The sequence below is a fragment of the Pseudomonas sp. N40(2020) genome (assembly GCF_014472415.1).
Taxonomy (GTDB): Bacteria; Pseudomonadota; Gammaproteobacteria; order Pseudomonadales; family Pseudomonadaceae; genus Aquipseudomonas.
Genome location: NZ_JACSZV010000006.1, coordinates 1 through 55,863, shown reverse-complemented (window position 1 = coordinate 55,863; position 55,863 = coordinate 1). Strand labels below are relative to the sequence as shown.

Below are 55,863 nucleotides of genomic sequence, written 5' to 3'. Positions count from 1 at the left end.
GGACGTCAGGTGAATGTTCTGCAGGCTGGCAGCACTTATCATATTCAGGTAGCCGGCCATTTCAGCGAGAGTTTTGACGCAACGTTCTGGGGCATCCATATACGTAACGTTTCTGGCGCTGTTGTAACAGGTCAGCGTTTTCCTGAGGATGGTGCCTATTTTGAACCTGTGAGTGCGGGAAGTGACTTTAATATAAAGTTTTCTTTTCAGATGAGCTTGCTGCCGGGCGTTTACTTTGTAGGTGGCGGTGTCTGGTCAAATCAGGAACCAAGCTGCGCTCATCGAATCATGGATGCGATCATGTTTCGGGTTGTATCCGAGGACAAACTGAACTCATTCGGTTATGTGGATTTGATGGCGAGCGTACCTCAAGCGGAAGTTGGTCGGAAAGCTACGATTTAGCGGTTGGCTGTCGGCTAAAGGAACTAGCCGACCGCTCGACGCAACGCGACGAGTCAAAGGCGACGTTGTTGACTTGTGTAATGGAATAATGGACTCGGAAGTTTGATGCTGCGCTGCAGCATATTCATAAGGTTTATGACGTAAATGTTAAATATCAGTGAATGGCCACCAAGTGACGAAGCAGCAGTGTTCAACTATCTCCGCTGGAGTGGCTATCGTTCGGAGCAGCACAAGCTCTTGTACGTAAGCACACCAAAAGTCGCGTGTACATCCCTTAAATGGTGGTTTGCATCGTTGGTAGGCTGCTCGAAAGCGCTTAACGAGATCACTGATAGTGCAGAAAGCAACCCGGATCAAATCGTGCATGAGATGCACAGGGTCGCACCCACTGTCACGGGACTTGCTCCAGAGTCATTACATGAAGCCCTGACCTCGGACTCGTATTTCCGATTTGCTGTGGTTAGAAACCCGTACAAGCGAATATTTTCGGCGTGGCAGTCAAAATTGCTGTTGCAGGAACCACAACAGGTTGGGCCCTATCTTCAGCGAGATTTTTATTATCAGCCGTTGAGAGATGCGAAGGATATCGCCTTGGCGTTCGAGGGGTTTCTTGAGCACCTTGCCAGTCAGGAAGCGCCAACATTCTGGGATCAACACTGGACTCCTCAAGTCATGTTGTTGCGCCCTGATCTGATCAACTATAGCGTGCTGGCCAAAATTGAAGAGTCATCCCGGCTCAGTAAGGCATTGTCCGAGCACCTCGGTGAGTTCCTTCCTGACCCTTTTGCCGAGCGTCGCGCAAACGAAAGTCTGATTCCTTATCTTCCTGAGTTCGTCACAGAGCGCAGTGCCAGTCTGATCCAGAGTTTGTATGCTGAGGATTTTGCGGTATTGGGTTATGACACCGAGCCACCGAAAGCCAAGGAATCATTTACCCACGATGAGCTCATGCTTGCTTTGCGCGCGATCAAGCTGATCAGGGGGCGCCACAAATCCCTCGGAGAGCGCACTGCGCGAATTGTCACCCTGGGTCAGACAGTTGACATGCTTGAGGGAAAAGTCGGGTCGCTGAGTGCTTCGTTAGTCGAGAGTGCCACACAAATTACCGAACTTCGTCTTCTTGCGGGCAAGCGTGAAGCCGAAATCGCGAACCTCACGCGTCAGATCTATATTCTGAAGGCTCAGGTTGTTGGGGGCGAGGAGAAGATTTCCAGCCTGCAACAGCAAAGGGATTCTGAAGTTGCTGCGGTAAGGCAAGAGCTGCAAAAAACTCATAACTCGCACTCCTGGCGTGTGACTTCGCCGTTGCGTAGAGCCAGTGTGCTGGCTCGCCGGACAATCCGCAGGCTGAGCAATACGTCCTTGGGTAAAGCTATCGAAGTCCTGAGAAAACGGCGCTCTCCCGCTGGTGAATCCTCGATTGAACTACTGAACGCCAGTGAGCTTTTCGATGAGAGTTACTACCTTGCCAAGAATCCCGATGTAAAAGATCAGGGTGTTGATCCACTCATGCACTATTTGATCGATGGGTGGAAGGAAGGGCGCAACCCCTCTGCGTTATTCAATACCGACAAATACCTGCGTGATTATCCAGACGTTGCCGCTGCGGCTGTGAATCCATTGGTTCATTACCTTAAAAGCGGTAGTTTGGAAGGACGCTCTATTGCTGGTCACACACGCACCTGGACGCGAAAAAAACGTGTAGAGGTGGAGGCCATTCCTCGCGTTTTCAAACAGGTTGCTCCGGACGTTATCGCAGAGCAAGTTGAAGTTATTAAGAACTCTGGGTTGTTTGATGCTGATTACTATCTGGCAATGTATCCAGAGTTAAAGAATATTGGTCTGGAACCTATTCGACATTATTGTAGTTTTGGCTGGTTCGAAGGGAAAAATCCTTCCGATGACTTCGATACTGTCGGTTATCTTGAGATGTACAAGGATATCGCTGCCGCCAATATAAATCCGTTTTGGCATTACGTTGTTTCAGGTGCCTCGGAACAACGGATCGCGGTGCCGGGAGCGATGATCCGTTATGAAGATGATATAAATTTTGGTCGTGCTAAAAACAGCATAAAACTTTTTGCTCTTTATGTTTTGCCGCAGTGGGATAAGTTACGCGAGGCGCGTGTTGCCTCCAAAGGCGGGGCTCAGTTACTGCCGAATGACTATCTTGGATTTTATGATCCACTGGATAGCCAAGTTTTGGCCAAGCAGGTGGGACTGGCCAAAGCCCATGGATTGTACGGTTTTTGTTTCGAGTGGAAAGGCAGTGAAGGCATTGAAGATGAGCGCCAGCCAGTAGACGTTTTTCTTGATCATAAAAACATTCAATTTCAGTTTTGCGTGAAAATTTCAGAGCAAGAAAAAAACGTGCCGGCACGTTTGCGTGAGGCTGTTCGCGATCGGCGATATTTGCGTATTGATGGACGTCCTGTCGTTGTAATCGAGTGCTCGGGATGCAACAATTTTGATGTGATCAATGAGCTACACGATCAACTCGTCCAACGTGACATTGATGCGTATCTGATCGTTCAGTCGACACAAATTAATGAAATGGTGTGGAGCGAAAAGCTCTCATCGCTATGTGACGGCGTTCTGGAACTGGCAGTAGAGCCTGTTCCAGGTGAGATTGGCACTTTTGCGCCACAGCGTAAGAATGGTATATCCGCTGTTCCTTATTCGGTAATTGTGGCCAATGGCATTACACGAGCGGAAAACGCTCAATCACATTCGTTTCCGGTTTTTAACGGTATTACTTTGGCCAGAGATGAATCTGCATATGATGCAAATTCCCCGCTGGTTTATACTCGATTTTTAGCGCGCGAGTACCGTCGTTGGCTGGATGCGACAATAAGAAGTGCTAAGAATATACACTCCGAAGATCGGCAGTTGGTGTTCGTGAATGCGTGGAATGACTGGAGTCGAGGACTGTTTCTAGAACCTGAAAAAGTTGCAGGTTTTGGTCGCGTTAACGAGACGAGTCGTGCGTTGTTGGACATCAAGTCAGCGACGTTGATGCCGAAAGTTTCGGTTGTTGTGCCAAATTACAATCATGAACGTTTTCTGCGTAAGCGTTTGGATAGTATTTATGGCCAAACGTACAAGAATTTTGAAGTTATCTTGATGGATGACTGCTCGTCTGATCAAAGTCGCTCGATATTGAATGAGTATGCACAGCGGTTCCCGGACGTAACCGTCACATTGTTCAACGAGAACAATTCTGGTGGCGTGTTCAGGCAATGGGCGAAGGGTATCAAGGCAGCAACGGGGGATCTTGTCTGGGTTGCCGAGAGCGATGATTACTGTGACGAAAACTTTCTTCAGGCTCTTGTTCGCTGCTTCGATGATGAAGCCGTCATGCTCGCCTATGCACGCTGCGAATTCGTCACCAGTGATGAAGTCGTCCAAGAGGGCGAGTTCCACAAGTATGTCAGTGACCTGGAATGCGCAGAGAAATGGACAGAATCGTACGTAGATACCGCTCACAGTGAAGTGCGTTATGCACTGGGGATTAAAAATACGATTCCTAACGCCAGCGGTGTCGTTTTCAAGCGTCCGATAGATTTACCGTTGCTTGATGATGAGGCCTGGCTCTCCATGCGAGTGGCGGGTGACTGGGTTTTTTACCTTCATCTCATTCGCGGAGGTAAAGTCGCTTACTCGGTCGAGGGGACGAATTTTTTCCGCCGTTACGTCGGCAGTGCTGCAGAGCTTACCTATAAGCGAGAAGTCTTTTATCGAGAACTCGGGATGGCAAGCCAGACAGTACAGGCTCTGTACAACGTCCCCCTTTCGGTTCTTGAAATGTGTGAAGAGAGTAGCCAGCGACTTTACGATATTAACGTTGGGAACTCACAACAAGAGTTCTACGCGTGGTATGGGCGCGATGCTATCTTTGAGGCTCGCGCCAATCGCACTCCGAACATCATGGTTTCAACGATTGGCTTTTACCCGGGTGGTGCGGAAATCTTGCCAATCCGCCTAGCGAACGAATTCAAGCGCCAAGGTTTTTCGGTGCTTCTGCTGAGTGCCGGACTTACAGCGCGAGAGGACGGCGTTCGCCGTATGCTGCGTGCGGATGTTCCGCTCGTCGAAACGAACGACCTTCATGAGGTGAAGTCGCTTATTCACGAGTTCGGTATAGAAGCCTTGAACAGCCATCAATGGCATACGCAGAAGTATCCAATAAGTCTTCCTGGCGTATTTTCGGAGTTGGGTTCTCACGTTGCTTCCTTGCACGGAATGATCGAGCACGGTGAAGCCTTCGCTGTAACTCATGAACAGCTCAAGGCGGCAAATAGTGAGGTGACTACGTGGGTTTATACAGCTGAAAAGAATATCGTTCCTTTCGCTAATCTTTCTATCTGTGAGAAAGACCCTGAACGTTTCGTCAAAGTACCTAATGGCTTGCAGCCGCCTGCCGTGGTAGCTATCGAACGTGAGCAGTTGGGCATTGCGCAGGACGCTTTTGTACTTTGCTGTGTGAGCCGGGCAATACCTGACAAAGGCTGGGATGAGACGATACAGGCAGTAGCTTTGGCGCGTAACCTTTCGGGAGTGGACATACGTTTGTTGCTGGTCGGTAATGGACCTGTATACGACGAGTATTGCCGTGTTGGGGCTCCTGATTTCGTCTGCTTGACGGGATTCAGTGATAACTCGGTCGGACATTATGCCGCGGCGGACATGGGGATTATGCTCACCAAGTTCAAGTCCGAGAGCTTCCCTCTGACAATTGTTGACTGCCTTTTCGCGGGCAAGCCATACATCGCATCCGATGTTGGCGATATTCGGAACATGCTGACGATAGGCGATCAGATGGCCGGTGAGGTAATCGTACTTGAAGACTGGGAGATCCCTATTGAGCATACTGCGAAAGTAATCGCCGATTTTGCCAGCAAAAAAGCAAGGTATAACGAGGTGCTGGGGTTGGTGAAAGAGGTCTCCAGTCGCTACCGAATCGACGCAGTTGCAGGACAATACATTCGTTTTTTCGAACGTGACATCAAAGCCCGCCGGGAAGAGCGAGCTGGCGACGAGTCTGCTTTGGTATCGCCGCCGGCTGTGTAGGCGGCGATTAAGGGCTTGCCTTAGGCATGAAGGAGGTTCCACAGTTTGAGCTGCTCAGGCTGTGGAGCGCTTCGCGTCGTCTCATAGGCTCCTTTTGTGCTACATGGCCTGTCACTGCCCCTTTTTTCGCAAAGCTTTGAAACAGCTGATTTGCGCAGGGCTACGTCAACTGCTCATCCGACAGCAAATCAAGCCTTTGAAGCATTGGAGATTAATGTTGAAAATATCCGAGAACACCTCCACCTCGAGAGCAATGCGGTCGGTGGTATTGGGCGGTCGCGGCTTCATCGGTACCCATCTGATCGAGGCATTGCTGGATCAAGGGCATACTGTGCGCTGCTTTGATCGCCCTAACGTCGTAGCGTTAGGAGATTCACACACCACCGATACACGTTTTGAGTTGTATGAGGGTGATTTCACCAGCGAGGCTGATATAAGTGAAGCGCTACGAGACTGCGACATTTGTTATCACTTGGTGTCGACTACGCTGCCTAAATCATCGAACGCAGATCCGGTTTTTGATATCGAAAGCAATCTGGTTGGAACCATTCGCTTGCTGAATCTTGCCGTCGAGGCCGGTATCAAGAAGATTGTTTTCGTGTCATCGGGAGGAACCGTTTATGGGGATCCCGTTCAGGTACCTATCTCTGAAACGCATCCTACAGATCCGGCTTGTTCGTACGGAATTGCGAAGCTGGCAATCGAGAAATACCTGGCGCTTTTTCATCGCCTGCATGGTCTTGATTACACCGTCTTGCGATTGGCAAATCCATATGGAGAAGGGCAGCGGACACATTCAAGTCAGGGGGCTGTTGCGGTTTTTCTCGGTAAAGTACTGCGTGGTGAGCCTATTGAGATCTGGGGCGACGGGTCGGTGGTTCGTGACTACATCCACGTAGCGGATGTTGTTCAAGCGTTGCTGGCGTCTATTGAGCGCTCAACGGATGAACACGTGTTCAATATCGGCTCCGGACATGGACACAGTTTGAATGAGTTGCTGGATGCGATTGAAAAAATCACGGGACGCGTAGCTGATCGGCAGTACCAGGCTGCACGAGGGTTTGATGTGCCTGTGAGTGTTTTGTGTATCGAGCGAGCGAAGCGTTCGCTGGGATGGGCGCCCGCCGTCAGCTTCGAGCAGGGACTCAAGCAGTTTGTAGCATGGTTGGAGGAGAGTCCTTCCTCGCGAATTGCTTGACAGTTGGACGTCGATTCGCGGTGCAGCCAGGCAACCGATTGAACCCGTTGAGGAGTCAACGGGTTTTTTATTTCGAGCGCAAAAACATTCGCAACAGATTGCTGATGAAGGAAGTTTTTTCAGTGTTGTTGGCGGCAGGTGTGGCAGATTTAGTGCATTGCGGTTCGCGGTGCTTATCTTGCAGGAGTAATGGCTTTAATAAGGGTTCGATCATCTTCGCATGCGCTGTCGGATCGTAGTGATGATCGCTGGGATCGGGGTTGCGGAGGGATTCTTTCAGACAACCCGTCTCATCAGTGGAAAGCGTGTCGAAATTCAGGTGGTTTATGCCTTCTTCAAGACAGAAGGCTTCCATCATTGAGTTGAATCTGATGGTCAACCGGGTTCTTTGAGACAGGGAGGCAGTTACTTCCTTTCTCAAGTTGGCAACATCGCCCCATTGCATATCGTCGCGGATAGTGGGGAGCGGAGTGCTGATACAGATTACCTGATTTGTTTTAGCAATCTGCTGCAAAAAGTTCTGGTAGTTACTAACGGCCTTCTCAAGCATTCGCTCCACCGAGCTGCCATGTTTTTGTGCTCGGTACCAGATTACAAAGCCGGTATCGACTTCTCCCAGCATCACTATGACTGTTTTCGCGGTAGTCGTTTGCAGCGCAGCAAGGTATTGCGGCATGGCTTGAGTAACGGCATTAGGATTCTGCAATCCGGATACAGTTGCACCGCCCACTGATGTCACTTCGAATACATGGTCGGGAAATAGATCTCTCATGTGTTCTGAGCTGAATACCAAAGCGTGAGAGTCGCCGAGCACAAGTACAGAGTTCATTGTCTGGATGGATCCTGATGGGGGTTTCTTTGAGATCACCCGATAGCGGCTAGCTGTCGCGGATGACTCGAACCAGGGAGGCCAGCATGTGGCATGCGGGATGCGATGTGTTGGCGATCCCTGGGTCCGTTAATTACTCAGGGCTGGAATTTTCCGGATACGCTTCTGGCGAGCGCGCTGGCATGTATACGCAATTCGGGGACGGCTGTGGCTTCCCAGAGCCCGGCTTTGAGCATTGGGCCCACGTAACTCAGCCATGAGAGTGCTTTCCCGTCTTTGCACTGCACGCAGAGGCTGTCGTCGACTAGCAAACCCAAACCAAGATCGTCGACAGCAATCAGCCCGTCTCTTATCAATTGTTGAATCAGAGGCTCGTCAATCATGCCTGGATTGGAATTAGGTCCCGTACAGTTGATGATGCGATCAATCTGCAATTGCTCCGTATCACGATGACCGCGCCGCTGCAGAGTAATCAGCGTTTTTCCATCGAATATTTCCATCGAGCGGATACGCCCGGCTAACGGTATGATTTTTTTCTGTTTCACTGCATCTGCGAAGAACTCATGCGTTTGCGGCGCTACACGATGGCGATGAACATCCCAATAGGGTTGCAGATGACGGAGAAACCTCTTGCGCTCAGTCGCCGGCAGGCGAGCCCACAGACGGGAAGTGATCGGGCGTATCGCAGCAACAACATCGCGCCAATTCAGTCCGAGCGTTTTGCCCGCTTCTACTTGCGATTTGAGGACGCGCAGGTAACTCAAGACGGTGGGCGTAGCATTCAGCATTTCATCACGAAAGGGTATTGGTACCTGCAATCCGCCCTTGTTTGCCCTGTGGGACAGTGGCAACAATCCTCGCCGCGACAGCAAATATATCCGACTGCCGTCGTTCACCTTTCCAAGGCTGGAAATGACGTCCAGAGCCGTGAGGCCGCTTCCGATCAGGAGCACCGATTCACCTTGTTGTTCCATGGCGCTGACTGATCCGCTCCAGGGATTTGCGATGTAGTGCGGTGACTCCAACAGGCTTGCCAGCGCAGCGGGCGTGCGCGGAGGGAAATGGCCAAAAGCCAGAATCACGTGATCGGCGAGGATTCTCTGACCCGAAGACAATTCAATCTGCGCCCCTTGATCTTGCGGTTTGAGCGATACCACTTCCGCACAGATACGTACTACATCGGTAGGGCGCCCGAAGTCTTTTTCTGCATCTTCCAGGAGTGAAGCAAGATAGTCGCCGTACAACTTTCTGGATACGAACGAACTGGAGGTTGTATCGGGTGCCCGGACCTGGCAGTAGCGCAGAAACGAGTCGGGATCATCGACAAGGGCGCTCATATTGCCTGCAGGAACATTCAGCAGGTGTTTTGAACTGCTGGTGCCATAAGCAAGACCCCGCGCAACTGCGCCAGATCGATTGATGATGATCAGTCGGGTGTCTTCGGCGGCAGAGCGCAGAAATTCGATGGCTGCCACAGTGCCACTGAATCCGGCACCGATAATGACTAGAGTTTTCATTAGCGTGATGGCTTGTTGATGAAGTCGATAATACGCCGGGCGGCAGTTTGCAGATCATCTTCCAGCGTGTTGATTACTATCTGCGGATCTTCCGGTGGCTCATAGGCCGAGTCGATACCCGTGAAGTTGGCAATCAGTCCCTGACGGGCTTTCTTGTACAGGCCTTTCGGATCCCTGCGTTCACATTCATTGAGGGGAGTGTCGATGAATACCTCAATAAAGTTTTCTGCGCCGATGACTTCGCGGGCCAACGCGCGGTCACGTTTGAACGGAGAGATGAATGCGGTGATAACGATCAATCCTGCATCAATGAAAAGCTTGGCGACTTCGGAAATGCGTCGTATGTTTTCGATGCGATCCTTGTCGCTGAATCCCAGATCATGGCAAAGACCCAATCGGACATTGTCACCGTCGAGGAGGTAGGTATGACGGTCTTCATTGCAAAGCGCCAGCTCCAAGGCATTGGCAATGGACGACTTACCCGCTCCGCTGAGTCCTGTGAGCCAAATGACAGTAGGTCGCTGATTTTTAATGAGGCTGCGGCGCTCTGCGTTCACTGCGGTTGTGTGAGCTACAAGATTTTCGGACATGTTTTCTCATTAAGCACTGAAAATTGGAAAATGATGTGGGCTTGATGGACGGAGATGCCTGCACGAGCGGTGCGGCCTCCGGTTCCGTGCTTTCATGATCTTTGCCGTGTGTTGATGAAGTGGATCGGCAGGCGAAGGGGGTTCGCAAATCTGAGAGCGCTTTACATTTTCGGTAATGGTGGATTGTAGCCATGCACCCGGCAAATTGCTCGTGCAGAATCGGCCGGTGTCGGTCGATCCAGTGCCAGGGTTGACATGGCGCAATCAACTATTCAGCTGATCATTCAAATATTGGGAGTAGAATGCCAGCCTTGACTGCTGAAGGAGGGAGCTGCGTGCTCCGATGGGTGAATGGATAAGGTGCGGACGGTCTTGTTGGGGTTGCCTCGCAAACAAAAACGTTTGTTGCAGGTGCTTACCGATGTCGTGTTGGTTTGGGTCGCTTTATGGCTGTCTTTCATTGTACGTCTGGGCGTCGATGATATGTATAACCCGATCAACGCTCATATATGGCTCTTCGCATGTGCGCCAGTTATTGCGATCCCGTTTTTTATACGCTTTGGCATGTACCGCGCGGTCATGCGCTACTTTGGCAACGACGCACTTATCGCGATCGTCAAGGCGGTCAGTCTTTCCTCATTGATTCTGGCTGTAGTTGTGTTCTGGTACAGCAATCATGAATCTGTTGTTCCCCGTTCGATCGTTTTCAACTATTGGTGGTTGAGCATGGTCATCATCGGTGGCCTGCGCTTGTGTCTGCGACAGTATTTCATGGGCGATTGGTTCACGGCTGCGCAACACGTGCCATTTGCAAGTCGCAATGATGGCTTGACCAAAGTTGCCATTTACGGAGCAGGGGTTGCGGGTAATCAGCTTGTAGCAGCGCTTCGCATGGGGCGGGTCATGCGCCCGGTCGCATTTATCGACGATGATCCCGGAATTTCTGATCGGTCGATTTCCGGACTTCAGGTCTATAAACCCAAACACATACAACAAATGATTGATGTGACCGGGGCACAAGAGATTCTTCTAGCCTTGCCATCATCTACCCGCGCACGACGTCGGGAAATTCTGAATGTTCTCGAAGGGTTTCCCCTGCATGTTCGCAGTGTGCCCAATTTCACCGATCTTGCCAGCGGTCGCGTCAAGGTTGAGGATATTCAGGAAGTCGATATCGCTGACTTGCTGGGACGAGATTCAGTTCCCGCGCAACCCGACCTGCTCGCTCGGTGCATTAAAGGCCAAACCGTCATGGTCACCGGCGCCGGGGGATCGATTGGTTCGGAGCTATGTCGGCAGATCTTTGCGTTACGGCCGACGACTCTGATTTTGTTCGAACACAGTGAGTTCAATCTCTACAATATTTTGTCAGAGCTGGAGCAGCGGGTCTGTCGGCAGTCGGTCCCCGTCAGGTTGTTACCGATCCTCGGTTCAATTCGTCATCAAGACAAGTTGTTGGATGTCATGAAAACATGGAAAGTCGAGACGGTTTACCATGCGGCGGCCTATAAACATGTGCCTATGGTTGAGCACAACATTGCAGAAGGTGTGCTGAACAATGTGATCGGAACACTCAACACAGCCCAGGCAGCCTTGCAGTCCGGTGTGGCAAACTTTGTGCTCATTTCCACCGATAAGGCCGTGCGGCCAACAAATATCATGGGCAGCACCAAGCGCCTGGCAGAGTTGACGCTTCAAGCACTGAGTCGCGAACTGGCTCCCGTTCTGTTCGGTGACAAGGCCAACGTGTCCCGTGTCAATAAAACCCGGTTTACAATGGTGCGTTTCGGAAATGTTTTGGGGTCGTCCGGTTCAGTGATTCCGTTGTTCCATAGTCAGATCAAGTCCGGAGGGCCACTAACGGTTACTCATCCCAAGATCACCCGGTACTTCATGACCATCCCTGAAGCCGCACAATTGGTCATTCAGGCGGGATCCATGGGGCAAGGGGGGGACGTATTCGTGCTGGATATGGGGGAACCGGTAAAGATTGTCGAACTGGCGGAGAAAATGATCCACCTGTCCGGTTTGAGTATTCGCTCAGAGCGCAATCCGCAGGGGGATATCTCCATCGAGTTCACCGGACTGCGCCCTGGCGAGAAGCTTTACGAGGAGCTGCTGATCGGTGACAACGTCGCTGCGACGCCACACCCGATGATCATGACGGCCAATGAAGATCATCTGTCCTGGGATGTCTTGAAGGCCCGATTAAGCGAATTGCTCGCTGCCGTCGAGCGGGATGACTATTCGCGAGTACGCCAACTCCTGCGCGAAACCGTCAGCGGCTACACCCCCGATGGCGAGATCGTCGACTGGATCTATCAACAGCGCCGTCTCGAACCCTGATTGTTTCACATCCTGTAACGAACGCATTTTTGACATGCGCCAACCATCACCTACTTTTGAGGAGCAGCTTCGGAAAAGCTGCTTTCTCAAATGATGATGGAGCGTCAAATATGCGTACCGGTTACTTCTACTCCTTGGTTTTTGCCTTCCTCACCAGTGCTTCGATTGCTGCGATTGCAGCGCCCGTTGCGCCGTCGGAGCCAGTTAAGGCACCAATCGTGATGGACGCTGCGGTATCTTCCCAGACTGCGAAAATCGATCTCAACGAAGCTGATTCCGCGACGCTGCAAAAGGAGCTGTCAGGCGTAGGTGAGGCCAAGGCCAAAGCGATTGTTATGTATCGCGAAACAAACGGGCCGTTCTCCTCGGTCGATGAGTTGCTGGAAGTGAAGGGGATCGGCAAGGCGATCCTGGATCGCAATCGCGATAAGCTGGAAGTGAACTAAGCTGATTGTTCAACGCCAAGGGGCCGGTCATTGACCGGCCTTTTTGTTTTTCCGTTCGCGAGTTTGGCAGGGAAGGCGAAGGGGACGCTCGTCGGATAGCAAAAAATTACGGCTATCATATTGGCTTTGGATTATGCCTATAATAATTTCCACGCGCTCTGTATCAAAAGGATTCAGAGGCGATCCCTCAAGCATTTCAGGAGTACGGTCATGAATTCTGTTGCGTCCCAAGGTACGGCTCTGGTCACTGGCGCTTCGTCCGGTATCGGTGCGATTTACGCTGAGCGGTTGGCAGCGCGTGGGTTCGATCTGTTGTTGGTCGCCCGTGATCTGGAGCGCCTGGAAAACGCCGCGAGCCAGTTGCGCGAGGCTCATGGCGTTCAGGTGGAAGTGATGAAGGCGGATCTGACGCTAAAGGATGACGTGCTCAAGCTGGAGCAGCGCCTGCGCAGTGACTCGAGCATCAGCCTGTTGGTCAACAACGCAGGTGTTGCGGCTGACGGTCTGTTGGCCAACGCCGATCTGGAGAATCTGGAGCGTTTGATCCAGCTCAATGTCACCACGGTCACCCGACTGGCATCGGCCGCTGCGGCGAGTTTCGCCAAGGCCGGACGCGGCACGATCATCAACATCGCCTCGGTGGTGGCGCTGTTTCCTGAGCGCTTCAATGCCACTTACAGCGCCAGCAAAGCTTACGTGTTGAGCCTCACCCAATCGCTGAATGCCGAACTCGACGGCACAGGGGTCAAGGTGCAAGCGGTACTGCCCGGCGTCACCCGCACGGAAATCTGGGAACGCTCCGGTATCGACGCCAGCGGCATCCCGGCAGACATGGTGATGGAAGCCGGCGAGATGGTGGATGCAGCGCTGGCCGGTCTGGATCAAGGCGAACTCATTACCATCCCTTCCTTGCCGGATGCAGACGAGTGGCATGCGTTTGTCGCAGCACGTCATGTGATGGCACCGAATCTGTCGCGCAGTTCGGCAGCCAGTCGTTACAAATAAGTTCTTCTGAATCGGTGAGAGGTATACGCGGTATGGATCAGCGTCGAGTAGTCGTCACGGGCATGGGCCTGGTATCACCTTTGGGCAGCGGCGTCGAAGTCGTTTGGCAGCGTTTGCTCGCCGGGCGTTCGGGATTGCGCAGCTTGCCGGATGCGGTGGTCGCTGATTTGCCGGCGAAAATCGGTGGTGCGGTGCCAACCCTGGAAGACGATGCCGAGGCGGGGTTCGATCCTGATCGGGCCACGCCACCCAAAGAACAGAAGAAGATGGACCGCTTCATCATGTTTGCCATGGAGGCGGCCCGACAGGCGCTGGAGCAAGCCGGTTGGCATCCAAAAGAGGGTAGAGATCAGGAGCGCACCGCGACGATCATCGGTTCCGGTGTCGGCGGCTTTGGTGCCATAGCCGACGCCGTTCGCACGACTGACAGTCGCGGCCCCCGCCGTCTGTCGCCGTTTACCATTCCATCCTTTCTGGTCAATCTGGCGGCCGGTCACGTGTCGATTCAGCACGGCCTCAAAGGTCCATTGGGCGCGCCGGTAACTGCCTGCGCCGCCGGGGTTCAGGCGATTGGCGACGCTGCGCGAATGATTCGGGCCGGTGAAGCGGATATCGCCGTGTGCGGTGGGGCGGAAGCTGCGATTGACCGGGTCAGTCTTGCGGGTTTCGCCGCGGCACGAGCGCTGTCCAGCGGCTATAACGACACCCCGGAGCGCGCCTCACGTCCATTCGACAGCGGTCGTGACGGCTTTGTCATGGGCGAGGGCGCGGGCCTGCTGGTGATCGAGTCTCTGGAACACGCCTTGGCACGCGGTGCGAAACCCTTGGCCGAACTGGTCGGTTACGGCACCACCGCCGACGCCTATCACCTGACCGCCGGCCCTGAAGACGGCAGTGGTGCGCGGCGGGCGATGACGCTGGCACTGGCGCAGGCGGGTATCGAGCCGGATCAGGTGCAGCATCTGAATGCACACGCCACTTCCACACCGGTGGGCGATCTCGGCGAGTTGGCGGCGATCAAAGCGTTGTTCGGCTCGCAGAACAAAATCGCCGTGACCTCGACCAAATCAGCTACTGGTCATCTGCTCGGCGCTGCCGGTGGGCTCGAAGCGATCTTCACGCTGTTGGCGATTCGCGATCAGGTGGTACCGCCGACGCTCAACTTCGAAAACCCCGATCCTGCCAGTGAAGGCGTGGACATCGTCCATGGCCAGGCCCGATCAATGCCGATCGAATATGCATTGTCCAACGGCTTTGGCTTTGGTGGGGTGAATGCCAGCGTGTTGTTCAAGCGATGGCAGGCTTAGCCTTCTGCTTGCTTGAGATGGTCGCGGGTGACGTCGAGAATGTGCTGCGCAAACTCGGCATCCGCGACACTGCGCGACAGTAACAGAGCGCCAACTAAAGTCGACATGATGACGATGGCTCGGTCGGCGCTGTTGTCACCTTGCAGGGTGTTCTCGATCTGGCTCAGTCGTGCGTTGAGTACGGCGTCACTGGTTGGGCTGGGTTGTCCGCGCAGTCCCAGTTCCGAGGAGATGGTCAGCAGGGGGCAGCCTTCATGAGGGGATGTCTGATGCCATTCTGACAGGTAGGTGTCGATGAACACCTGCAGCGGATTGTCCTGCGCAAAAATTTCAGCGCATAACCCATCGACTTGATCGCTTGCCTCTTGCAGTGCTTTTTCGACTAACTCGTCTTTGGATTTGAAGTGCGAATAAAAGCCGCCATGGGTCAGTCCCAGGGCTTTCATCAAAGGTTGCAGTCCGGTTGCACCGATCCCGTCCTTGCGAAATCGTGCCGACGCTTCCTTGATAATGCGCTGATGGGTCTGGGCTTTATGATCCTGCGAGTAACGCATCGGGAACTCTCCGCAACAATGCGGCCATCTTAACCAAGGAAAATTAAATGGTGACTGTACTTCTACTTCTAAAAAGCATGCGGAAACGCCGATACGGATCTGAAAAACAAACCCCGCCAATCTGGCGGGGTTTTTGTTAACGATCTTGTGCTTCTTTTGCATCCATTTCCGCGTTGCGTTGCGCAACGCGCTTACGTTCTTCATCGGTCAGTTCGACCTTGTTGGCGGTGTCTCGCAACATCATCAATCCGCCAACGATCGAGCCGATTGCAACAACCAGAATCAACCAGGCATACCAAGGCATAACGGCTCTCCTTAATGGCAGATCGACGGGCGAGGATTTCGCCGTGCGATGCTGCATACCACATTTGAGCGAAGCGGCTTCGCAGTGGTTCCATTCTAGGCCCGTTATGCCCTGTGCACCCGAAGTCCCTTAGCGCCCGGTCAACATCGCATCGGCTGGCGCGTTGGCGCGTAGTTGCCCGGTGAGCATGAAGTAGCCGAAACCGACCGCCATGAAGCCGAGGAAAATCAGCCCGATCAAGGTGTTGAACCACGCCATCGCCACCAGGCACACCACCGCCAGCACCAGTGCAATCATCGGCACCAGCGGGTAGCACGGTGCGCGAAAGGTGCGCTCCAGATTCGGCTCGGATTTACGCAGTTTGAACAGGCTGAGCATGCTCATGATGTACATCACGATCGCGCCGAATACCGCCATGGTGATCATCGCGGCAGTGAGGGTCATGCCGCCGAGGTTGATCAGGCCGTCGCTGTAGATCGCGGCAATGCCGATGATGCCGCCGACGATGATCGCCCGGTGCGGTGTCTGGAAGCGCGACAGCTTGGCCAGCGAAGCGGGCAGATAACCGGCGCGGGCGAGGGCGAAGAACTGGCGAGAATAGCCGAGGATGATCCCGTGGAAACTCGCCACGAGGCCGAACAGACCGATCCAGACCAGCATGTGCAGCCAGCCGGAGTTATCGCCGGCCACGGTTTTCATCGCCTGCGGCAGCGGATCGTTGATGTTTGCCAGAGTGCGCCAGTCGCCGACGCCGCCAGCAAAGAACATCACGCCCATGGCCAAAAACACCAGCGTCAGGATGCCGCTGATGTAGGCCTTTGGAATCGTGCGTTTCGGGTCCTTGGCTTCTTCGGCAGCCATCGCTGCGCCTTCAATCGCCAGGAAAAACCAGATAGCAAACGGTATCGCCGCGAACATCCCGGCAATTGCGGGTGCGCCGAACACATCCGAACCGGCCCAGCCATTGAGCGCGAAGTTGCTGAAGCTGAAGGCTGGTGCGACGACGCCCATGAATACCAGCAGTTCGGCGACGGCGAGCACGCAGACGATCAATTCGAAGGTTGCCGCCAGTTTTACCCCAAGGATGTTCAATCCCATAAAGACGATATACGCACCGACTGCTGCGTGTTTCGGATCGAGGGCCGGAAACTGCACATTTAAGTAGGCGCCGATGGCCAAGGCAATTGCCGGTGGTGCGAAGACAAATTCGATCAGCGTCGCCAGCCCGGCGATCAATCCGCCTTTTTCACCGAAGGCACGACGGCTGTAGGCAAACGGCCCGCCCGCGTGAGGAATCGCGGTCGTCAGTTCGGTGAAGCTGAAGATAAAACAGGTGTACATGGTCGCGACCATGAACGAGGTCACCAGAAAACCCAGCGTCCCGGCCACGCCCCAGCCGTAACTCCAGCCGAAGTATTCCCCGGAAATCACCAGCCCCACGGCGATGCCCCACAGGTGCAGCGTGCCCAGCGTGGGTTTGAGTTGTGTGTTCATGCGTTTGCTCCCTGAACGGTTTGGAAAGCTCGGGGGAGGGCGTGTGCAGTGGGCGTGCCATCGCGCTGAAACAAGTCGTAATGAGTTCAAAGCTGTCGCAGGGGGGATGATTGGCGGTGGATGCATGGGTTTTGTGCGCCAGTTGAGTGCGATGTTGTCTGCGCCGCCGCCTTCGCGAGCAGGCTCGCTCCCGCATTATGAAATGCGTTCCCCCTGTGGGAGCGAGCCTGCTCGCGAAGAGGCCAGCCCAAACACCGCATAAATCGCCCGTAAAGCCCGCATAAACCCACTCTTTACGCTTTCTTTATGCCCCGCCACACCCCTCGGTCTCGTTCCTTTACAGCCTCCTTTCCGACAATGCCTCCACACGCGGCAATACGCCGTAACACGGAGATCTTCCATGAGCGTTCTGGACGGGGTGTCACTGCTATTGGCAGTGGGGCTGTTCATTTATCTGTTGGTTGCGCTGTTGCGCGCGGATCGGAACTAGGAGCGGCTATGCACAGTTATGACTATTGGCTGATCCTCGCGTTTTTCGCGGTGGTTCTGTTGCCGGCGCCGTTCCTCGGGCGCTTCTACTACAAAGTGATGGAAGGTCAGCGCACCTGGCTGACGCCGATTCTCGGCCCGGTCGAGCGCGGTTGTTATCGCATCGCCGGTGTCGATGCGCAGGCTGAGCAGAGCTGGCAGAAGTACACGCTGGCGCTGCTGGCGTTCAACCTCGCCGGTTTCCTGCTGCTGTTCGCGATTCTGTTGTTCCAGGATCACTTGCCGCTGAACCCGCAGAACCTGCCGGGCCAGGAGTGGACCCAGGCGTTCAACACCGCGGTCAGCTTTATGACCAATACCAACTGGCAGTCCTACAGTGGTGAAGCGACCCTCAGCTACCTGAGCCAAATGGTCGGCCTCACCGTGCAGAACTTCGTCAGCGCCGCCACTGGCCTCGCCGTACTGGTTGCGCTGTGCCGTGGTATCGGTCGCAAGTCGACCAAGACCCTTGGCAACTTCTGGGTCGACATGACCCGTGCCACCCTCTACGGCCTGCTGCCGCTGTGCTTGCTGCTGGCGCTGTATCTGGTCTGGCAGGGCGTGCCGCAAACCTTCGCTCAGTATGTGAACGCGGTGACCATGCAGGGTGTTGATCAGGTGATTCCGCTCGGCCCGGCCGCCAGCCAGATTGCGATCAAGCAATTGGGCACCAACGGTGGTGGCTTCTTCGGCGTGAACTCGGCGCACCCGTTCGAGAACCCGACTGCGTGGAGCAACCTGTTCGAAGTCGCCTCGATCATCCTGATCCCGGTAGCGCTGGTGTTCACCTTCGGCCACTACGTCAAAGACTTGCGTCAGAGCCGCGCGATCATCGCCTGCATGTTGGCGCTGTTCCTGATTGGCGGCGCGACCTCTCTGTGGGCCGAATATCAACCGAATCCGACCCTGAACAACGCCGCCGTCGAACAGACCGCGCCGCTGGAAGGCAAGGAAGCGCGCTTCGGCACCACCGCCACTGTGTTGTGGTCGGTGACCACCACTGCGGCGTCGAACGGCTCGGTCAACGCCATGCATGACAGCCTCAACCCGCTCAGCGGCATGGTCGCGCTGGTCAACATGATGGTCGGCGAAGTGATCTTCGGCGGCGTCGGTGCCGGGCTCTACGGCATGTTGCTCAACGTGCTGATCGCGGTGTTCCTCGCCGGTCTGATGATTGGTCGCACACCGGAATATCTGGGTAAGAAACTCCAGGCGCGAGAAGTGCAATTGCTGGTGGTGACCCTGCTTGTGATGCCGGTTGGCGTACTGGTGCTCGGCGCAATTGCCGCGACCTTGCCAGGCCCGGCAGCGACCATCAGCAACCCCGGCCCGCATGGTTTCAGTCAGTTGCTGTACGCCTACACCTCGGCCAGCGCGAACAACGGTTCGGCGTTTGGTGGGATGAGTGCTAACACGCCGTTCCACAACCTGATGCTGGGCCTGGGCATGTTGATCGGCCGCTTCGGTTACATCCTCCCGGTTCTGGCATTGGCTGGCAGCCTGGCGATGAAGAAAACCGCACCGATCGGCCAGAACAGCTTCCCGACTCACGGCCCGCTGTTCGTGACCCTGTTGACCGTGACCATTTTGCTGGTGGGCGGCCTGACTTTCCTGCCGACTCTGGCGCTCGGCCCTATCGCCGAACATTTAAGTATGGGCTTCTAAGGAATCCATCATGAATATGCCTGCAATCAAACCCGCTGCTGCAAAAGCACCGGAACAAGCGAAAACCGCGATCTCGGCACTGTGGCGCCCGGCGCTGGTGCAAGCGTTCGTCAAGCTCGACCCACGGCAGCTCAAGCGTTCGCCGGTGATGCTGGTGGTCGAACTGACCGCGATCTTCACCACCGTGCTGTGCTTCATTCCGGACGCTGATGTGCCGACGTTCGTCGCCGCGCAAATCGCTCTGTGGCTGTGGTTCACCGTGCTGTTCGCCAACTTCGCCGAAGCCTTGGCCGAAGGTCGCGGCAAGGCCCGCGCCGACAGCCTGAAGGCTGGCAGCGAAGGCCTCAGCGCCCGCCGCAAACAGGCCAATGGCAGCTTTCAGGTCGTGCCCGCCACTAGTCTGCGCAAAGGCGATGTGGTGCGCGTCGAAGCGGGGGAGATGATCCCCGGTGACGGCGAAGTCATTGAAGGCATCGCCGCGGTCAACGAAGCGGCGATTACCGGTGAATCGGCACCGGTGATTCGCGAGTCCGGCGGCGACCGTTCTGCGGTCACGGGTAACACTCGACTGGTGTCGGACTGGCTGCTGGTGAAGATCACCGCCAACCCGGGTGAGTCGACCCTCGACCGCATGATCGCGTTGGTCGAAGGTGCCAAGCGCCAAAAGACCCCAAACGAAGTCGCGCTGGACATCCTGCTGATCGGCCTGACCCTGATCTTCCTGGTCGTGGTGGTGACTCTGCAACCGTTCGCCCGCTTCGCCAACGGCAGCCTGCCGCTGGTGTTTCTGGTGGCGCTGTTGGTCACGCTGATTCCGACCACCATTGGCGGTCTGCTCTCGGCGATCGGTATCGCCGGGATGGATCGTCTGGTGCGCCTGAACGTGATTGCCAAGTCTGGCCGTGCGGTGGAAGCGGCCGGTGACGTGCATGTGCTGTTGCTGGACAAAACCGGCACCATCACTTTCGGTAACCGTCGTTGCAGCGCGGTGTATGCCGCGCCGGGCGTCAGTGGTCGTGATCTGGCCGAGGGCGCGCTGTTCGCCTCGCTGGCGGATGAAACTGCCGAAGGCAAGTCCATCGTCGAGTACCTGCGCGGTCTGCATCCGCAGCCCGAGCCGTCGCCGGAAACCCTGACTGCCGTGCCGTTCAGCGCGGAAACCCGCTTGTCCGGTGTCGACTATCAGGGCCGCGTCTATCGCAAAGGCGCGGTGGATTCGCTGCTGAGTTTCATCGGCCAAAAACGCTCCGATCTCGCCCCGGCGTTGTCGCGAGAAATCGACAAGATCGCCCAGAGCGGTGGCACTCCGTTGCTGGTCTGCGTCGACGGCAAACTGCTCGGTGCGATCCACCTCAAGGACGTGGTGAAACCTGGCATTCGCGAGCGTTTTGCCGAACTGCGTAAGCTGGGGATTCGCACGGTAATGGTTACCGGCGACAACCCGCTGACCGCTGCCGCCATCGCCGCTGAAGCAGGCGTCGACGATGTGCTGGCTGAAGCCACCCCGGAGAAAAAACTCGCACGTATTCGTCATGAGCAGAACGACGGTCGTCTGGTCGCCATGTGCGGCGACGGCGCCAACGACGCCCCGGCACTGGCGCAGGCTGACGTCGGCATGGCGATGAACGACGGCACACAGGCCGCGCGTGAAGCAGCCAACATGGTCGATCTCGACAGCGACCCGACCAAGCTGCTCGACGTGGTGCAGATCGGCAAGGAATTGCTGGTGACTCGCGGTGCGCTGACGACCTTTTCCATCGCCAACGACGTGGCCAAATACTTCGCGATCCTGCCAGCGCTGTTCGCCTCGATTTATCCGCAACTGGGCGTGCTGAACATCATGCAGTTGACCAGTCCGCAGAGCGCGATTCTGTCGGCCATTGTGTTCAACGCTTTGATCATTGTTGTGCTGATTCCATTGGCCCTGCGCGGTGTGCGAGTGCAGGCGGCGAGTGCGGCGGCGTTGTTGCGCCGTAATCTGTTGATCTATGGCGTGGGCGGGATTCTGGTGCCGTTCGTGGGTATCAAGGCGATCGATATGTTGCTCACGGCGTTGCATCTGGTTTGAGGCTGTGAAGAGCCCCTCACCCTAACCCTCTCCCAGGGGGAGAGGGGACTGATCGAGTTGAATGTTTGAGGTACACCGACCTGAAAAATCGAGCCGAACTCAGGTTTTGAACTGAAAAAAGATCGGCTCCCTTTCCCCCTCGCTCCCCTGGGGGAGAGGGCTGGGGTGAGGGGGAAAGATTTCCCTGACACCCCGCAAAAGTTTGCCCAACGAATTCGAGGATTTTGAAATGTCCACAATGATACGTCCGGCCCTGAGCCTGCTGGTGCTGATGACCCTGGTCACCGGCGTCGCCTACCCACTGGTAGTCACTGGCGTCGCGCAAGTCGCGTTCCCCGCTCAAGCCAATGGCAGTCTGGTCCAGGACGCCGACGGCAAGGTCCGCGGCTCATCCCTGATCGCACAGGATTTCGTCGGCGATGCGTGGTTCCATCCGCGTCCTTCGGCGGGCGCATTTGCTACCGTGTCCAGCAGCGCAAGCAACCTGGCGCCAAGCAACCCGGCACTCGCCACGCGAGTGATCGACGAAGCCAACAAACTGCAAGTTCCTGGGCAAGGCCCGGTACCGTTGGCGTTGCTGACCACCTCCGGCAGCGGCCTCGATCCGCACTTGCCACCGGCGGCAATTGCCTATCAACTGGCGCGAGTTGCAGCCGCACGCAATCTGCCGGTGTCGACCGTGCAGCAGTTGCTTGATGCACATATCGAACAGCCGCTGGTAGGGCCGCCAGTGGTGAATGTGCTGGAGCTGAACATGGCACTGGAAAAACTCTGAATCGGCGGCGCGGCCATTCGCGAGCAGGCTCGCTCCCACAGCTGTACGCGTTCCAAATGTGGGAGCGAGCCTGCTCGCGAAGAGGGCCGAAAGAACACCGCATAACTATCAGGAAGAGAGAGCATCAAGCATGAGCGATTCCGGCCGCGCCGACGCGCTGTTAGCAGACCTGTCCCGCGACGGCCGTGGCCGGCTCAAGGTTTTCCTCGGTGCCGCGCCCGGCGTCGGCAAGACCTACGCCATGCTCCAGGCCGCGCACACCCAACTGCGCCAAGGCGTGAAAGTCATTGCTGGTGTCGTCGAAACCCATGGCCGTGCCGAGACCGAAGCACTGCTCGGCGGTCTGCCGCAGCAGCCGTTGGTGCGCTCGGAATACCGTGGCGTGATGCTTGAGGAAATGGACCTCGACGGCATCCTCGCCGCGAAACCAAAACTGGTGCTGGTTGATGAACTGGCCCACAGCAACGCCCCCGGCAGCCGTCACGCCAAACGTTGGCAAGATATTCAGGAACTGCTCGCCGCCGGCATCGACGTGTTCACCACGGTCAACGTCCAGCATCTGGAAAGCCTCAACGATCAAGTGCGCGGCATTACCGGCGTGCAAGTACGCGAAACCCTGCCGGACTGGGTGCTGCAAGAAGCCTACGAACTGCTGCTGATCGACCTGCCGCCGCGCGAACTGCTAGAGCGTCTGCGCGAAGGCAAGGTCTACGTGCCGGAGCAGGCACGCGCCGCCATCGATGCATTTTTCACCCAGACCAACCTCACCGCACTGCGCGAACTGGCCATGCAAACCGCGGCGGCGCAAGTCGATAACGACCTCGCCCAAGGCTATCGCCAACTCGGCCAAGCCGCGCCGGCCGTGCGCGGTCGTTTGCTGGTCGGGGTTGATGGCGATGCCCACGCCGAGCGCCTGGTGCGTCACGCCAGTCGCGTTGCCCAACGGCGCCATCTGCCGTGGAGTCTGGTACACGTCGACAACGGCACGGTGCGCGACGAGCAATCGCGTCTGCGCCTGCAAAGCGCCCAGCAACTGGCCGAACGCCTTGGCGGCGAAGTGGTGTTGCTGCGCGCCGGTGAGGTGGCAAAAACCCTGATCCAGCATGCCGCCGAACGTCGCGCGAGTCTGGTGCTGGTCGGGCAATCCCGGCCGGGTCTGCGTCGTCGCCTGTTCGGTGGCGGTCTGGCTGCACGGTTGCTGCGTCAGGCCCATGGCCTGGAAATCAACGTCCTCGACAGCGATCAAGAGCAGCATCAACCGCGCCAGCGATCCGCGCCGACGCTGGTGTGGTTCGACTATGCGCTGGCGCTGGTCGCCACGTTGTTGGCCACTGCTTTGGCGTGGGCGGTGTCGAGTGTGTTACCGCTGCCGAACATCTCGCTGGTGTTCCTCGCGGCGGTGTTGCTGGTGGCGGTGCGCAGCAGCCTCGGCCCGGCGCTGGCGTGTGCGGCGTTGTCGTTTCTGACCTACGACTTTCTGTTCATCCCGCCGAATTTTTCCTTCGCCATCCAGCGTGAAGAAGACGTGCTGACCTTGTTGTTCTTCCTGCTGATGGCGGCGCTCACTGGTAACCTCGCGGCGCGTCAGCGTCGGCAGTTGCAGGCGTTGCGCGACACCCAGGAAGAGACCACCGAACTGCTCGATCTGTCGCGCAAACTCACTGCCGCCACCGACCGCCAAGCCGTGGTCAGCGCCGCTGCGCAACACCTCAACGGCTGGAGCGATTTGCAGCTGTGCCTGCTCAACCGCGACGGGCAGGGCGGCTGGAAAGTCGAGACCGGCGGGCCGCTGGAGTTCACCGAGTCTGAACGTGCTGCCGCTGATTGGGCCTGGCAGCACGATCAACCGGCCGGCATGGGCACCGGCACCTTGCCGTTCGGGCGTTGGTGGTGGTGGCCGCTTTCCGTCGAGGACGGGCCGTTGGCCTTGCTCGGCGTCTGCGCCAAAGAAGGCCAGACCTTGAGCGGCCAGCGCCGTCGCTTGCTCACGGCGTTGAGTCAGCCGTTGGCGCAAGCGCTGGCCCGTGCGCAACTGGCGGATGATCTGGAGGCTGCGCGCCTGCACGGCGAAACCGAGCAATTACGCAGCGCCTTGCTGGCCTCGGTATCCCATGATTTGCGCACGCCGCTGACGTCGATGCGCGGCAGCATCGACAGCCTGTTGGCCTTGGGCGAAGCGATCCCGCTGGAGGATCGCCGCGAACTGCTCGAAGGCACCCGCGATGAAGCCGAGCGCCTCGACCGCTACATCCAGAACCTGCTCGACATGACTCGCCTCGGCCACGGCGCGCTGAAGCTGGCGCGGGACTGGGTGTCGCCAGCCGATATCGTTGGCAGTTCGCTCAATCGTCTGCGCGCCGTGCTGGCGCCGTTGCAGGTCAGTACCGATGTGCCGGCGGAGTTGCCGTTGCTGTTCGTGCATGCGGCGCTGATCGAGCAGGCGCTGGTCAATGTGCTGGAAAACGCCGCGCGCTTCTCACCCGTCCACGGGCGCTTGGAACTGAGCGCAGGTGCCAATGACGAAGAGATTTTCTTCTCGGTCAGCGATGAAGGCCCCGGGATTCCGGAAGACGAGCGGGCGAAGATTTTCGACATGTTCTACACCGCAGCACGGGGCGATCGCGGCGGCCAAGGCACCGGCCTCGGGCTGGCGATCTGTCAGGGCATGGTCGGCGCTCACGGCGGGCGCATCAGTGTCGCCGACGGCATCGACGGGCGCGGCACCTGCATCACCTTGCACCTGCCGTTGCAGGCGCAACCGGGGATGGACGATGAAGCCTGATTCTGACTGCGCTACTCTCTTGCCAATCTTTTCTGTTGATGTGAATTCATGAGCCAGACCGCGACCATTTTGGTCATCGACGACGAACCGCAGATCCGCAAATTCCTGCGCATCAGCCTCGCTTCACAAGGCTACAAGGTGCTGGAGGCGGGCACGGGGGCCGAAGGCCTGGCCCAGGCGGCGCTGAACAAACCGGATCTGCTGGTGCTCGACCTGGGCCTGCCGGACATGGACGGCCAGCAAGTGCTGCGCGAGTTTCGCGAGTGGGCCACGGCGCCGGTGCTGGTGCTGTCGGTGCGCGCCAGCGAAGGGCAGAAAGTCCAGGCACTCGATGGCGGTGCCAATGACTACGTGACCAAGCCGTTCGGCATTCAGGAGTTTCTTGCGCGGGTGCGTGCGTTGTTGCGTCAGGCGCCGGCGGGAGAGGCGCAACAAGCGGCGCTGAATTTCGGCCCGCTGACGGTCGATCTGGCTTATCGGCGAGTGCTGCTCGATGGCGTCGAAGTGGCGCTGACTCGCAAGGAATACGCCGTGCTGGCACAACTGGCGCGGCATCCGGGGCGGGTGATCACCCAGCAGCAATTGCTCAAGGATATCTGGGGGCCGACGCATACCGAGGACAGCCACTACTTGCGGATTGTGGTGGGGCACTTGCGTCAGAAACTGGCGGATGATCCGACCCGGCCGCGGTTTATCGTGACGGAAGCGGGGGTTGGGTATCGGCTGATTAGCGAGAACAGCCTTTAGTCTTGTGTCGACCAGACTGACGCTATCGCTGGCTTGCCAGCGATGAGGCCATATCAGTCAGCCGTGATCTTCAGGGCTCTCTGCTCTGCTCACTCTCATACCGATCCAGCGTATCCCGAGCAATCTCCCGCCCCAGCGCGATCAATTCCGGCGCTTTGTAAAACTCGAAAAACCGGCACACCCGCTTCGGCACGTTGATCAGGATGTCCGGTGGATACCCGGCAATCTTGTACTGCGCCAGCGAGGTCTGCATCACCTCGAAACTCTGGTTGATCAAGTCCAGCAAAGAGGCCGGGCCGACGTTATCGATGATGAACGAGCCGGTGGCGGATTTCGGTGCGCCTTCGCCTTCGCGTTCGGGGGCGGCGGCGGGTTGCTGGGCTTCAGGCTCGGCGCCTTCGAGCCACGGATTGATGGCCGCCGCTTCGGCCCTCAGGGCTTCCTGTTCCAGGCGCAGTAATTGTTCGGCCTGGGTGCGACGGAACGGCATCTTCGAACCGAGCGAACTGATCAGGCTGTCGAAGCGTGAACGAAAGGCTGGCGGGCGCTGGATCACCGGCAATTTGTAATGCCGCTGGTTGGTCGAGTTGAGATTGACCGCAATGATCAGATCACAGTGGCTCGACACCACTGGCACAATCGGCAGCGGGTTGAGAATGCCGCCGTCGACCAGCATCCGGTTGCCTTGCATCACTGGAGTGAAGAGGCTGGGAATCGCTGCCGAGGCGCGCATGGCCTGATGCAGGCAGCCTTCCTGAAACCAGATTTCCTGTTGATTGGTGAGGTCGGCGGCGACCGCTGTGTAGGGGATGCGCAGATCCTCAATGTTGATATCGCCAACGATCTTGCGGATCTGCCCGAAGACCTTTTCGCCCCGAATGGCGCCGAGACGGAAACTCACGTCCACCAGGCGCAGCACGTCGAGATAATCCAGGCTTTCGATCCAGTTGCGGTATTCATCGAGCTTGCCGGCGGCATAGATTCCGCCGACTACCGCGCCCATCGAACAACCGGCAATACAGGCGATGTCGTAACCGCGGCGTTCCAGTTCTTCAATGACGCCGATATGGGCGTAGCCCCGGGCACCTCCGGAACCCAGCACCAGTGCGACACGCTTTTTCATCAAACTTCCTCCCGACAAGGTTGCACAATGCACCCATCGAGCGGACGGCTCAATCGCCAAGGTCGCCCTGTGCGCCGGTGACGTCGTTTTTTCGATACTCCATGGTCTCTCGGCGCTATCCTCTTGCCACCGCAGATTCAGGCTGGGGCAAGGCACTTTTTCGCCGCCTGACCGTCTTACCTGCACGACTGTTGACCTATTTTGAGGTGTAAGTGATGAAAGCCTTGATCTGTGTGCCGTTGATGGCCCTGGCATTGGCCGGTTGCGCCGGTAAAACCGCCTACCGTGACAGCTGCGGCAGCCAGCTCGACACCGCGTGGCATGAGCTGGACCTGGCCAAGGCCGAAGGCTTTGCCGGCACTGTCAGTTATTCCAAAGCCTTGTCGTTGCTGACGGCAGCCAAGACCCAGCAGCAATTCGAAGGTTTCGAAGGGTGCGCGAGCAAGGCCGAGAAGGCGCGTTTCTACATTCGCGAATCCCGCGCCGGTCGCTAAGCTGCTGACATAGCGCAAGCGGGTTGAGGCTGCGAAGTTGCAGACTCATCTCTGAAGCCATTTGAATCAGGAGCAAGTGATGTCTGCGTTGGTTGACCGGTTGGTGGCTCATGTCCTGAGCCTGGAAGTGCGGCTGCTGGCCTGTCAGGCGCGAATGACAGCGCGCACCGATCCCGAGGCGCTGCATGATCTGCGCACCACGGTGCGGCGGCTGCGCAGTCTGTTGCGGCCGTTGCGCGGTTTGCCGGGTGTCGAGCAACTGGAAGGCGCTGCGTCGGCGGTCGGCCAACTGACTACGCCGTGGCGCGATCGCGAAGTGCTGGCGGCGTATCTGCTCCAGCACGCTCAACCCGAAGCTGCGCAAAAACGCATGGCGCAAATGGCCGAAGCCTATCCGGCGCTGGCGGCGAGTCACGAGGTGGTTTCGCTGCTGATGATCCTCGACGCCTTCCCGCGTTTCCTGCGTGCGTCCCAGCGTCAAGGTTTGCTCAAAGGGCTGGATAAGCGCATCGAAAAACGCCTCGGCAAGCAATGGCAGAAACTTGATGAGGCACTGCACGATCCAGCCCACGACCGGCATCGCCTGCGTCTGCTGATCAAGCGTGTGCGTTACGGCATCGAGGCCTATCCCGAACTGGATCGCTTGCCGAAGCCGGCGCTGGAGCGCTTGAAGTCGGCACAAGGTGCGTTGGGCGACTGGCACGATTGCTGGCAGTGGCTGGCTCGGGCTGAGCTGGAAACAGATCTGCAGCCGTGTGTCGCGACGTGGCAGGCGACCATGGTCAAGGCTGAAACCAAAGCGGATCGGGTCTTGGAAAAGCTCAGTTCCAGTTGCTTCAAATAATCTCGAATCGCCCTGAATCCCTGTGGGAGCGAGCCTGCTCGCGAAGAGGTCATGTCAGTCGACATCATTGTTGTCTGACCCACCGCATTCGCGAGCAGGCTCGCTCCCACAGTGGTTTTCATTTGGTTTGAAATGGGCGTAAGGCCTATCTGTCAGCCCATTTGACCGGAATAGACGCTGCGGCGCTTCGCAGGGCTGGTTAAGATCCTCGCATTCACTTTTCGCTTTTTGAGGTTGCCATGCGCTTTTGCGATTTGCTCGATGCCGTCCGCCGCCAACCGGAGCTGACCATTCCCGCCGAATGGGCGCAGGGCCGCGCCAGTTTCGGTGGCCTGGTCGCCGCGCTGCAATACGAAGCCATGCGCGCCAGGGTGCCGGCGGATCGCCCGGTGCGTTCGCTGGCGATCACCTTTGTCGGCCCGGTCGAGCCAGAAGTACCGGTGAGTTTTGAGGTCGATGTGTTGCGTGAAGGTAAAGCCGTCAGCCAAGTGCTGGGCCGGGCGATGCAGAACGGTCAGGTGGTGACACTGGTGCAAGGCAGCTTCGGCGCCTCGCGCCCATCAGAAGTGGCTGTGCCAGCGCTTCCTGCTCCCGAGATGAAGCCTTGGGACGATTGTCAGGAACTGCCGTATATCAAAGGTGTGACCCCGGAGTTCATGCGCCATTTGGCAATGCGCTGGAGTGTGGGCGGTCTGCCATTTACGGGCAACACGTCGCGCGATATGGGGGGTTGGGTGCGTTTGCGTGGGGACGTGAAAGAAGAGCCGGTCACTGAGTCGCACATTCTGGCACTGGTGGATGCCTGGCCGCCGTCACTGTTGCCGCACCTGAAGAAAGTCGCTGCGGGCAGCACGCTGACCTGGACCATCGAATTCGTTCAGCCGTTACGCAATGTGAGCACGCTGGACTGGTGCAAATACCGGGTTGAAACCGAGTACGCCGCCGACGGCTACGGCCATGCCGCCGCCAAGCTGTGGAGCGCAGACGGAGAACTGATCGCCATGAGTCGCCAGACTGTCACGATCTTTGCCTGAGTCAATGCTCATGCCGGCGCTGCAACCCCAGCGCCGCGACGATACCGATCACACCGATGGCCACACTGGCCAGGCTCAGGCTGAACACCCCGGACACGATCAGCAGAAACGCGACGATAAACAGCGGCACGGCAATCAGGTGCAATACCAGATTGGTCGGATGCTGGTGATTGTTCGGGTACGCGCGCCATTGCCACGCGGGAAGGTTGGGGTGACGTTTGCCCATGTTGACTACTCCTTGATCCATGTTGAACACATGGGTTGAAGAATAGGCCGGGGCGGGGAGGGCGGCGAATCAAGGTTGGCTATAGGTGTGATAGGTGTGATTGTCCAAAAAGATCGCAGCCTTCGGCAGCTCCAGGTTCGCATTCCAATGTAGGAGCTACCGAAGGCTGCGATCTTTTGATCTTCACAGTTTCAGCTGTCCAATGGCCTTGCTCAACTCCCCAGCCAACGTCGCCAGCTCATTACTGGTCGTCGCCGAATCCACCGTCTGCTGCACGGTGTTCTCGGTCACATCGCGAATACTCACCACTGCGCGATTCATTTCCTCGGCCACCTGACTCTGTTGCTCCGCCGCCACGGCAATCTGTGTGTTGCTCTCGCGCATCTGCGCCACCGCTCCGGTGATTTCCGCCAGCGCCTCACCAGCCTCCTGCGCCTGCTGCACGCAGTCGTCGGCCTTGTACGAACTCTCCTGCATGAAATCCACCGCATCGCGCGTGCCGGCCTGCAGCGCCGAGACCATGGTGGTTATCTCATCGGTCGACGTCTGCACTCGCTTGGCAAGATTGCGCACTTCATCGGCGACCACCGCAAAACCCCGGCCCATCTCGCCGGCCCGCGCGGCTTCAATGGCGGCGTTGAGTGCCAGCAGATTGGTTTGCTCGGCGATGCTGTGAATCACGTTGACCACACCGTTGATCTTCTGACTGTCTTCGGCCAGCCGTTGAATCATCTCGGCGGTCTGCTGCACGCCGCTGGACAGTCCGGCAATCGAATGCTGCACCCGCGCAACTACCTGCTGACCGCTGCCGGCCAGGCCGTCGGCGGTCTGTGATAAATCGCGCGTGGCGCCAGCGTGTTGGGCGATGTGGTAAACGGTGGCGGTCATTTCGTTGATCGCGGTGGCGGCCTGATCGGTTTCGCTTTGCTGGCCGAGCATGCCGTGACGCACTTCGTTCATGCCCTTCGCCAGGCGCGCCGCACCGATATCCAGTTGCCGTGCGGTGTTGGCGACGGTAGTCACCACTCGCTGATAACCCGCTTGCATGGCATTGAACGCATTGGCCATCTGCCCGACTTCGTCCTTGCCGGCCAGTGGCACACGGGCCGACAAGTCGCCGCTTTTCTCGACGTGCAGCATTACGTCCTTGAGCGTGTTGAGTTGGCTGAGCAGGAAGCGGATCAGCAGTTGCGAGGCGCCGAGCATCGCCAGCATCAGGATAAATACCGCCACCGCGTAATTGGCAAAACGTTCGCCGAACACTTGCGTCAGGCTTGGTCCATAAGCGATGACCGCGACTTGTTGGCCGTCGGCACGGCTGAACACTTCGGCGCCCATCAGCGGGTTATCGCCGAACAGCGGCAGGTGATTGATCTCGTTCCAGCCGTTGCTGTCGGTGATCTCCAGCAGAGGTTGGTCATTGAGGCGTGGGGCTTCGCCGCGTTTAAACGTCAGCACCTGATCAGTCTTGGGCAGCACCGCCCCGGCCGGCCACACCTTGAGCAATTGCGCCTGGGCATGCGCCGAGGCTTGTGCGGCGTGGCTGCGAGCCTGCTGTTCGAGTTGCACGGCGTACAACACCAGCAGCAGGGTGGTGACGAAGGCGACCGCATTGACCGCCCAGAATTTGTATTTCAGCGAGATATTGCTAAGCCAGGCACCCATGGAGGTTTTCTCTGATAGCGGAAACAGCATTGGCAAGGTGCCAGCATTGTGCCGCTATGCAACGAGGAAGAACTTGATATGGGTCAACAGGCAACGTAGTCCTACACTGGAAGATCGGGGAGGCCATAGAACGCGCGGGCGCACGCGGTGGTATGCGCCGCCAGATCTTCCTCGGTCTCGCCCCGATGCAACGCCACTTCGCGCAGCACTTCAGTCAGGTACGCCGGCTCATTGCGCCCGTTCTTCGGCTTCGGCCTCAGCGTGCGTGGCAGCAGATACGGCGCATCGCTTTCCAGCATCAGTCGTCCGCGTTTGATTTCCTTGACCAGCGGATGCAAATGCGTGCCCCGGCGCTCGTCGCAGATCCAGCCGGTAATACCGATGTGCAGATCAAGATCGAGGTAGCTGAACAACGCCTTTTGCTCACCCGTAAAGCAATGCACCACGGCGGCGGGCAGTTGATCGCGGAAGTCCTTTAAAATCTCCAGCAGGCGCTGACTGGCATCGCGCTCATGCAGAAACACAGGCAATTGCAACTCAACGGCCAGCGCCAGATGTTCTTCGAGGACTTTTTCCTGCTGCGGGCGCGGCGAGAAATCACGGTTGAAATCCAGTCCGCATTCACCCACCGCGACCACATTCGATTCGCTCAGCAAACTGCGCAGACGTCTGGCGCTGTCAGCGTTCCAGTCACTGGCCGAATGCGGGTGAATTCCGGCACTGGCGAACAGTCGTTGGCCGCTCTCATCCAGTTGCTGGCACAACTCCAGAGCCTGCTCGCTGCCATCGACGCTGGTGCCAGTCAGCACCAGTTGGCAGACCCCGGCGGCGTAGGCGCGGTCGAGCACGGCCTGGTGTTTGTCGGCGAAACTTGGGTTGGTCAGGTTGACGCCGATATCGATGAGTTGCATGGTTGCTACCTCGGGCCGAAGGCCGGGAAGCATACCAGAGCTGTAGATTCATAAGAAAAGCCAAGAACTACAACGGCTTATGACTGTCTGTTGAGGCCGCGAGACCGCTCGTGTTGGCGTAATGGCCATCACTGTGCCAGTCTCTCGCACTTTATCAGCGCTCAGGCGCTCTGTTTTCGTCGGTGATTTCGACCGTTCAATGGTGAATTCACCCCGCATTCTTTCCGGAGAGTGGATGATTCGTCCCTCGGTTTTGTTGCTGTTGTGTGGATCGTTGCTGCTGCCGATGACGGCGGTTGCGCGCTTGCCCGGGCCTTTGCAAGCCGTGCCGGCGGCGAAAGTGCGCGACCTGTCGGAGATTCGCAGCAGCCGGGTGTTGCGCGTGCTGGTCAACCAGAGCCGCAATAGCTCCGGCGAAGTCCAGGGCCAGGCCATCGGCGTCGAATACCATCGCCTGCGCGCCTTCGAGCAATACCTCAATGGCCACGCCCGTGACGGTCAGGAAGTCACCCTCAAGATCATTCCCAAAGCCAAGGATCAACTGCTCGGCGCCCTGCAGCGCGGCGAGGGGGATCTGGTCGCGCCTGGCGAATTACTGCAACTGCAACCGGGTTATGCGGTGGTCAGCAGTGAGCCGATTGCCAGCAATGTTCCGTTAGTGCTGGTCGGGATCAAGGGCGAGCGGCGCTACACGAAGGTTGAGCAACTTTCCGGGAAAACCCTCGCGTTGCCAACCGGCAGTGCAGCAGGGGACGCGGTCAGTCAGATCAACCAGAAACTGGCGCTGCACAAACTGGCACCGATCAACATCGAATGGGTCGATCCGACGCTCGCCGTCGAAGATGTACTGGAAATGGTCCAGGGCGGGATCTTCCACCTGACCATCGTCGAGCAACCGATTGCCGAACGCTGGGGCAAGATCCTTCCCAAGCTGCGCTTTGATCGGCAGTTGATGATCAGCGAACCCGGCGAGGAGTACTGGTTTGTGCGCCGTGATGCGTCGATGCTGCGGGCGAGCATTGATCGCTTCCTGACGGGGTACAAGAAACCTTCGAACGAAGACGCGGCGTTTCTGCGCATCTATCGCCGTCTCTATCAAGTCCATTATCCATTGGCCAAGGCCGACCGCCAGCGTCTGGAGAAGCTGCGGCCAACCCTGCAGAAACATGCCGAAGCGCAAAACATGGACTGGCTGAACCTGGCCGCACTGGCGTTCAAGGAATCGGCCCTGCAACCCAATGCCCGCAGTGGCAGCGGCCCGACCGGGCTGATGCAAATCACCCCATCCGCGGCGCAACGGGTCGGCGTGAATAACATCCAGAATCTCGATGCGAACGTGCAGGCCGGGGCCAAGTACCTGGCAATGATCCGTCGCAAGTTTTTCAGCAGTCCCAAGCTCAATGAGCGCGAACGCATGGCCTTCACGCTGGCGGCCTACAACATCGGCCCGGAGCGGGTGCAAGGCATGCGTGCCGAAGCGCGGCGGCGGGGGCTGAATCCCAATCAGTGGTTTTTCCAGGTCGAGCGCATTGCCATGGAGCAGGTGGGAATGGGCGCCGTCAGCTATGTTAATAGCGTGAACAAGTATTACTTGGCGTTCGACCGGGAGCGAGAGTCGTTGGAGCCCCGGGGACAGAAAGTTGTCTCACGCAAATGATCAAATAAATTGATTGTTATGGCGCATTATTTGCGCTTTTAACATAAAATTAACTGATTAATATAGCGGCCAACCAACACACACTTCTCGCAAAACAAGGAATACACAATGAGCACTCTGATCAACAAGGTACTGTTTACCCGCGCCGGTTACGGCCTGACCATTCTGCGCATTGCGGTCGGCGTGATCTTCGCCGCTCACGGTGCGCAGAAACTCTTCGGCATGTTCGGTGGCTACGGTCTGGCCGGCACCGCGCAGTACATGGAAAGCATCGGTCTGACCCCGGGCTATCTGATGGCCACACTGGCCGGTGGTACCGAGTTCTTCGCCGGTCTGGCCTTGATCATCGGCCTGCTGGTTCGCCCGGCGGCATTGGGTCTGACCTTCCTGTCGCTGGTGGCGATCTTCACCGTGCACATCAGCAACGGTCTGTTCATGGCCAACAACGGTTACGAGTTCGCCCTGGCACTGCTCGGTGGCAGCCTCGCGGTATTGATCGAAGGTGCCGGCAAGCTCTCGGTGGACCGCGCCATCGCCGGTTGACCGCTCTGGCTCAAGCAAAAGGCCCGCATTGTGCGGGCCTTTTTGTTGTGGCCGATTCTTGACACTGATCGGTCACGTTCTCTAGGATGTTGCTCATGCGCCGATTTAAACAGCTACTTGCGGGGCGCCAGGTGACTTCAACAGTTGCCGTCAGAAGCCGGAACAGGGCTTCGAAATACCGCTAAAGCGCTGGTTCGGTGTTGCCTCTCACCTGCCATGCAGACTTTTTGAGGCTGAGACACGACACGATGAATGCACTACGCCCTCCAGCACGTCCCGCGCCGATCACGGCACATATCACCCAGCGCAATCCAAAAATCCTCCTTGGCGGTAAACATCAGCCGACGCTGTTGCGTTATCTCGATGGCTGGCCACGGCGCAGCGGCGGTACTGCCGCGTTTCTGATCCAGTTTGTTGAAGACGGTGAGTCGCTGGCGCGTTTTGCCAGTGACAGTTTCGATCTGGCCGTGATTCAGGCGCCCAGCCAAGAAGACGCCCCGCAAATGATCAAGCAACTGATCCGCGTCGCGCGGCAGGGATTGATCACTCGTCGCTGATCCCGATTACGGATAATCGATCGCCACGATGTACACGAATTGCTCGCCGGTCGGCGTCTGCACGCGCACTTCGGCATCCAGCGCCTTGCCGATCAAGGCGCGCGCCAGAGGTGAATCGATGCTGATCAGGCCCAGCTTCAGATCCAGTTCATCCGGGCCGACGATGCGGTAGCGCGACTGCTTGCCTTCCTCGTTTTCGATGGTCACCCACGCGCCGAAGTAAATCTTGTTCGGATCGCTGGGTTTTTCGCTGACAACCTTGAGCGCTTCCAGGCGTTTGGTGAGAAAGCGCACGCGACTGTCGATTTCGCGCAGCATCTTTTTGCCGTAGGTGTACTCGGCGTTCTCCGACCGATCACCCTGCGCCGCCGCCTCGCTTACCGATTGCGTCACCTGCGGACGGCGCACATGCCACAGCTCATGGAATTCGGCGCGCATCCGCGCTTCACCTTCTGGGGTGATCAGCGCGGTGCCGGCGGTGCGGGGAGGGCGATAACGGCTCATGGCAACTTCTTGTGAGAGAGACGGCTGGAGTCTATCAACCCTCGCGCAACACTGTCAGCGGACTTGCATTGAGCGCCCTGCGCGTGCCGAACACGCCGGCGCCGCCAATCAGCGCTGCGCCAATCAGTGGCAGCACCAGCAGCCAAGGATGCGGGTGCCACGGCAGATCGAATGCGTAGCGATACAGCACCAGACTTACCACTTCCGAACCAATGGCCGCGAGCAAACCGCTGACCGCGCCAAGCAGGCCGAACTCGATGCGCCGTGCCTTGATCAGCAATTGCCGCTCCGCCCCCAGCGCACGCAAGAGCGCGCCTTGGCGAATGCGCTCATCCAGCGTCGCCTGCAATCCGGAAAACAACACGGCCATCCCCGCCGCCAAAACAAACAACAACACATATTCCACGGCCAGGGTGACCTGGGCGAGGATGCTACGCAGCTGTTCAAGCAGGGCTTCGACTTGAAGGATGGTCACAGCCGGGAAGGTGCGCGACAGTTCGACTATCTGCTGGTCGTGTCCGGGGGCCAGATAGAAGCTGGTCAGGTAGGTAGCCGGCAGATCCTTCAGTGTGCCGGGCTGGAAGATCATGAAGAAGTTCGGCTGGAAGTTGTCCCAGTTGATCTCTCGCAGGCTGGTGACCTTCGCTTCACGATTGACTCCACCGACGTTGAACACCATGTGATCGCCGAGTTTGAGTTTGAGGCTCTCGGCGACTTTGCCTTCCACCGACACGCCCGGTACTTCGTCCGACGGTTGCGAGCTCCACCATGAGCCGGCAGTCAGTTTATTGCCAGCGGGCAAGTCAGCGGCCCAAGTCAGGCTCAGATCCCGTTGAACTGCGCGATCCCCTGCCGAATCCTTACTGACGATTTGCTGTACGGGGTCGCCGTTGATGCTGATCAACCGGCCCGGCACTACCGGGTACAACGGCGCCGCTTGCGCCGAGACTTTGATCAGGTGATCCGTAAAGGCCTGTTTGTCCGCGGGCAGGATGTTCAGAGCGAAGTAGTTCGGTGCGTTTTTCGGCAATTGGTTCTGCCAGGTGTCGAGCAGTTCGCCACGCAACAGCGCGATCAATGCCATGGACAGCAGGATCAGACCGAACGCCAACGCTTGGCCGGCAGCCGCCAACGGATGGCGCAACAATTGGCCGAGGCCAAGACGCCACGGCAAGGAAGCCCGGGCCAACAGGCGGCGCAAGCTGTTCAGCAGCAACAGCAGCAATCCACCAAGAATGACTGCCGCCACGACACCGCCGCCCAGCAGGGCAAACGTCAGCAGCAGATCCAGACTCAGACGCCACATGATCAGGCCGAGCGCGCCCAATGCGGCACCGTAAACCATCCAGGTGCTCGACGGGATTGGCAGCATGTCGCGGCGCAATACTCGCAGCGGCGGCACTCGACCCAGCGCGGCAAGTGGCGGCAGGGCGAACCCTGCCAGCGCTACCAGTCCGGTGCCGATCCCGGCGATCGCTGGAAACAGACCGCCCGGTGGCACATCACTCGGCAGCAGGTCGTTCAGCAATGCAAACAAACCCAGTTGCGCCAGCCAGCCCAGCAAGGCACCGCTGAGGCTGGCGAGCAATCCGAGGACAGTCAGCTGCAAACTGAACAGCACCATGGTTTCCCGGCGTGACAAACCGAGGCAGCGCAGCAAAGCGCTGGCATCGAAGCGGCGGCTGGCGAAGCGGTTTGCCGAAAGCGCGACCGCGACCCCGGCCAACAACACCGCGACCAGACTGGCCATGTTCAGATAGCGCTCGGCTTTGCCCAGCGCCCCGCCAATCTGCCGGTTGCCATCGCGCGCATCTTGAATTCGCTGATTCGCCGCGAGTCCGGGTTTGATCAACTGCCGATAGGTTTCCAGCGCTTGCGGTTCGCCGCGCCACAGTTCGCGATAGCTCACCCGGCTGCCGGGCTGCACCACGCCGGTCGCGACGAGGTCGTCGAGGTTGATCATCACTCGGGGAGTGAGGCTATAAAAGTTGCCGGCGCGATCCGGTTCATAGGTCAGCACCCGTGTCAGCTTCAACGTCTTCATGCCGACATCGATGCTGTCGCCGATCTTCAGATCCAGCGCAGTCAGCAGACGTGCCTCGACCCAGGCTTCACCGGGTTGTGGTTCGCCGCCGGGCTCCTCAGTGGCGAATGGCGCCGGAGCGCTCTTCAGTTCGCCACGCAATGGGTAGGCGCGATCGACCGCTTTGATACTCGACAACTGAATGGCGTTGTCGGTGGCGATGACGCTGGAAAATTCCACCACTTGCGCGTGGTTCAGGCGCAACTCGGTACCGCTCCTGATCTGTTCCTCTCGGGCCGGCGAACTGCCTTCCAGAACCAGATCGGCGCCAAGAAACTCAGTGGCGCGCAACATCATCGCGCCGTTGAGGCGGGCCCCGAAATAACCGATGGCGGTACTCGCCGCCACCGCTACCACCAGAGCGAAGAACAACACCCGCAATTCTCCGGCGCGGGCATCGCGCATGAGTTGGCGAATGGCGAGACTGAACAGACGCAACAGCGGCAGGCGTGCCATCAAGGCTCCAGAGGGGCGACCAACAGCCCGGCTTCAAGACGGATCAGGCGCCGGCAGCGATGCGCCAGGCGTTCGTCGTGGGTCACCAGCACCAGAGTGGTGCCGCGTTCCTTGTTCAATTCGAACAGCAGGTCGCTGATGCGCTCGCCGGTGTGGCTGTCGAGGTTGCCGGTGGGTTCGTCGGCGAACAGCACGTCAGGCTCGGCGGCAAACGCCCGGGCAATCGCCACGCGTTGTTGCTCGCCACCGGAGAGCTGGCGCGGTGAATGCGTCAGACGCTGGCCGAGGCCAACCCGCTTAAGCAACTCGGTGGCGCGCTCGCGGGCGTCTTTGCGGCCATCGAGTTCCAGCGGCAGCATGACGTTTTCCAGCGCGTTGAGACTGTCGAGCAACTGGAACGATTGAAAAACGAAACCCACATGCTCGGCGCGGATGCGCGCGCGCTGGTCTTCATCGAGATTGCTTAACGCCTGGCCGGCGAGAATGACTTCGCCGCTGCTAGGCAAATCGAGTCCGGCGAGCAGGCCGAGGAGGGTGGATTTGCCGGAACCGGACGCGCCGACGATGGCCAGGCTGTCGCCCTTGTTCAGTTCCAGGCTGAGTTCGTGCAGGATAGTCAGTTCACCTTCCGCGCTGGGAACCACTTTGCTGAGGTTCTTCGCGGTGAGAATGCTTGCGCCCATGGAGAATCCGATGCGTGTGTGGTTTTTGAGTGCTGGCCTGGCCTTGATGTGCATGGCCCAGAACGCAGCGGCGGGTACTGTCCTGATCGTTGGCGATAGTATCAGCGCCGGTTTCGGACTGGATACCCGCTTGGGATGGGTATCGTTGCTTGAGCAACGGCTCAAACAGGAGGGTTTCGACGACAAAGTAGTGAATGCCTCCATCAGCGGCGACACCAGTGCCGGAGGCCAGGCGCGCCTGCCAGCGCTGCTTGCAGAGCATAAGCCTGAGCTGGTGATTCTCGAGTTGGGAGGCAATGACGGCTTGCGCGGAATGCCGCCAACGCAATTGCAACAAAATCTTGCCTCGATGATCGACAGCTCTCGCCAAAGCGGCGCCAAGGTGCTGTTGCTCGGTATGCAATTGCCGCCTAACTACGGTAAGCGCTACACCGATGCCTTCGCCGAGGTCTACGGCAATCTCGCCGAGGATAAAAAGATCCCGCTGGTGCCGTTTTTTCTCGACGGTGTAGGCGGTCATCCAGACCTGATGCAGGCCGATGGTCTGCACCCGGCGGCCGGGGCTCAGGGCAAGTTGCTGGAAAATGTCTGGCCTACGCTAAAACCCCTGTTATGAGGCTTTTCTAGCGGCAGGCTTTCGGCTAATGTGGCGCCCCCTTATTTGGAGCCCCCAATGCCGCGTTCTGCCTGGTCCCTGTTTGCCTACCAACTGATCGAGCCTGACGAGCAGTTGGATCTGTTCGCCTGCCAGGAAGTGCGGGTGCATCTGGTGACCCGTCAACTCGAATTGGGCGGCTCGGCCGATCGCACCCTGTGCGGCAGCCTGCTGCCGGCACAGCCGCGCTGGTCGAGCGTGGATCGCCGGGTGTTCCAGGACCAGCGTCTGTGTTCGCTGTGCCGGGCAATCCTGGAGTCGCAGAAGCGCGGCACTTCGCCGATCTGGCCTGAGTTGCGCTTCGAGCTTTAAAGCCATTCAGGCCGCTTTGCACGGTCTATCGGCGCATCTCCCCGAATTCCCGAGGCGCGGTGTACAATCGCGCACTTATACCCTTGTTGATCATGCGAAGGATTTTCCGGATGTTGCCGCGCTTTCCTGCCGTCACCCGCTGCCTGTCACTTGCCGCCCTGTGTGTGGCCGGTCCCGTTGCTGCATTGGAGCTTCCCCTGCCACCTCCCGGTGAGGACATCATCGGCCAGGTGCAGGTGATCAAAGCCAAGTACGAAGACACTTTCGCCGATCTGGGCACAACCTACGATCTGGGTTATTCGGAAATGGTTGCGGCCAACCCGGGCGTCGATGCCTGGTTGCCGGGCGCCGGTACCGAAATCGTCCTGCCGACGCGTTTCATTCTGCCGCCAGGCCCGCGTGAAGGCATCGTCATCAACCTTGCCGAATACCGTCTCTACTACTTCCCGAAAGGCCGGAACGTGGTGTACACCTTCCCGCTGGGTATCGGTCGTGAGGGCTGGGGTTCGCCCATCGCGCACACCTCGATCACGGCGAAGACGCCGAACCCTACCTGGACGCCTCCAGCGTCGATCAAGGCCGAACACGCCGCTGATGGTGATCCGCTGCCAAACGTGGTGCCGGCAGGTCCAGACAATCCTCTGGGGCCGTTCAAGTTCACCCTGGGTACTCCGGGCTACCTGATTCACGGTTCGAACAAGAAGTTTGGTATCGGTATGCGCACCAGCCATGGCTGTTTCCGCATGTTCAACAACAACGTGCTGGAGATGGCCGGCATGGTTCCGGTCGGTACCTCGGTGCGTATCATCAACGATGCGTACAAGTTCGGTCGCAGTGGCGGCAAGGTCTATCTGGAAGCGCACACGCCGATCGACGACAAGGGCAACCCGTCGGTGGTCGACAAGCACACTGCGGTGATCAACGCGATGCTCAAGCGTGAAGACGTCACCAACAACCTGCGCATGAACTGGGATGTGGTGCGTGATGTGGTCGCGGCCGAAGACGGCCTGCCGACGGAAATCGGTACGCCGAGTACTTCGGCACCGATTGTTTCGACTGCGCCGATCGACCTGCAACAGTAAGCTGAAAAACAAAACCCGCCGATGTCAGCATCGGCGGGTTTTTTTATGCCCGGACAAAAGCGTCGGGCACAAAAAAGCCGACCCAAAAAATGGGTCGGCTTGATAACAATCCCGAGGGATTATTACTTGCGGCTAGCTTTGTCCAGCATGCGCAGAGCACGCTCGTTAGCTTCGTCAGCAGTCTGTTGTGCTTTTTGAGCAGCAGCCAGAGCTTCATCAGCTTTACGGTAAGCTTCGTCTGCACGAGCCTGGGAGCGAGCAGCTGCGTCTTCAGTAGCGGTCAGACGTGCTTCGGTTTCTTTCGATGCGCTGCTGCAACCGGTAGCCAGAACTGCGGCCAGAGCCAGAGCAGAGAATTTCAGAACGTTGTTCATCGTGTTCCCCTTCAAGGACTTTCAATTAAGTGGCTGTCTCCTCCGATTGAGGAAATAGCCGGCGTACATACTACCCATTACTTGTAGTAAGTAAACTGACGTAAGGCAAGAAGCAAAAAAAATTGTAGGCGTTGATTCTTTTTCGAGCAACTTTTAACTGAGCTGTTTAAAAAGTATCCAGCTGCAAGCCCCGCGCATAGCGAGTTATTGAGAAAAAGTTCCCGGTGTCTCGTGCTGTATTGCAGGTAGTGGCTAAAGTCTGTCTATATGACTTCGTCCATACTTTTGTTCCGGATTTGTGTGCTGCTTCGCTTATCTTTGTCCATGTTGAGGTGACTTTAAAAAAGGTCGCACGTCTTAAGTCTCAACATCCGGCAATGTTCAGGTAGTCGGCCGGGGAGATCTTCTCCCCCAGCCACCCTGCGTCCATCGGAGCAACCCCGGTCTTTGAGCGTGATGACGAGCGCACCTTGAGCAATTTCGCCAATGGTGCCTACTATTTATTACGTGCTCGGTTGTGCGAGATCGGTGTGTCTCTTCTCGGTGTCCGACAGGCACGGGGTGGCGTAGATGTTCCTTCGCCGGAAAAACATCGGTAAGGTAGGGGTCAGAATTCAAGACCCGCGAGGAGTAGTGATGAGCGAGGCGTTGTCCATCCACCATGACCAGGCTGGTCATCAGTTCGAGACCAATGTGGACGGTCATCGTGCCTACCTGACCTATATGGATCTGGGGAAACAGACCCTGGATATCTATCGTACGTTTGTGCCCAACGCCCTGCGCGGCCGTGGCATTGCCGCAGCGCTGACCGAAAGCGCGCTGCAATACGCCGAAGAAATGGGCTACACGGTGATTCCATCGTGCTCCTACGTCGAGCGCTACATGGAGCGTCATCAGCGTCGCGCCGCGAAGATCTGAGCCATACGCCACACACAAAAACGCCGGGCAATGCCCGGCGTTTTTTTATGCCCGTAAACCGCGTATCAACTGCGCTGGCGTTTTGGCAGAACATCCTTGAGCTTGGCATGCATGCTGCGCAAGGTGTTTTCGGTGGCGGACCAGTCAATGCAAGCATCGGTGATCGACACGCCGTATTGCAGATCGGCGAGGTCTTTTGGAATCGCCTGGCAGCCCCAGTTCAAGTGGCTCTCGACCATCAGGCCGATGATCGACTGGTTGCCTTCGAGGATCTGGTTGGCGACGTTCTCCATCACCAGCGGTTGCAGGGCCGGGTCCTTGTTGGAGTTGGCGTGGCTGCAATCGACCATGATGTTCGGCTTGATCTTCGCCTTGTTCAACGCCTGCTCGCACAGGGCAACGCTGACCGAATCGTAGTTCGGCTTGCCATTGCCACCGCGCAGCACTACGTGACCGTAGGCGTTGCCTTTGGTGGTGACGATCGACACGCCACCTTCCTGGTTGATGCCGAGGAAACGGTGCGGGCTGGAAACCGACTGCAAGGCGTTGATCGCCACAGTCAGACCGCCATCGGTGCCGTTCTTGAAACCGACTGCCGAGGACAGGCCGGAAGCCATCTCACGGTGAGTCTGGGATTCTGTGGTACGCGCGCCGATGGCCGACCAGCTGATCAGGTCCTGCAGATACTGCGGGGAAATCGGGTCCAGGGCTTCGGTGGCAGTCGGCAGGCCTTTTTCGGCCAGGTCCAGCAGCAACTGGCGACCGATGTGCAGACCGTCCTGAATTTTGAAAGAGTCGTCCAGATACGGATCGTTGATCAGACCTTTCCAGCCGACAGTGGTGCGCGGCTTTTCGAAATACACGCGCATGACCAGATACAAGGTATCGGAGACTTCCGCAGCCAGCACCTTCAGGCGCTCGGCGTATTCGTGGGCAGCCTTGATGTCGTGGATCGAGCACGGACCGATCACTACGAACAGACGGTGGTCGGTGCCATCAAGAATGTTGCGAATGACTTCGCGGCCCTTGGTGACGGTGCGCAGGGCAGCTTCGCTCAGAGGGATATCACGCTTGAGCTGATCGGGAGTGATCAGGGTCTCGTTAGAGGCGACGTTTAGGTCGTTGATCGGTAAATCAGCCATCGTTTACTCGTCAGGTCACGGGTGCCGGCCGCCAGCGATCCCCGCGCGGCGGAGCACAGCAGATTTAAGCGCGTCGGGGGAACGGAACCTTAGCGCGTCAGGCGCTGCTCGACAATGGGCAAACGCCGCTTTAATCCAGCACTGGCTGGGCAAAAGCCTTGCGAACGCTGTCCTGGGAGAACTCGTCGGCGTGCTGTTCGACCCATTGCAGGGCCAGCGCCTGAATATTCTGCAGGTCATCGTGGGTGTCGTTCATGCGGCAGTAGCGTTCGATCTGACACACCTGCTCACCCATTCGCGCGCTGAACAGCGTTTGTTCGTCGGTGAAGGCGATGCCCAGCAGATAGCCTTTTTTGCGGCGCAAACACCACGCCACGTACCCTGGAAAACAGATGTCGGCATTGAGCGTCGGCATGCGCACTTGCAGGGCCGTACCGTGGCGCCAGGCACGGTGATAATTGCAAGCGATCCCGCCGAGGCTGATAGTGTGCAGCTGTTGCCTGGAAATACACTCAGGCTTGAGTAAGGTTAATTCAACCGGCACTTCGTCCGGATGAGGAATGAAACGTCCCATGAGCACAGACTCCCTGTGTCGGCCATTTGACATTGTTTCCCCCAGTATAGTGGTCGAATCCGAACTGACCGATTTCGACGCCGACCAGCGGCTGCTGGCAATGAGTGGCGTTTCTCTGGTGATTTTCACCAGCGTCGGCTGCGCCAGTTGCCGCTATGCCCGTGAGGTATTGCCCGGTTTTGACTTGGCGGTGGATCGGCTGTGCTGGATAGACGCCAGTGACAACGGCGGGCTGGTGGAGCGTTACCAGGTCTTTCATTTGCCGGCGCTGTTTGTGGTGCGCGACGGTGAGTTCTTTGGGGCATTGCATACGCGCCTTACGGCCGAAGAGCTGAACGCGTCGCTGGCGCAGGCGCTGGGTCGAATTGCAGAGGAGTTGCCATAAATGGGGGCAATCAACAAACCGGTAGTGGGGATCATCGGTACTGGCGCCATCGGCGGGTTCTACGGATTGATGCTGGCACGAGCCGGATTCGATGTGCACTTTCTGTTGCGCAGTGAGTTTTCGGCTGTGGCCGAGCGCGGCTTGCAGGTGGACAGCGCGGTGCACGGCAAGCTGACGCTGAATCCGGTGCAGGCCTATTCTGCTGCTGAAGACATGCCCAAGTGCGACTGGCTGCTGGTCGGTGCCAAGACCACCAGTTCGGCAGGCCTTGCTCCGGCGATCATTCAAGCGGCCAAGCCCGATGCGAAAGTGCTGGTGCTGCAAAATGGTCTGGACGTCGAGGACAGTTTGCGTGAGTTGTTGCCTGAGTCCCTGCATGTGTTGGGTGGTCTGTGCCTGGTCTGCGTGCATCGCGACGGGCCGGGGCAGATTACCCACCAAGCCCTCGGCGCAGTAAACGTCGGTTATCACAGCGGCCCGGCAGTCGATGACGCGGCGCGCATGGCGTTGGTCGAAGAAGGCGCCGGACTGTTCCGTGCCGCGGGTATCGACTCCCAGGCAATGCCCAATCTACATCAGGCACGCTGGCAGAAACTGGTCTGGAATATTCCCTACAACGGTCTCTCGGTGTTACTCGGCGCCAGCACTACGCCACTGATGGCCGACGACGACAGCCGCGCATTGATCCAGGCGCTTATGGCCGAAGTGGTGCTGGGCGCGCGGGCTTGCGGTCACGAGATCCCGCCCGGTTATGCCGAGTACCTGTTCATGATGACCGAGAAAATGCCCGACTACTGGCCGAGCATGTACCACGACTTTTTGCATAAGCGACCGCTGGAGCTGGAGGCGATTTATGCCCGACCACTGGTGGCGGCGAGAGCGGCAGGCTGTGAGCTGCCGCGCATCGAGGCGCTGTATCGCAATTTGAGTTTTATCGACCGACGTAACGTTTAAGTCGGTTTTTTGTTGTGGGGGCGGGGGAAGGCATGGCCAAGAACATCGATGACAAACTGGTGCTGGCGATTTCGTCGCGCGCCTTGTTCGACCTGAGCGAGAGCCACAAGGTCTACCTGTCGAGCGGCGTCGAAGCCTACCGGCAATACCAGATCGAGCACGAAGACGAGATCCTCGCGCCCGGTGACGCCTTTCCACTGGTGGAAAAACTCTTGAGCCTGAACAGTCGCCTCGGCCGCGCGCGGGTCGAGGTGATTCTGGTGTCACGCAACAGCGCCGACACCGGGTTGCGCGTGTTCAATTCGATTCATCATTACGGCCTGGCGATTTCCCGCGCGGCGTTTGTCGGCGGGCGCAGTCCTTATCCCTATCTGAAGGCGTTTGGTTGCGACCTGTTTCTCTCCACCCATGCCGAGGACGTTCGCGCGGCGCTGGATGCCGGCTTCGCCGCCGCGACCATTTTGTCCGGGGGCGCCAGCCGTGCGGCCAGCGACGAACTGCGCATCGCCTTCGACGGTGACGCGGTGATTTTTTCCGACGAGTCGGAGCGCGTCTATCAGTCAGGCGGGTTGGAAGCGTTCCAGGCCAAGGAGCGCGAATCGGCGCGTGAGCCATTGCGCGGTGGGCCATTCAAGGGCTTCCTGGCGGCGCTCAATCTGCTGCAACGCGAATTCCCCGACGATGACTGCCCGATCCGTACCGCGCTGGTGACCGCTCGTTCGGCTCCGGCCCATGAGCGAGTCATCCGCACGCTGCGCGAGTGGGACATTCGTCTCGATGAATCCCTGTTTCTCGGCGGCCTGACCAAATCGGCGTTTCTCGAAGCGTTTGCCGCCGACGTGTTCTTTGACGATCAGGCCGGCCACTGCGAGCTTGCCCGCGAAGTGGTTGCAACCGGCCATGTGCCACACGGCATCAGCAACGAACCATCGATCTAAAGGCCCTGTGCTTCAAGACGTTGCGTCACACGTCGTACTCGCCAAGGCACTGCTAAGCTGAATCAAATGTCCGCCATGTTGGCTTGCGAGGAGGTCATATGATTCGTTCGATGCTGTATGCCACTGACCTCGGTCTGTACGCGCCGTTTGTGATGCAGCATGCCCTGGCCTTGGCGCGAACGTTCGATGCCGACTTATATGTAGTGCATGCGGTGGAACCGATGGGGCTGTTTGCCGAATCTGTGTTGCAGAGTTATCTCGACGAGCAGGCGTTGAACGAATTCCACAGCCAGGGTCTGAAAACAGTCATCGCCAATATCGAGCAACGGGTGCTCGACAGTTTTCGTGAAGAGCTGGGCGAGGAGGGCGAGCAGGATCTGCAGCGGATTTGCGCGGTACGCGTGCTACAGGGCGATCCTTCGCAGGTGATTCTCGACCAGGCGCAGAAACTCTCTGTCGATTTGCTGATCGTAGGAAGTCACAGCCACGGGGTAGGCGCGGAAACACCCTTGGGGCGCACGGCGGCGCGGGTACTGCAATTGGCCAAGGTGCCGGTTTATCTGGTGCCGCTGGTGGAGCGTCGGCGCCGGGAGGATCGCTGAGGCAGGAATAATGGCGCTTTGACAAAAAAGTTCTAGATTTATTCTTCAAACCATTAATATAGTTATATACCGTCGCTGATGCCCGTGGCGTCTACCTGCTTTGAGGGATACATATGAAGCTTCAACAATTGCGCTACATCTGGGAAGTGGCGCACCACGACCTCAACGTTTCCGCTACAGCCCAAAGCCTTTACACCTCGCAACCGGGCATCAGTAAACAAATCCGTCTGTTGGAAGATGAACTCGGCGTTGAAGTGTTTGCCCGCAGTGGCAAGCACCTGACCCGCGTCACGCCCGCCGGCGAGCGCATCATCACCACTGCCGGCGAGATTCTGCGCAAGGTCGAAAGCATCAAGCAGATCGCCCAGGAATTCTCCAACGAGAAGAAAGGTACGCTGTCGATCGCCACGACTCACACCCAGGCGCGTTATGCGTTGCCGCCGGTGATCAGCAATTTCATCAAGCAATACCCTGACGTGGCGCTGCACATGCACCAGGGTTCGCCGATGCAGATCGCCGAAATGGCCGCTGACGGCACCGTCGATTTCGCCATCGCCACCGAAGCGCTTGAGCTGTTCGGCGATCTGGTGATGATGCCATGCTACCGCTGGAACCGCTGCGTGGTTGTGCCCCAGGGCCACCCGCTGACCAAGCTGCCGAAGCTGACCCTCGAAGCACTGGCCGAATACCCGATCGTGACTTACGTGTTCGGTTTCACCGGCCGCTCGAAACTCGACGAAGCATTCAGCCACCGTGGCCTGACGCCGAAAGTGGTGTTCACCGCTGCCGACGCCGACGTGATCAAAACCTATGTGCGCTTGGGTCTGGGTGTGGGCATCGTGGCGAAAATGGCCGTCGATACCAAACTCGACAACGATCTGGTGGTACTGGATGCCAGCGAGCTGTTCGAATCGAGCATCACCAAGATCGGTTTCCGTCGTGGCACCTTCCTGCGTGGTTTCATGTGCGACTTCATTGAGAAGTTCGCGCCGCACCTGACCCGCGAAGTGATGGCCAAAGCCATTCAGTGCCACAACAAGCAAGAGCTGGAAGAACTGTTCGACGGCGTCGAACTGCCAGTCCACTAAGTCCCTGCTTCAGAGCACCTCGGTGACAGCAAACTGTTGCCGGGTGCCCGCCACCAGAATCTCCACCTCATCACCTTCGAACTTGCCCAGCAGACTTTTGCCCAGCGGCGAGCGCGGGGTGATGACGGTAATCGGCTGGCCGACCACGTCGACCTTCAGGCCCGCCGCATCCGGCGCCAGAAACAGCCATTGCTCACGACCCTTTTCGTCTTCCAGACCGAGCAGGGCGCCGACCTCAATTCCACGGTTTTCGTCATAGGCACGCAGTGTCAGGTTCTGGCACAGCGCCAGCGACTGACGAATTTCCTCGACGCGTTTCGCTTGCCCGGCCGCCAGATACGACGCTTCCAGCCCAAGGGTGTCGTACTTGTTTTCGGCGATGTTCTCTTCGTGGGTCGCGGTTTCGTAAGCGGTTTGTGCCGCACGTTCGGCGATATCGAGGTCGATGCGCAATTTGTCGAGAATCAATTGGTGGACGCTGTGCTTGTTCATGATCAATCGCAGAATTGTAAAACGTTGGCGCGGCTCTTTTCGCTTGGCGCGGTTTGGTCCTGTTGCAGCCAGAACTGGCATTTCGGGTTCGACTGATTGCGGTTGCTGCTACGCGCCTGATCCAGACGATTCTGCTGCTCGTTCTTGCGCAGGTTTTCTTCGTACTGATCGAACAGAGGGCTCTGCGGCGGTATCTCTGGAACGGCTTGCACTGCTGGCGGATTGGCCAGTTGCTGCACCGCCTGGGCAACCGGCGCGAGTTGTTCGTTGAACATAAAACGCGAGAGTAGCCAGCATGTCAGCGCAATCGCGAGGAAGCCCAGCCACATGCCCAGGGCAATGCTGCCGGTCAAATGCAACGCGCTAAGCTGAACAGGCAGGGGGCGACGCGGGTTAGGACGGTAGGGCATGGCTGCCTCCTGGCGGATGGGTACGGGCAAGTGGCGATTGTCGCACGAAGATTAATCGCCGTCGGCTCTTCTGCACGACGTCATTTATGCGGACAATCGCTGCTTTTGCCAACGGGGAGTCTTGAATGCCGCCACTGAAAACCCGCTGGGATATTTTTTGCACTGTGGTCGACAACTATGGCGACATCGGCGTGACCTGGCGTCTGGCCCGGCAACTGGTGGCCGAGCATTCGCTGACGGTGCGGCTGTGGGTCGATGATCTGCGCGCGTTCGAGCGCATTTGTCCGGAAATCGACGTCAGCGCAGCGCAGCAATGGCAGCAGGGCGTCGAGGTACGCCACTGGCCGAACGAGTGGCTCCATGCTGACGCTGCCGACGTGGTGATTGCCGCGTTTGCCTGCCAACTGCCGAGTGCTTACATGGACGCCATGGCCGAGCGCGAGAAGCCGCCGCTATGGATGAACCTCGACTATCTGAGCGCCGAAGACTGGGTCACCGGCTGCCACGGCCTGCCGTCGGTGAAGTACAAATCGGTGCAGAAAATCTTCTTCTTTCCGGGCTTCCAGCCAGGCACCGGTGGGCTATTGCGTGAACGAGGATTGCTTGCACAGCGTCAGCAGTTTCAACAGGATGCCGCAGCGCAGCGACACTTCCTGCAAGGTCTGGGGATTGAACGCGCGCCTGACGCCCAGTTGATTTCCCTGTTTGCCTACGAGAACGCCGGGCTGGCCAGTTGGCTGGACGTGTTGGCAGCAGACGCCACACCGACTCAGTTGCTGGTGCCGGAAGGGCGGATTCTCGGCGACGTCGCGCGATGGCTCGGTGTTGAGACCCTCTCTGTCGGGGCGATCCATGTCCGTCAGGCGCTGACCGTGCAGGTGTTGCCGTTCGTCCGTCAGGATCAATACGATCATTTGCTCTGGTGCTGCGATTTCAACGCGGTGCGCGGCGAGGATTCGTTTGTCCGGGCGCAGTGGGCCGGTCGGCCGATGCTCTGGCACATCTATCAGCAGGACGAAGACATTCATCTGGACAAGCTCGATGCCTTCCTCGCGCTCTATACCAAGGGACTTTCGCCGGCTGCTGCCGAGGCGATGAACGGTCTGTGGCGCGCCTGGAGTGCCGGCCAGCCGATCGGCGAGCACTGGCTAGCGGCCCGCAAGCACTGGCCGGAACTGCAGGAAAATGCAGAAGCATGGTGTCTGGAACAGGGCTTGCAAGCCGATCTTGCCGCGGCGCTGGTACAGTTTTACCTAAATTGGATATGATACGCGGCCTAGATTTTTGTAAATCCCATCCAAATTCGGATATTCGCAATGAAAACTGGTAAAGAACTGAAACCCGGTACCGTGATCCGTCTCGAAAACGATCCTTGGCTGGTTCAGAAAGCTGAATTCACCAAGTCGGGCCGTAACAGCGCGATCATGAAGACCAAGCTGAAAAACCTGCTGACCGGTTACAAGACCGAGATCGTTTACAGCGCCGACGACAAACTGGACGACGTAATCCTCGACCGCAAAGAAGCGACCCTGTCCTTCATCAGCGGCGACACCTACACGTTCATGGACACCACTGACTACACCATGTACGAGCTGAACGCTGAAGACATCGAAGCTGTTCTGCCTTTCGTTGAAGAAGGCATGACCGATGTTTGCGAAGCGATCTTCTTCGAAGAGCGTCTGGTTTCCGTAGAGCTGCCGACCACCATCGTGCGCGTAGTTGACTACACCGAAGGTTCGGCTCGCGGCGACACTTCCGGCAAGGTCATGAAGCCAGCCAAGCTGAGCAACGGTACCGAGCTGCAAGTTGCTGACTTCATCGAAATCGGTGACAAGATCGAAATCGACACCCGCGAAGGCGGTTCCTACAAAGGCCGTGCCAAATAAGCACTGCTTTTTGCGGAAAGAAAAAGCCCGACCATTGAGTCGGGCTTTTTTGTGCCTGCGATTTTTTGCTTTATTTACACGGTGACGTGCAGACGTACATCGACATTGCCACGGGTGGCGTTGGAGTACGGGCAGACCTGGTGGGCAGCGTCGACCAGGCTTTGCGCGTCGGCTTGTTCAAGACCAGGCAGGCTGATGTGCAGGTCGATGTCCAGACCGAAACCACCAGGGATCTGGCCGATACCAACGTGAGCGGTGATCGCCGCGTCGTCCGGGATTTTGCGCTTGGTCTGGCTGGCTACGAATTTCAGCGCGCCGATGAAGCAGGCCGAATAACCGGCCGCAAACAGTTGCTCAGGGTTGGTCGCTGCGCCGCCAGCACCACCGAGTTCTTTCGGGGTGGCGAGTTTGACGTCGAGGACGTTGTCACTGGAGATCGCACGACCGTCACGGCCGCCGGTGGAGGTTGCGATTGCGGTGTAGAGAGTTTGCATGGTGTGGGCCTCGTTTAGTGTCATTGATTGCGCTAACTGTTTGCGCGCTAAGTAAGTTCGAGGTGAATATAGTCCGCCAATATTTAGTGCGCAAGATAAATTTTTAAGGAAAGTGAAGGAGCGCGCCGAAGGGGAGGGGTTCAGCGCGCTGGATGTATTGATCTAGAGCGGTTGATGGGGCAAAAGCCGACGGCAAAAAATGTTCAGGTCGGGCGAAATCTCGGCAGACAACGAGATCCCTTGGGTTCTAGATAAGGCTGTCTTGCAGATGACTGCGCAGCACTTGCAGCTCAGCCTGCAGATTTTGCAGGCGCTCGAGGGTAAAGCCGCTGGCACCGAGAATGCATTGCGGAACGGTTTTGGCTTTTTCCTTGAGTGCTCGGCCTTTCGCAGTCAATTCAACAATCACCACGCGCTCATCCTCACGACTGCGGGTCCGGCTCAACAAGCCTTCACCTTCCAGACGTTTGAGCAACGGCGTTAGGGAGCCGGGATCAGTCAACAGTCGCGTGCTGATTTCTCCCACCGTCAAACCATCCTTCTCCCACAACACCATCATCGCCAGATACTGCGGATAGGTCAGGCCCAGCGCTTGCAAAAGCGGCTTGTAGACCTTGGTCAGCATCAGCGAAGTGGAATGCAATGCGAAGCAGGCCTGATTATCCAGCAACAGGTCTTCGCAGTGGTCTTGGGTGTTGCGTTCGGTGCTCATGTGTAAACCTTGATCAATGATGCTCATGAATCTAGCGCTCGAATCTTTAATGCGCCAGATAATTCTCTGAAACCTAGTGCCGGCCCAAGTCCCGTTGCAACGCCAGATCCCAGGGTGGCACCGGGCTGAAGCGGGTCTTGAGATACTCCAGCAATAAACGGCTGCGCGAGTGGGTCTGCTGCTCCATCCGCAAGGCGTAGATGCCGGTGGATTCGGGTCGTGGCAGGCCATTTTCACAAAACAGCGGCAACAATTCGCCGCGCAGCAGGTATTCGCTGGCCAACCAGGTTGGCAGGTGCGCGATGCCCAGCCCCGCCAAAGCACCGCACACCAGAGCCTCGGCGTTATTGGCGCTCATGCGGATGCGCGCCGGGCGGTGTAATTGCATCTGCCCGTCCTGTTCGAAACGCCACGCAAAGGGTGGGGCGAGACCGTCCCAATCCAGACCGTCATGTTCGCTCAACTGTGCAGGATGATTCGGTACACCGCGACGCTTGAGGTAGTCGGGACTGGCGCAAGCGATGCGCACCATGCTCGCCAACGGGGTGGCGACCAGTCGGGTATCGGCCATTTGTCCGGCACGCAGCACCAGATCGACTTTGCCCAGATTCGAGCCGTGCATGTCGACGAAACTGTCGATCAGGTGCAACTGCACGTCGAGCCCCGGATACAACACCAGAAAGTCGGCAATCACCGGTGCCAAGTGTCGGCGCCCGAATGCAGCCGGCGCATCGATGCGAATCAAACCTTCCGGCGCACTGCTCAGCGACACCGCTTCGGCGCGGGCCAGTTGCAGTTCGGCAACGATCCGCCGCGCCCGTTCGGCAAAGGCCAGACCTGCCGGCGTGGCGCGTACGGCATGCGTGCTGCGAATGAACAACTGGCTGCCCACCGCGCTTTCCAGGCTATCGATGCGCCGGGCAACCGCCGACGGCGTCAGCGGATGACGGCGTGAGGCGGCGGAAAAGCTGCCACTCTCCAGCACATCGAGAAACAGCCCGAGTTGATCGGTCAATTGGTTGGGATTCATGTCGGTTCAATGCTTGTGCGAATTCGGCATAGCCATTGTGCGTTGCTATGCGTTTCCCCGCCAGCCGAGACTGCGTAGGATGTTTCGCCTGACGTAAGAGGAATTCGACTGTGATGGAGTTTTTGTTGTACCTGCTGTTCGGCGCCGCCCTCGGCACGCTCGGTGGCATCTTCGGCATCGGCGGTGGCTTGATCGCGATTCCATTGCTCGGCGTCTGGTTTGGCCTTGATCAGCAGATCGCTCAAGGCACAGCGCTGGTGATGGTCGTGCCGAACGTGATGCTGGCGCTGTGGCGTTATCACCAGCGCAATCGCATCGAACTGCGTCATGCGTTGCCGCTGGCGGTGATGGGGTTCTGCTTCGCGTGGATCGGTTCGATCTGGGCCGTGGGCATCGATGCGCAAACCATGCGTATCGGTTTTGTCGCGTTCCTGGTCGCATTGTCCGCCTATAACTTGCTGAAGATGTTCGGCAAGCGCCCGGCGCCAACGTCCGAGATGCGTTATTCCTGGCCGTGGCTGGGTGTACTCGGCGCGGCGTCCGGGACCATGGGCGGTTTGTTTGGTGTCGGCGGGGCAGTCGTGGCGACGCCCGTACTCACCAGCCTGTTCGGTACTACTCAGGTGGTCGCCCAAGGCTTGTCGCTGGCGCTGGCACTGCCGAGCACAGGCGTGACGCTGGTGACCTACGCGGTGCACCACGAAGTGGACTGGATGATTGGTCTGCCGCTGGCCATTGGTGGACTGGCCAGCATCAGTTGGGGCGTGAAAGTTGCCCACGCGATGCCGGAAAAACTCCTGCGTGGGCTGTTCTGCGGGTTTCTGGTGCTGTGCGCAGTGATGCTTGCCTTTAAAGTTTGAAGCCTTCGACGATGTGCTCGGCGAGGCATTCAGTGATCGGCGACGGATTGTTCAAGTTGCGGATCAGCATGATGCTGGCCTCGGGCAACAGCGGCAGATCCTCGTTGGCTCCCAGAATGCGCATGTCCGGGGTGATCAGGCTTTCCAGTTGCGCGGTGATCGCCAGACCCGCGCTCACCACCGCCATCAGCGCCGACAGGCTGGTGCTGTTGTAAGCGATGCGATAATCGCGACCCATCGCGTCCAGCGCATTGCAGGCCCACAAGCGGCAGAAACAATCACTGTTGAACATCGCTAGCGGCAGCGGCGTCTGTTCATGGGCGCTGAAGTTTTGCGCCTCGGCCCAGACAAACCGTTCTTTGCGCAGTAACTGGCCGATCTCGTTGCCCGGCTCGCGGGTGACGATCGACAGATCAAGATCGGTTCGCTGCAACAACTGTTTGGTCGATTCGCAATGCACTTCGATCTGGATCAGCGGATAGAACTGCGCAAATCGCGACAGGATCCCCGGCAGAAAACGCATCACGTAATCATCCGGCGTGCCGATGCGCACGGTGCCGACCATGTGCGGCTCGCGCAGAGTGTTGAACACTTCGCTGTGCAGCTTGAGAATGCGCCGCGCGTAACCGAGCAGCACCTGGCCTTCGGCGGTCAGGCGAACCTGCCGGCCATCACGCTCGAACAACTGGCGCTGCAGCACGTCTTCTTCCAGACGTTTCATCTGCATGCTCACCGCCGATTGCGTGCGGTTGACCATCTCTCCAGCGCGGGTGAAACCGCCCTGATCGGCAATTGCGACAAAGGTGCGCAGTACATCGGTATCGATACTGGGGTAGGCCGACAATTGATGAATCTCCGTGATGCATGCCATCAGAAACATTCGTTGGATTGATCTTAGCGCCGGCGCGAGACTTGAGCCATCCACAACGGAGGTCAAGACGATGAAAGGTCAAAGAGAGTCTGTAGGCGAAGAAGCGTTTTCCGGCCATGGCCATATGGTTTCGGACCTGCTGCACAAGTTTAGCCGCTGGTACGAACTGCACCGTGAACGAGAGTTGCTTGCCAGTCTGAGCGACGAAGCGCTGAAAGACATCGGGGTCAGTCGTGCCGACGTCGAGCACGAGTCAGTGCGGCCGTTCTGGGACGATCCGATGCATAAATGATGAGGCCATCGCTACACAAACACTTCTGGACTGAGGTAGGTTGCGAGCAGACAAGGAGATGCTCATGCCCGCGACACTGTCCTTTTCCCTTAAACAGGCGCGACGTCTGGCGCTGGCTGCCCAAGGGTTCAACGGGCGCCAGCCGCCGACCGTCAAGGCGCCGCACGTCAACCGGCTGATCGAACGGCTGGGCCTGCTGCAAATCGATTCCGTCAATGCCGTGGTGCGCTCGCACTACCTGCCGCTGTTTTCCCGTCTGGGTTCCTATTCTTCTGACTTGCTCGACCAGGCCGCCTGGAGTTCGGGGCGTCGTCGTACGCTTTTTGAATACTGGGGGCATGAGGCGTCGTTACTACCGCTGTCGATGTATCCGTTGCTGGGTTGGCGCATGCAGCGGGCCAGGCAAGGTAAGGACATCTATCAGCAACTGGCGAAGTTTGGTCTTGAGCAGCAGGATGTCATTCGCCGGGTTCTGAATGCGGTCCAAGAGCGTGGGGCATTGGGCGCAGGCAGTTTGTCGACCCGTGAAGACAAGCCCGGACAGTGGTGGGACTGGAGTGCTGAAAAGCATGCGCTGGAATGGTTGTTCGCCGCGGGTGAAGTGACGGTGGCCGGGCGACGGGGCTTTGAGCGTTTGTATGATTTGCCGGAGCGGGTGATTCCTTCGGCGATCCTGCAGCAGCCTTTGCCTGGTGAGGCTGAGGCTCAGCGCGGGTTATTACTGCATGCGGCGCAGGCGCTGGGCGTAGGCACTGAAAAGGATCTGCGTGATTACTTTCGTCTGAATCCGGCTGATGCGCGTCCGCGTCTGGCCGAGCTGGTTGAGGCCGGACAATTGCAGTCCTGCGAAGTCGCTGATTGGCGGCAAATCGCCTATTGCCTGCCGGAGCCGAAAATCCCGCGCAAAGTGCCGGCCAGTGCGCTGTTGTCACCGTTCGATTCGTTGATCTGGGAGCGCAGCCGCACCGAGCGGTTGTTTGATTTTCGCTATCGCCTGGAGATCTACACGCCGCAGGACAAGCGGGTTTACGGCTATTACGTGTTGCCGTTTTTACACAATGAGCGGATAGCCGCACGGGTGGATCTGCGTGCCGAGCGGGCGGCGGGGCGGCTGGCGGTGCATGCGGTGCATGAAGAGGAATCAGGGCTGGATGAGGAGGGGATGCTGGCGCTGGCGGTGAATTTGCGGCGCATGGCGGACTGGCTGGGGTTGGAGAGGGTGCAGCTTAATTGCCAGCGCGAGAGTGCGGGGCGGTTGCGGGCGGCATTGGCTCAGATCGGCTGTGACTGATCTGACGCCATCGCGGGCAAGCCCGCTCCCACATTGGTTTTGTATACGACACAGAACCAATGTAGGAGCTGCCGAAGGCTGCGATCTTTTGACC

At 58.0% G+C, this 55,863-nt stretch carries 54 protein-coding genes and 2 pseudogenes (1 of these 56 only partly in view); 34 read left to right on the top strand and 22 right to left on the bottom strand.

Features of this window, described 5'->3' with window-relative positions; translation table 11 throughout:
* The 3 genes from IAI51_RS06385 to IAI51_RS06375 form a co-directional block, all read left to right on the top strand.
* On the top strand, positions 1-402 hold the end of the coding sequence (locus IAI51_RS06385; RefSeq protein ID WP_187677709.1) for an ABC transporter ATP-binding protein. It extends 972 nt beyond the left edge of the window; only the last 402 of its 1,374 coding nucleotides appear in the window; the start codon falls outside the window, past its left edge; the stop codon is at positions 400-402.
* A gap of 144 nt (positions 403-546) precedes the next feature.
* Positions 547-5,472, top strand: a complete 4,926-nt coding sequence (locus tag IAI51_RS06380) for a glycosyltransferase (protein WP_187677708.1) — start codon at positions 547-549, stop codon at positions 5,470-5,472.
* Between the two features lie 214 nt (positions 5,473-5,686).
* Complete coding sequence (locus IAI51_RS06375; RefSeq protein WP_224787286.1) at positions 5,687-6,670, top strand: NAD-dependent epimerase/dehydratase family protein; 984 nt, start codon at positions 5,687-5,689, stop codon at positions 6,668-6,670.
* Between the two features lie 67 nt (positions 6,671-6,737).
* Here IAI51_RS06375 and IAI51_RS06370 read toward each other — a convergent pair whose 3' ends face one another.
* From IAI51_RS06370 to cysC, 3 genes are all read right to left on the bottom strand, one after another.
* Positions 6,738-7,499, bottom strand: a complete 762-nt coding sequence (locus IAI51_RS06370; RefSeq protein WP_222944062.1) for an SGNH/GDSL hydrolase family protein — start codon at positions 7,497-7,499, stop codon at positions 6,738-6,740.
* Positions 7,500-7,636: 137 nt separating this feature from the next.
* Positions 7,637-9,016: an FAD/NAD(P)-binding protein gene (locus tag IAI51_RS06365; protein ID WP_187677707.1), complete on the bottom strand. Its 1,380-nt coding sequence runs from the start codon at positions 9,014-9,016 to the stop codon at positions 7,637-7,639.
* Positions 9,016-9,606, bottom strand: a complete 591-nt coding sequence (gene cysC / locus IAI51_RS06360; protein WP_150637731.1) for an adenylyl-sulfate kinase — start codon at positions 9,604-9,606, stop codon at positions 9,016-9,018. The genes IAI51_RS06365 and cysC overlap by 1 nt, the downstream gene beginning before the upstream one ends.
* 351 nt (positions 9,607-9,957) lie before the next feature.
* Here cysC and IAI51_RS06355 point away from each other — a divergent pair, with 351 nt between their 5' ends.
* The 4 genes from IAI51_RS06355 (at position 9,958) to fabF (ending at position 14,710) form a co-directional block, all read left to right on the top strand.
* The gene (locus IAI51_RS06355) at positions 9,958-11,952 is read left to right on the top strand and encodes a polysaccharide biosynthesis protein (RefSeq protein WP_187677706.1); all 1,995 of its coding nucleotides are present in this window, start codon (positions 9,958-9,960) and stop codon (positions 11,950-11,952) included.
* A gap of 110 nt (positions 11,953-12,062) precedes the next feature.
* Entirely contained in the window at positions 12,063-12,398 is a 336-nt protein-coding gene (locus IAI51_RS06350; RefSeq protein ID WP_187677705.1) for a ComEA family DNA-binding protein, read from the top strand.
* A gap of 210 nt (positions 12,399-12,608) precedes the next feature.
* Positions 12,609-13,403: an SDR family NAD(P)-dependent oxidoreductase gene (locus tag IAI51_RS06345; RefSeq protein WP_187677704.1), complete on the top strand. Its 795-nt coding sequence runs from the start codon at positions 12,609-12,611 to the stop codon at positions 13,401-13,403.
* Between the two features lie 32 nt (positions 13,404-13,435).
* Entirely contained in the window at positions 13,436-14,710 is a 1,275-nt protein-coding gene (gene fabF / locus IAI51_RS06340; RefSeq protein WP_187677703.1) for a beta-ketoacyl-ACP synthase II, read from the top strand.
* Here fabF and IAI51_RS06335 read toward each other — a convergent pair.
* The 3 genes from IAI51_RS06335 to eat form a co-directional block, all read right to left on the bottom strand.
* A complete protein-coding gene (locus IAI51_RS06335; RefSeq protein ID WP_187677832.1) occupies positions 14,707-15,264 on the bottom strand; it encodes a TetR/AcrR family transcriptional regulator in 558 nt (185 codons plus the stop codon). The two genes, fabF and IAI51_RS06335, sit on opposite strands and share 4 nt — an antisense overlap.
* Positions 15,265-15,400: 136 nt before the next feature.
* Complete coding sequence (locus IAI51_RS06330) at positions 15,401-15,568, bottom strand: DUF2897 family protein (protein WP_103305695.1); 168 nt, start codon at positions 15,566-15,568, stop codon at positions 15,401-15,403.
* Positions 15,569-15,697: 129 nt separating this feature from the next.
* Positions 15,698-17,062: an ethanolamine permease gene (gene eat / locus IAI51_RS06325; protein ID WP_187677702.1), complete on the bottom strand. Its 1,365-nt coding sequence runs from the start codon at positions 17,060-17,062 to the stop codon at positions 15,698-15,700.
* A 400-nt stretch (positions 17,063-17,462) separates the two neighbouring features.
* Between eat and kdpF the strand changes: the two genes are divergently transcribed.
* From kdpF to IAI51_RS06295, 6 genes are all read left to right on the top strand, one after another.
* Positions 17,463-17,552: a K(+)-transporting ATPase subunit F gene (gene kdpF, locus IAI51_RS06320; protein WP_007899818.1), complete on the top strand. Its 90-nt coding sequence runs from the start codon at positions 17,463-17,465 to the stop codon at positions 17,550-17,552.
* A gap of 8 nt (positions 17,553-17,560) precedes the next feature.
* A complete protein-coding gene (gene kdpA / locus IAI51_RS06315) occupies positions 17,561-19,255 on the top strand; it encodes a potassium-transporting ATPase subunit KdpA (protein ID WP_187677701.1) in 1,695 nt (564 codons plus the stop codon).
* Between the two features lie 10 nt (positions 19,256-19,265).
* Complete coding sequence (gene kdpB, locus IAI51_RS06310) at positions 19,266-21,323, top strand: potassium-transporting ATPase subunit KdpB (protein ID WP_187677700.1); 2,058 nt, start codon at positions 19,266-19,268, stop codon at positions 21,321-21,323.
* Positions 21,324-21,552: 229 nt separating this feature from the next.
* Complete coding sequence (gene kdpC, locus IAI51_RS06305) at positions 21,553-22,098, top strand: potassium-transporting ATPase subunit KdpC (protein ID WP_187677699.1); 546 nt, start codon at positions 21,553-21,555, stop codon at positions 22,096-22,098.
* A 130-nt stretch (positions 22,099-22,228) separates the two neighbouring features.
* Complete coding sequence (locus IAI51_RS06300) at positions 22,229-24,880, top strand: sensor histidine kinase (RefSeq protein WP_187677698.1); 2,652 nt, start codon at positions 22,229-22,231, stop codon at positions 24,878-24,880.
* A 48-nt stretch (positions 24,881-24,928) separates the two neighbouring features.
* Complete coding sequence (locus IAI51_RS06295) at positions 24,929-25,627, top strand: response regulator (protein ID WP_187677697.1); 699 nt, start codon at positions 24,929-24,931, stop codon at positions 25,625-25,627.
* Positions 25,628-25,697: 70 nt separating this feature from the next.
* Here the strand turns inward: IAI51_RS06295 and IAI51_RS06290 are convergent, their stop codons facing one another.
* Complete coding sequence (locus tag IAI51_RS06290; protein WP_187677696.1) at positions 25,698-26,750, bottom strand: patatin-like phospholipase family protein; 1,053 nt, start codon at positions 26,748-26,750, stop codon at positions 25,698-25,700.
* A gap of 215 nt (positions 26,751-26,965) precedes the next feature.
* On the opposite strand from IAI51_RS06290, the gene IAI51_RS06285 reads away from it, so the two are divergent.
* From IAI51_RS06285 to IAI51_RS06275, 4 genes and pseudogenes are all read left to right on the top strand, one after another.
* A complete protein-coding gene (locus IAI51_RS06285; protein WP_187677695.1) occupies positions 26,966-27,244 on the top strand; it encodes a hypothetical protein in 279 nt (92 codons plus the stop codon).
* A gap of 79 nt (positions 27,245-27,323) precedes the next feature.
* Positions 27,324-28,088, top strand: coding sequence for a CHAD domain-containing protein (locus tag IAI51_RS06280; protein ID WP_187677694.1), 765 nt, complete (start codon positions 27,324-27,326; stop codon positions 28,086-28,088).
* A gap of 16 nt (positions 28,089-28,104) precedes the next feature.
* Positions 28,105-28,200, top strand: a pseudogene (locus IAI51_RS27900) (metal ABC transporter ATP-binding protein); the annotation flags it as partial.
* A 127-nt stretch (positions 28,201-28,327) separates the two neighbouring features.
* Positions 28,328-29,122: an acyl-CoA thioesterase gene (locus IAI51_RS06275; protein ID WP_187677693.1), complete on the top strand. Its 795-nt coding sequence runs from the start codon at positions 28,328-28,330 to the stop codon at positions 29,120-29,122.
* A 4-nt stretch (positions 29,123-29,126) separates the two neighbouring features.
* Here the strand turns inward: IAI51_RS06275 and IAI51_RS06270 are convergent.
* From IAI51_RS06270 to IAI51_RS06260, 3 genes and pseudogenes are all read right to left on the bottom strand, one after another.
* Positions 29,127-29,348, bottom strand: a pseudogene (locus IAI51_RS06270) (Mpo1-like protein); the annotation flags it as partial.
* Positions 29,349-29,531: 183 nt separating this feature from the next.
* Positions 29,532-31,013, bottom strand: a complete 1,482-nt coding sequence (locus IAI51_RS06265; protein WP_187677692.1) for a methyl-accepting chemotaxis protein — start codon at positions 31,011-31,013, stop codon at positions 29,532-29,534.
* 101 nt (positions 31,014-31,114) lie between these two features.
* Complete coding sequence (locus IAI51_RS06260; protein ID WP_187677691.1) at positions 31,115-31,924, bottom strand: TatD family hydrolase; 810 nt, start codon at positions 31,922-31,924, stop codon at positions 31,115-31,117.
* Positions 31,925-32,159: 235 nt separating this feature from the next.
* Here IAI51_RS06260 and IAI51_RS06255 point away from each other — a divergent pair, with 235 nt between their 5' ends.
* From IAI51_RS06255 to IAI51_RS06245, 3 genes are all read left to right on the top strand, one after another.
* A complete protein-coding gene (locus IAI51_RS06255) occupies positions 32,160-33,581 on the top strand; it encodes a transglycosylase SLT domain-containing protein (protein ID WP_187677690.1) in 1,422 nt (473 codons plus the stop codon).
* A 108-nt stretch (positions 33,582-33,689) separates the two neighbouring features.
* Complete coding sequence (locus IAI51_RS06250; protein ID WP_187677689.1) at positions 33,690-34,124, top strand: DoxX family protein; 435 nt, start codon at positions 33,690-33,692, stop codon at positions 34,122-34,124.
* Positions 34,125-34,372: 248 nt separating this feature from the next.
* Positions 34,373-34,681, top strand: a complete 309-nt coding sequence (locus IAI51_RS06245) for a class I SAM-dependent methyltransferase (RefSeq protein WP_187677688.1) — start codon at positions 34,373-34,375, stop codon at positions 34,679-34,681.
* A gap of 6 nt (positions 34,682-34,687) precedes the next feature.
* Here IAI51_RS06245 and greB read toward each other — a convergent pair whose 3' ends face one another.
* The 3 genes from greB to IAI51_RS06230 are packed head-to-tail and all read right to left on the bottom strand — an operon-like array spanning position 34,688 to position 38,407.
* Positions 34,688-35,185 carry a transcription elongation factor GreB gene (gene greB / locus IAI51_RS06240; RefSeq protein ID WP_187677687.1) on the bottom strand — a complete coding sequence of 166 codons (498 nt, stop codon included), beginning with the start codon at positions 35,183-35,185 and terminating at the stop codon, positions 34,688-34,690.
* A 34-nt stretch (positions 35,186-35,219) separates the two neighbouring features.
* Positions 35,220-37,724 carry an ABC transporter permease gene (locus IAI51_RS06235; RefSeq protein WP_187677686.1) on the bottom strand — a complete coding sequence of 835 codons (2,505 nt, stop codon included), beginning with the start codon at positions 37,722-37,724 and terminating at the stop codon, positions 35,220-35,222.
* Positions 37,724-38,407, bottom strand: coding sequence for an ABC transporter ATP-binding protein (locus tag IAI51_RS06230; RefSeq protein WP_187677685.1), 684 nt, complete (start codon positions 38,405-38,407; stop codon positions 37,724-37,726). The genes IAI51_RS06235 and IAI51_RS06230 overlap by 1 nt, the downstream gene beginning before the upstream one ends.
* A gap of 10 nt (positions 38,408-38,417) precedes the next feature.
* Here IAI51_RS06230 and IAI51_RS06225 point away from each other — a divergent pair, with 10 nt between their 5' ends.
* From IAI51_RS06225 to IAI51_RS06215, 3 genes are all read left to right on the top strand, one after another.
* Positions 38,418-39,023 carry an arylesterase gene (locus IAI51_RS06225; protein WP_187677684.1) on the top strand — a complete coding sequence of 202 codons (606 nt, stop codon included), beginning with the start codon at positions 38,418-38,420 and terminating at the stop codon, positions 39,021-39,023.
* Positions 39,024-39,080: 57 nt separating this feature from the next.
* A complete protein-coding gene (locus IAI51_RS06220; protein WP_007955656.1) occupies positions 39,081-39,374 on the top strand; it encodes a hypothetical protein in 294 nt (97 codons plus the stop codon).
* Positions 39,375-39,484: 110 nt separating this feature from the next.
* Entirely contained in the window at positions 39,485-40,456 is a 972-nt protein-coding gene (locus IAI51_RS06215) for a L,D-transpeptidase family protein (RefSeq protein ID WP_187677683.1), read from the top strand.
* A 122-nt stretch (positions 40,457-40,578) separates the two neighbouring features.
* On the opposite strand, the gene oprI is transcribed toward IAI51_RS06215, so the two are convergent.
* A complete protein-coding gene (gene oprI / locus IAI51_RS06210) occupies positions 40,579-40,830 on the bottom strand; it encodes an outer membrane lipoprotei OprI (RefSeq protein WP_003199355.1) in 252 nt (83 codons plus the stop codon).
* A gap of 636 nt (positions 40,831-41,466) precedes the next feature.
* Here oprI and IAI51_RS06205 point away from each other — a divergent pair.
* Entirely contained in the window at positions 41,467-41,748 is a 282-nt protein-coding gene (locus tag IAI51_RS06205) for a GNAT family N-acetyltransferase (RefSeq protein WP_003226804.1), read from the top strand.
* A gap of 65 nt (positions 41,749-41,813) precedes the next feature.
* Here IAI51_RS06205 and IAI51_RS06200 read toward each other — a convergent pair whose 3' ends face one another.
* Complete coding sequence (locus tag IAI51_RS06200; protein WP_187677682.1) at positions 41,814-42,890, bottom strand: 3-deoxy-7-phosphoheptulonate synthase; 1,077 nt, start codon at positions 42,888-42,890, stop codon at positions 41,814-41,816.
* Positions 42,891-43,020: 130 nt separating this feature from the next.
* Entirely contained in the window at positions 43,021-43,464 is a 444-nt protein-coding gene (locus IAI51_RS06195) for a PilZ domain-containing protein (RefSeq protein ID WP_187677681.1), read from the bottom strand.
* Between IAI51_RS06195 and IAI51_RS06190 the strand changes: the two genes are divergently transcribed.
* From IAI51_RS06190 to cysB, 5 genes are all read left to right on the top strand, one after another.
* The gene (locus IAI51_RS06190; RefSeq protein WP_187677680.1) at positions 43,463-43,849 is read left to right on the top strand and encodes a thioredoxin family protein; all 387 of its coding nucleotides are present in this window, start codon (positions 43,463-43,465) and stop codon (positions 43,847-43,849) included. The genes IAI51_RS06195 and IAI51_RS06190 overlap by 2 nt on opposite strands.
* Positions 43,850-44,803, top strand: coding sequence for a putative 2-dehydropantoate 2-reductase (locus IAI51_RS06185; RefSeq protein WP_187677679.1), 954 nt, complete (start codon positions 43,850-43,852; stop codon positions 44,801-44,803).
* Between the two features lie 32 nt (positions 44,804-44,835).
* The gene (locus IAI51_RS06180) at positions 44,836-45,741 is read left to right on the top strand and encodes a 5'-nucleotidase (protein ID WP_187677678.1); all 906 of its coding nucleotides are present in this window, start codon (positions 44,836-44,838) and stop codon (positions 45,739-45,741) included.
* Between the two features lie 98 nt (positions 45,742-45,839).
* Positions 45,840-46,343, top strand: coding sequence for a universal stress protein (locus tag IAI51_RS06175; RefSeq protein ID WP_187677677.1), 504 nt, complete (start codon positions 45,840-45,842; stop codon positions 46,341-46,343).
* 113 nt (positions 46,344-46,456) lie between these two features.
* The gene (cysB, locus tag IAI51_RS06170; RefSeq protein WP_007908591.1) at positions 46,457-47,431 is read left to right on the top strand and encodes an HTH-type transcriptional regulator CysB; all 975 of its coding nucleotides are present in this window, start codon (positions 46,457-46,459) and stop codon (positions 47,429-47,431) included.
* A gap of 9 nt (positions 47,432-47,440) precedes the next feature.
* Here cysB and IAI51_RS06165 read toward each other — a convergent pair whose 3' ends face one another.
* Together IAI51_RS06165 and IAI51_RS06160 are read right to left on the bottom strand one after the other, a co-directional pair.
* Positions 47,441-47,923 (bottom strand): GreA/GreB family elongation factor, encoded by a 483-nt coding sequence (locus tag IAI51_RS06165; RefSeq protein ID WP_042607891.1) that lies wholly within the window; start codon positions 47,921-47,923, stop codon positions 47,441-47,443.
* A gap of 2 nt (positions 47,924-47,925) precedes the next feature.
* A complete protein-coding gene (locus tag IAI51_RS06160; protein ID WP_187677676.1) occupies positions 47,926-48,333 on the bottom strand; it encodes a hypothetical protein in 408 nt (135 codons plus the stop codon).
* 125 nt (positions 48,334-48,458) lie between these two features.
* Between IAI51_RS06160 and earP the strand changes: the two genes are divergently transcribed.
* Both earP and IAI51_RS06150 read left to right on the top strand, forming a co-directional pair.
* Positions 48,459-49,601: an elongation factor P maturation arginine rhamnosyltransferase EarP gene (gene earP, locus IAI51_RS06155; RefSeq protein WP_187677675.1), complete on the top strand. Its 1,143-nt coding sequence runs from the start codon at positions 48,459-48,461 to the stop codon at positions 49,599-49,601.
* 48 nt (positions 49,602-49,649) lie between these two features.
* On the top strand, positions 49,650-50,219 hold the full coding sequence (locus IAI51_RS06150) for an elongation factor P (protein WP_028619992.1): 570 nt from the start codon (positions 49,650-49,652) through the stop codon (positions 50,217-50,219).
* A gap of 74 nt (positions 50,220-50,293) precedes the next feature.
* On the opposite strand, the gene IAI51_RS06145 is transcribed toward IAI51_RS06150, so the two are convergent.
* The 3 genes from IAI51_RS06145 to IAI51_RS06135 all read right to left on the bottom strand — a co-directional run bounded on the left by IAI51_RS06145 (position 50,294) and on the right by IAI51_RS06135 (position 52,455).
* Positions 50,294-50,713: an organic hydroperoxide resistance protein gene (locus tag IAI51_RS06145; protein ID WP_187677674.1), complete on the bottom strand. Its 420-nt coding sequence runs from the start codon at positions 50,711-50,713 to the stop codon at positions 50,294-50,296.
* A 247-nt stretch (positions 50,714-50,960) separates the two neighbouring features.
* Entirely contained in the window at positions 50,961-51,425 is a 465-nt protein-coding gene (locus tag IAI51_RS06140; protein ID WP_187677673.1) for a MarR family winged helix-turn-helix transcriptional regulator, read from the bottom strand.
* Between the two features lie 73 nt (positions 51,426-51,498).
* On the bottom strand, positions 51,499-52,455 hold the full coding sequence (locus IAI51_RS06135) for a LysR family transcriptional regulator (protein WP_187677672.1): 957 nt from the start codon (positions 52,453-52,455) through the stop codon (positions 51,499-51,501).
* A gap of 113 nt (positions 52,456-52,568) precedes the next feature.
* Between IAI51_RS06135 and IAI51_RS06130 the strand changes: the two genes are divergently transcribed.
* Positions 52,569-53,315, top strand: a complete 747-nt coding sequence (locus IAI51_RS06130; protein ID WP_222944061.1) for a sulfite exporter TauE/SafE family protein — start codon at positions 52,569-52,571, stop codon at positions 53,313-53,315.
* On the opposite strand, the gene IAI51_RS06125 is transcribed toward IAI51_RS06130, so the two are convergent.
* Complete coding sequence (locus tag IAI51_RS06125) at positions 53,305-54,159, bottom strand: LysR substrate-binding domain-containing protein (RefSeq protein WP_187677831.1); 855 nt, start codon at positions 54,157-54,159, stop codon at positions 53,305-53,307. The two genes, IAI51_RS06130 and IAI51_RS06125, sit on opposite strands and share 11 nt — an antisense overlap.
* A 97-nt stretch (positions 54,160-54,256) precedes the next feature.
* On the opposite strand from IAI51_RS06125, the gene IAI51_RS06120 reads away from it, so the two are divergent.
* Both IAI51_RS06120 and IAI51_RS06115 read left to right on the top strand, forming a co-directional pair.
* Complete coding sequence (locus IAI51_RS06120) at positions 54,257-54,478, top strand: DUF1127 domain-containing protein (protein WP_187677670.1); 222 nt, start codon at positions 54,257-54,259, stop codon at positions 54,476-54,478.
* 64 nt (positions 54,479-54,542) lie between these two features.
* Positions 54,543-55,769, top strand: a complete 1,227-nt coding sequence (locus tag IAI51_RS06115; RefSeq protein WP_187677669.1) for a winged helix-turn-helix domain-containing protein — start codon at positions 54,543-54,545, stop codon at positions 55,767-55,769.
* The last annotated feature ends 94 nt before the right edge of the window (positions 55,770-55,863 follow it).

What these genes read in the sequence shown, in the direction of transcription:
- kdpA (WP_187677701.1), top strand. Translation starts at nt 17,561, where the DNA reads ATGCACAGTTATGACTATTGGCTGATCCTCGCGTTTTTCGCGGTGGTT.
- IAI51_RS06300 (WP_187677698.1), top strand. Translation starts at nt 22,229, where the DNA reads ATGAGCGATTCCGGCCGCGCCGACGCGCTGTTAGCAGACCTGTCCCGC.
- IAI51_RS06245 (WP_187677688.1), top strand. Translation starts at nt 34,373, where the DNA reads ATGAATGCACTACGCCCTCCAGCACGTCCCGCGCCGATCACGGCACAT.
- kdpC (WP_187677699.1), top strand. Translation starts at nt 21,553, where the DNA reads ATGTCCACAATGATACGTCCGGCCCTGAGCCTGCTGGTGCTGATGACC.
- IAI51_RS06345 (WP_187677704.1), top strand. Translation starts at nt 12,609, where the DNA reads ATGAATTCTGTTGCGTCCCAAGGTACGGCTCTGGTCACTGGCGCTTCG.
- IAI51_RS06295 (WP_187677697.1), top strand. Translation starts at nt 24,929, where the DNA reads ATGAGCCAGACCGCGACCATTTTGGTCATCGACGACGAACCGCAGATC.
- IAI51_RS06365 (WP_187677707.1), bottom strand. Translation starts at nt 9,016, where the DNA reads ATGAAAACTCTAGTCATTATCGGTGCCGGATTCAGTGGCACTGTGGCA.
- IAI51_RS06115 (WP_187677669.1), top strand. Translation starts at nt 54,543, where the DNA reads ATGCCCGCGACACTGTCCTTTTCCCTTAAACAGGCGCGACGTCTGGCG.
- IAI51_RS06205 (WP_003226804.1), top strand. Translation starts at nt 41,467, where the DNA reads ATGAGCGAGGCGTTGTCCATCCACCATGACCAGGCTGGTCATCAGTTC.
- earP (WP_187677675.1), top strand. Translation starts at nt 48,459, where the DNA reads ATGCCGCCACTGAAAACCCGCTGGGATATTTTTTGCACTGTGGTCGAC.
- cysC (WP_150637731.1), bottom strand. Translation starts at nt 9,606, where the DNA reads ATGTCCGAAAATCTTGTAGCTCACACAACCGCAGTGAACGCAGAGCGC.
- IAI51_RS06175 (WP_187677677.1), top strand. Translation starts at nt 45,840, where the DNA reads ATGATTCGTTCGATGCTGTATGCCACTGACCTCGGTCTGTACGCGCCG.
- fabF (WP_187677703.1), top strand. Translation starts at nt 13,436, where the DNA reads ATGGATCAGCGTCGAGTAGTCGTCACGGGCATGGGCCTGGTATCACCT.
- IAI51_RS06225 (WP_187677684.1), top strand. Translation starts at nt 38,418, where the DNA reads ATGCGTGTGTGGTTTTTGAGTGCTGGCCTGGCCTTGATGTGCATGGCC.
- IAI51_RS06190 (WP_187677680.1), top strand. Translation starts at nt 43,463, where the DNA reads ATGAGCACAGACTCCCTGTGTCGGCCATTTGACATTGTTTCCCCCAGT.
- IAI51_RS06280 (WP_187677694.1), top strand. Translation starts at nt 27,324, where the DNA reads ATGTCTGCGTTGGTTGACCGGTTGGTGGCTCATGTCCTGAGCCTGGAA.
- oprI (WP_003199355.1), bottom strand. Translation starts at nt 40,830, where the DNA reads ATGAACAACGTTCTGAAATTCTCTGCTCTGGCTCTGGCCGCAGTTCTG.
- IAI51_RS06335 (WP_187677832.1), bottom strand. Translation starts at nt 15,264, where the DNA reads ATGCGTTACTCGCAGGATCATAAAGCCCAGACCCATCAGCGCATTATC.
- kdpB (WP_187677700.1), top strand. Translation starts at nt 19,266, where the DNA reads ATGAATATGCCTGCAATCAAACCCGCTGCTGCAAAAGCACCGGAACAA.
- IAI51_RS06150 (WP_028619992.1), top strand. Translation starts at nt 49,650, where the DNA reads ATGAAAACTGGTAAAGAACTGAAACCCGGTACCGTGATCCGTCTCGAA.
- IAI51_RS06330 (WP_103305695.1), bottom strand. Translation starts at nt 15,568, where the DNA reads ATGCCTTGGTATGCCTGGTTGATTCTGGTTGTTGCAATCGGCTCGATC.
- IAI51_RS06145 (WP_187677674.1), bottom strand. Translation starts at nt 50,713, where the DNA reads ATGCAAACTCTCTACACCGCAATCGCAACCTCCACCGGCGGCCGTGAC.
- IAI51_RS06200 (WP_187677682.1), bottom strand. Translation starts at nt 42,890, where the DNA reads ATGGCTGATTTACCGATCAACGACCTAAACGTCGCCTCTAACGAGACC.
- IAI51_RS06215 (WP_187677683.1), top strand. Translation starts at nt 39,485, where the DNA reads ATGTTGCCGCGCTTTCCTGCCGTCACCCGCTGCCTGTCACTTGCCGCC.
- IAI51_RS06220 (WP_007955656.1), top strand. Translation starts at nt 39,081, where the DNA reads ATGCCGCGTTCTGCCTGGTCCCTGTTTGCCTACCAACTGATCGAGCCT.
- kdpF (WP_007899818.1), top strand. Translation starts at nt 17,463, where the DNA reads ATGAGCGTTCTGGACGGGGTGTCACTGCTATTGGCAGTGGGGCTGTTC.
- IAI51_RS06260 (WP_187677691.1), bottom strand. Translation starts at nt 31,924, where the DNA reads ATGCAACTCATCGATATCGGCGTCAACCTGACCAACCCAAGTTTCGCC.
- IAI51_RS06355 (WP_187677706.1), top strand. Translation starts at nt 9,958, where the DNA reads ATGGATAAGGTGCGGACGGTCTTGTTGGGGTTGCCTCGCAAACAAAAA.
- IAI51_RS06265 (WP_187677692.1), bottom strand. Translation starts at nt 31,013, where the DNA reads ATGGGTGCCTGGCTTAGCAATATCTCGCTGAAATACAAATTCTGGGCG.
- cysB (WP_007908591.1), top strand. Translation starts at nt 46,457, where the DNA reads ATGAAGCTTCAACAATTGCGCTACATCTGGGAAGTGGCGCACCACGAC.
- eat (WP_187677702.1), bottom strand. Translation starts at nt 17,062, where the DNA reads ATGAACACACAACTCAAACCCACGCTGGGCACGCTGCACCTGTGGGGC.
- IAI51_RS06255 (WP_187677690.1), top strand. Translation starts at nt 32,160, where the DNA reads ATGATTCGTCCCTCGGTTTTGTTGCTGTTGTGTGGATCGTTGCTGCTG.
- IAI51_RS06290 (WP_187677696.1), bottom strand. Translation starts at nt 26,750, where the DNA reads ATGAAAAAGCGTGTCGCACTGGTGCTGGGTTCCGGAGGTGCCCGGGGC.
- IAI51_RS06120 (WP_187677670.1), top strand. Translation starts at nt 54,257, where the DNA reads ATGAAAGGTCAAAGAGAGTCTGTAGGCGAAGAAGCGTTTTCCGGCCAT.
- greB (WP_187677687.1), bottom strand. Translation starts at nt 35,185, where the DNA reads ATGAGCCGTTATCGCCCTCCCCGCACCGCCGGCACCGCGCTGATCACC.
- IAI51_RS06230 (WP_187677685.1), bottom strand. Translation starts at nt 38,407, where the DNA reads ATGGGCGCAAGCATTCTCACCGCGAAGAACCTCAGCAAAGTGGTTCCC.
- IAI51_RS06350 (WP_187677705.1), top strand. Translation starts at nt 12,063, where the DNA reads ATGCGTACCGGTTACTTCTACTCCTTGGTTTTTGCCTTCCTCACCAGT.
- IAI51_RS06370 (WP_222944062.1), bottom strand. Translation starts at nt 7,499, where the DNA reads ATGAACTCTGTACTTGTGCTCGGCGACTCTCACGCTTTGGTATTCAGC.
- IAI51_RS06285 (WP_187677695.1), top strand. Translation starts at nt 26,966, where the DNA reads ATGAAAGCCTTGATCTGTGTGCCGTTGATGGCCCTGGCATTGGCCGGT.
- IAI51_RS06275 (WP_187677693.1), top strand. Translation starts at nt 28,328, where the DNA reads ATGCGCTTTTGCGATTTGCTCGATGCCGTCCGCCGCCAACCGGAGCTG.
- IAI51_RS06160 (WP_187677676.1), bottom strand. Translation starts at nt 48,333, where the DNA reads ATGCCCTACCGTCCTAACCCGCGTCGCCCCCTGCCTGTTCAGCTTAGC.
- IAI51_RS06235 (WP_187677686.1), bottom strand. Translation starts at nt 37,724, where the DNA reads ATGGCACGCCTGCCGCTGTTGCGTCTGTTCAGTCTCGCCATTCGCCAA.
- IAI51_RS06180 (WP_187677678.1), top strand. Translation starts at nt 44,836, where the DNA reads ATGGCCAAGAACATCGATGACAAACTGGTGCTGGCGATTTCGTCGCGC.
- IAI51_RS06185 (WP_187677679.1), top strand. Translation starts at nt 43,850, where the DNA reads ATGGGGGCAATCAACAAACCGGTAGTGGGGATCATCGGTACTGGCGCC.
- IAI51_RS06130 (WP_222944061.1), top strand. Translation starts at nt 52,569, where the DNA reads ATGGAGTTTTTGTTGTACCTGCTGTTCGGCGCCGCCCTCGGCACGCTC.
- IAI51_RS06195 (WP_187677681.1), bottom strand. Translation starts at nt 43,464, where the DNA reads ATGGGACGTTTCATTCCTCATCCGGACGAAGTGCCGGTTGAATTAACC.
- IAI51_RS06165 (WP_042607891.1), bottom strand. Translation starts at nt 47,923, where the DNA reads ATGAACAAGCACAGCGTCCACCAATTGATTCTCGACAAATTGCGCATC.
- IAI51_RS06250 (WP_187677689.1), top strand. Translation starts at nt 33,690, where the DNA reads ATGAGCACTCTGATCAACAAGGTACTGTTTACCCGCGCCGGTTACGGC.
- IAI51_RS06380 (WP_187677708.1), top strand. Translation starts at nt 547, where the DNA reads ATGTTAAATATCAGTGAATGGCCACCAAGTGACGAAGCAGCAGTGTTC.
- IAI51_RS06135 (WP_187677672.1), bottom strand. Translation starts at nt 52,455, where the DNA reads ATGAATCCCAACCAATTGACCGATCAACTCGGGCTGTTTCTCGATGTG.
- IAI51_RS06140 (WP_187677673.1), bottom strand. Translation starts at nt 51,425, where the DNA reads ATGAGCACCGAACGCAACACCCAAGACCACTGCGAAGACCTGTTGCTG.
- IAI51_RS06375 (WP_224787286.1), top strand. Translation starts at nt 5,687, where the DNA reads ATGTTGAAAATATCCGAGAACACCTCCACCTCGAGAGCAATGCGGTCG.